Here is a 57,671-nt window from a genome sequence, read left to right on the forward strand (position 1 = left end):
CCCACGAAAATACCGGGCGCCGCCCTGGAATTTAATATCGGCGCGCTGGGGAAGGTAGTATCCAACCAGCTGGATATTCAGACCGGCATTAACACCATACGGTTCAGCAGCGGGGTGATCTTTACCACCTATGTTCATGCAACGGCCGAATACGGCGTGTTTACCTTCGAAAACATTACCACGCCGGTGCTGCCGGAAATGGTAGTGCCTGCATATGCTTCAGGGGAGAACGATGGCGGCGCCAGTTCTGTAGACGGGCAGAGCCTGCGGCGGCTTGGCTACCCGAGGGGTACAGTTACACCAGGGGCCAATACAATAACATATCACCAACCTGTTTATGACGGCAACTACTATGAGGTATTGGTACGCTGGAAGCAGTTGCCGGGAAACAAAATAACCGGCATGTGGACGATCAGCAATAATACCTCCGCCACCCTGTCTGCTCCAGGCAAGGCCACCCTGCGCAAAGCCCGGAAAAAACATGCGGCATGGTGGGGGAACTACTGGCAGCGCTCCTCTGTTAACCTCCCTGAACCGCTATTGGAGAGGCAGTACTATCTGGATATGTACAAGTTTGCCGCGGTGGCCAGGGGCAATACGCCGCCCATATCCCTGCAGGCGGTATGGACGGCAGACAACGGCAAGCTGCCGCCCTGGAAAGGTGATTTCCATCACGATCTGAATACGCAACTGAGCTACTGGCCAGGCTATACGGCCAACCATCTCGACCTCACGGAAGGGTTTACCAACTGGCTGTGGAAAACAAAAGAAGAGAACAAACGGTGGACAAAACAATATTTTGGCGTAGACGGCCTCAACGTACCCGGTGTAACCACCATTTCCGGCAAACCTATGGGCGGGTGGATACAATACTCGCTCAGTCCTACCACAGCGGCCTGGCTCTCCCAGCATTTCTACTGGCAATGGAAATACAGCGGCAGCCAACGGTTTCTCGAAGAGCAATGCAAGCCCTGGTTCAATGAGGTGTTCCGGTATTTCAACAACATCAGGGTAAAAGACAGCACAACGGGCAAGTACAAACTTCCGCTAAGCTCTTCGCCGGAATACAACAACAACAGCATCAATGCATGGTTTACCGGGTTTACCAACTATGACCTGGGGCTGGTGCGTTTCTTTTATGACAAGTATGCGGAAGTGACAGGTGCGGCCGCATCAGGCAGTAATGACTTTCCTTATTTTGATACAGACAGCGCGGGCCTTACTATTGCGCCCGGCCATCCGCTCACTTATTCCCACCGCCATCACAGCCAGCTCATTTCCATATACCCGCTGAAAGTGATCACCTACAACAATGCTGCCGGCAAAAGCATTATTGACCGCTCGCTGGCACAACTGGCCAGAAAAGGCACGCGCAACTGGGTTGGGTATTCCTTTCCCTGGACGGCCTGCCTGTACGCGCAAACCGGCAATGGAGACAGTGCAGTGAGCATGCTCCGGAAGTTTGCGTCCAACTTTGTGTCTGTTAACAGTTTTCATTTGAACGGAGACCAGAAGGGAGGCCAGTATGCAGATGCCACCTACAGGCCGTTTACGCTTGAAGGGAACTTTGCTTTTGCGCAGGCGGTGCATGAATTATTGATACAGACCCGGCAGGGAGTTATTACCCTATTCCCGGCTACGCCGGCAGAGTGGCGGCAGGCGGCATTTCAGCAGCTGCGTTGCGAAGGGGGCGTGCTGGTTTCCGCCACCATGCGGGAAGGGAAAGTAACGCAACTTGTTCTGAAGGCAGAGCAGGCGGGGCCTGTGAAGGTAAAACTGCCGTTTGCCAGCTTCCTCCTCGCCGGCCGGCAGCGGCCATATGAAGCGAAAGACGGCGTATTAACGGTCAGCATGAAGAAGAATGAAATTATAACAATAAAACAGATGGCACAGTATTAGATAACTTTGCTAGTACTTCAAGGTTAATAAACTGGGCAGCATGAAAACCATTAATATATCCGGAGCGCGTCAAAACAATCTGAAAAATATTTCGCTCAAAATCCCCAAAAACAAAATCACGGTTTTTACGGGCGTTTCAGGCTCGGGGAAGTCGTCACTTGTTTTTGAAACTATAGGAGCAGAAGCGCAGCGGCAGATCAATGAAACGCAACACAGTTTTATTCGCAACCGGCTGCAGCATTTTGGGGTTGCCGATGTGGAGAAGATAGAAAACCTTAACGTGCCCGTCATCATCAACCAGAAAAGGATAGGAGGGAACGCCCGTTCCACTGTAGGCACCATTACAGACATTTATTCGCACCTGCGCCTGTTGTATGCACGCATGGGAGAGCCGTTTATTGGTTATTCCAACGCCTTTTCATTCAACAATCCGCAGGGTATGTGCAAGCGTTGCGATGGCCTGGGAAAGGTGAACACCGTGAACGTAGACAAACTGATCAACAAGGAAAAGTCGCTGAACGAAGGCGCCGTGAACTTCCCTTCTTTTCAGCCAGGCGGCTGGCGCTGGACGCGGTACGTTTACTCCGGCTATTTTGATAATGATAAAAAGCTGAAGGATTATACACCTGAAGAATGGCAGCTGCTGTTATATGCAGAAGAACATAAGCCCCCGCGGCCCGGTAAAGAATGGGGCAAAACAGTAATGTACGAAGGTGTTATTGCCCGCATAGAGCGGAGTTTCCTGAACAAGGAATCGGCGGAGTTTGAAAGGGGAAAGGCCGCTATCCGCAAGGTGATCAGGGAAGAAACCTGCCCGCGCTGCCATGGGGCAAGGCTGAATGAAGCGGCGCTGTCCTGCAAGATAAATAACAGGAATATTGCAGACTGTACAAAAATGCAGATAGACGAACTGCTGGCATTCGTCAATACCCTGCACTCTGAAAAATATGAAACGGTTATTGGAGAGCTGCGCAGCAAATTGGCCCACCTGGTAGCCATTGGCCTTCCATACCTTAGCCTGGGCCGGGAAACGGCCACGCTTTCCGGCGGTGAATCCCAGCGTATCAAAATGGTGAAGCACCTTGGCAATAGCCTGGTAGATCTTTTATACATCTTTGACGAGCCCAGCATAGGCCTGCATCCGCAGGATGTAGACAACCTCACGCACATCCTGCAACGCCTGCGCGACAAGGGAAATACCATACTCGTGGTGGAGCATGACCCTGACGTGATCCGGATTGCAGACCACGTGGTAGACATGGGGCCACGCGCCGGCACTTCAGGCGGCAGGGTCATTTACGAAGGCAGCTATGCCGGGCTGGCGCAATCTCCGGGATTGACAGGCGCATATTTTTCAAAGCCAAAGCAGTGGAATATGCAGCCAAGATCCTGGCATACCAGCATTCCTATACGTCATGCCAATCTTTTCAACCTGCAAAATATCAGTGTAGACATCCCGGAGCAGATCATGACCGTGGTAACCGGTGTGGCCGGGTCCGGAAAAAGCACCTTGATCAACAAGGTATTGCCGGCCGCCCATCCGCATGCCAGCATCATTGACCAGTCAATGTTTACTGCCAGCGTCCGCTCCAACCTGCTCTCCTTCCTGGGTATTGCAGATGATGTGAGGCTGCTTTTCGGGAAAGAGAACCGTGTAAGGTCGGGGCTGTTCAGTAGTAACAGCGAAGGCGCCTGCCCGGAGTGTAAGGGCCTCGGCGTACTGAAAATTGACCTGGCGTTTATGGAAGATGTGGAAGAACCTTGCGATAGCTGCGGCGGCAGCGGTTTTTCGCGGGAAGCGCTACAGTATTTATACCATGGTAAAAATATTGCAGAAGTACTGGCACAGACGGTAGAAGAAGCGATCCTCTTTTTTGGCCATCTGCCTCTGGTAAAACCGATGCAGCAACTTTCCCGGCTGGGTCTTGACTACATCACGCTGGGGCAGCGCCTGAGCACTTTTTCGGGCGGAGAGCGCCAACGCCTCAAGTTATCTGGCGAGCTGGAAAGCAAACAGGGCCTCCTGGTGCTTGATGAGCCTACCACCGGTCTGCATCCTTCAGACATCGGGAAGTTGATGGAAGTGATCAATACACTGGTGGTCAACAAAAACACGGTAATTGTGATAGAACATAACCTGGACGTTATTGCGCAGGCAGACTGGATCATAGATCTGGGGCCCGGCGCAGGGGCTGAGGGCGGTCGGGTAATGTTTGAAGGCACGGTGGAGGGCATTCTGGAATGTGAGGCCTCTGTTACGGGGCGCTGCCTGCAACGTTACCTCTCTGCGTAATATTTCCTTACTTTGTAACTGATGCCCAACCGCCTGAAATTACCAACGCTGCTCCTGCTCTGCATACTGGCCGCATCCTGCGGTACGGCCTACCGTTTGCCGTTGCCGCCGCGCCCGCCCGGCGCTGCCAGCGGCAATGGTTTTTACAAGGTAATAGATTCCATGAAATGGCACACGCGGGAGCCGCTTGCCATGCGGGAAGTACTTTCCGGCAACGTGCCTGATTTTCTCCGGAAATTTGTACCCATCCACACTTCCATTACCGGCGCCAACGGGAAAAAAATTACGGCTACTTTTTGGGTAGCGCCTGATTACCTGTCTGTTGGCGGTAACAGTGACTTTGCCCGCATACCGTTTACGCCCGTCACCGCCCAGCGCATTGCAGACAGCCTGCAATGTTTTTTGCCCACCCGAAAAATGGTGAACGATATTTACAGCCAGGCCAGGGTAAAGCTGGAACCGGTACCCCTGTATGCTTTTCGTGACAGCGCCATTATTTTCTACCATCATCACCTGATCATTGAGGGCCAGCGTAAAGGAAGGAAAGGCCTGATTGCGGGCATCAAAAAAGATGTGGTGATCAGCGCAAAGGTGGCGCAAGACAAAAGGCCCAACAGGGTAGCTATTTACGGATGGCATAAGCTGGACGGGAAGCCCATTCAACCCTTATACACCGGGCATGTAGACTGGTATGTAGACTACAGCCATGGCATACGCCTGGTGTACCGGAAAATTAAAGTGGATAAACGGTGGATGGACTACACCGAAGTATTGCAGCACCCGGAGTACAGGGCGCTGCTCTGTGATGAAGATGCCTGTGACTTCTTCCGCTACCCGTACTAACGTTTCACCTGCTCAAAAAAGAACACGCCTTTTTTGTTAGATATCACAATGTCTTTCAACCCGTCTTTGTTCATGTCCTGCACTACAAAATTGTTCCCTACACCGGAGTTGTTGTCAATTTCATGCGCCGTCCACGTGGGTGTTTTGCCGGGTTTGAACGCAAACCAGTATAGCACCGCGAGCTCGTGCGCGCCGGGGTCTTTGCCGTTATGGGCATAATAACGTTTACCGGTGATGATGTCCCGGTGGCCGTCTCCGTCAAGGTCTTCCAGCGCCAGTGCATGGGTCTGGGAAAACTGTTTGCTGATCTCGTGCGTTGTCCACTGGCCGTTTCGTTGCTCATGCCACCAGATGCCGTATTTGTGGGCGGAGGAGCTGATGACGTCTGCTTCGCCGTCCCGGTTGGCATCCAGCACTACCATATTGGAGCAGTCTTCCCCAAGGTTGGCGGCGTGAAACGTCCAGTTGGAGCGGGTTACATCGGCAGGGCCTTCCCACCAGCCGCTTTTGATGATCACATCCTTCCTGCCGTCTTTGTTCAGGTCTCCCCAGCCCAGGCCGTGTGTATATTTGTGCGTGCCGCGGAGGCTGTCTGTGCTGATCACGTACCGTTGCCATTGCGTATTGCCTTTGCCGGAGGGGGCCTTCATCCACACCACTTCGCGGGCTTCCGTATCGTTACAAATGATATCGTTTCTGCCGTCTCCGTCTACGTCAACAAACAAGGGTGTTTCATTACCGGCGGTTTTCAGGATGGTGTGCCGTTGCCAGGGCTTACCTGTTGTTTTGGGGTTTTCATACCAGGTACAGGCTGCGCCGGGCTGGTCAAAGCGGATGAGGTCTTGCCAGCCGTCACTGTTTACGTCCATACGGTAATTCAGGAAGGTGGTGCTGTAACCGGCTATGGCATCAGTGGTATCTGCGTGCAGCAGGTGGCGTGTCCAGTTGGGGGCTTCATACCACCAGGGGCCGGCCAGTATGTCTGTCTTTCCATCGTTGTTCACATCTCCCACGGCTACGCCTTCAGATACAAATACGTTGCTTACAACATGTTTTTTAAAAGATATGGGCGCGCCGGCCGAAAAAATAGCTGCAAACAGGGTGGAGGCGGCGTAGTAAAAAATGTGCTTCATGTGTTTTCGTGGAATCTGGTGAAAAAAGAACAGGTCTTAAAATAGCAAAATAATCGGGTATCTCACAGCACAAAATAGCGGGGGCGGTGGTTGTCAGACAGCAAGGCTTCTGCATAATCCAGCACGCCATTGCGGGAGAGCTGTTCCAGCTTCAGTTTTACCGGTGCATAGTCAAGGTCTGCAGGAACATCCAGCACAAAGTAGCCGATGCCTGCGGATGCCATCCCGCAACCCATTTCCCGGAAAACTCCGCTTATGGTCTCTTCATTTTTTGTGGTATGCATCAACATCACCTGCACGGTAGAGTGACCAGACGGCTCAATAATTTCCCGGCAGTAGAAATTGTTTTCTTCCGCATCATGCTCCGCCCTTACAACATCCCCGCAGGCTACGCCGGGCATGTACAGCGGAATGCTGGTTATTTTATAACGCCCTTCCATTCCGCTTATGGCTTCAGCGGCAAGCGTTTCAATAGTTTCTTCTCCCAGCACGCTGCTCTGAAAGCGGAATACAATATTTACCGGCCTGTTTGTCATAACCGGCAAAATACAAAAACGCGTTTGAATGCCTCAGAAATTGACGGCCGCGCCCTGCCGGGAGGGCAGCGTGGCGGGAGACTGGCCCCAGCTTGCACGATAGTACTGCGTGCTGTCTACATCCACACCTGTAGCATTTTTTAGCCTGATGGCAATATTGTTTTCTGCAGCTTTGACCAGTTTTACACCGGAGATGCGGGCTCCCTGCACATCGTCCAGCATAATGGCATACCGGCCGTCTGGCTGCTCCACGTTGAAACTGCTGTTGGTAACGGTCAGGCCCTGCACATGCCGTGCCCATAAACCGTAAGAGGGCTGCACCTTGAGGTTGGAAGCATTGTACTGCCCCACGCCCAGCTCAGGTGGGGTGGCTGCAGTATCTGATAAAGGATTGCCGCCTTTTGCCAGTATATGCACATCGTTAAACACAATGTTCCGGATATAGCCGGTATGTTGGCCGTTGGGGAGCGTGAAATTGAGGCCGCCTTCTGTAACGCTGTTGTCTGGCAGGCTGTAACCGGCTACAATGGGGCTTGCACGCCGCTGGGAGCCGTTGTAGGGCTTCCAGCGCTGGCCGCTGAAGGAGCTGCCGGCATATACCTCATAAATGTCTATCCCGTTCAGGATGATGTTCTCCACACGGCCTATGTTCACGTTTTTGGCCAGCAGCTCGTGGTGCGGCACGCCGTTGTCCGTAAAGGCATATTTACCCACTTCTGCGCCCAGTATACGGGCCCTGTTGGAGATGGAAATAAAAAAAGGAGTGAAGGTGCGGTACATTTTGGAGCGGGCATGCAGGGGGCCGGTGTGCCCGCAGTTGAGGTGAATGTCTTTGATGTGCGCACCATCGTTGGTGGAAATGGAAAAGCCGGCTTTGTTGGCGCCCAGCACGTAGATGTTGTCCACACAAATATCCATAATGTCATCTGCCGTTTCAGAACCTATCTGGAAAAGGTTGCAGTTGGTATCGCCAATTATGTTGCGCACGCGGTGGCGGCTCGCGGGGCGGGTGAAGCCCAGTGAGCAATCTGACCCGGGTTTTACAATATCGTCAGAACTTACCTTCGAGTATATATTGGTAACGGTTACGTCATTACAGGCCATGAAATCATAGATATCACGGGCATTGGAAGTATGATGTTTGCCGAAATAAGTGTCATGTACGTTGATATGGTCACTGCCTGTGGCCAGCAGCACAAAATGCCCGGCGCGGTCTATCTGCAGCATGTTATCGGTGTCTGTCAGCTTTTCACCGTTTTTGCCGATGTAGCAGGGAGCATCTTTTGCTTCATCGTACCAGAGATCTTCCTTCCGGTAAATGCCGCCTATTTCAATATTGGTGCAGAGCTTCAGGGTAAACATCTTGTCTGCCCGGCTATCGGGCGCATTGTTCATCACTTTGTCACTCGTAGCCAGGTTGCCGTTGCCGGTAATGCGGCCGTTGCCCACGATCTTGATATTGTTGAGGCGCTCACCGAAGAACATGGTGTTGCGGAAGTAATGATGACCTACGTCCTGCTTGGTAAGATAGTTTTCCGGGTCTTGGTAGGGGCCGATGTCTGTTGGCGAAAGGCCGGAGCGGTACTTTTTGTCGCTGAACCAGGTGGTTTCCGGTGCGTCCGCGCCTTTGAGCGCCTTGATAGTGGCATCCTTATCTATATACAGGTAAACATTGCTTTGCAAATGCACCGTACGCACGCAATACGTGCCTGCGCTGAAAAGCAGCGTGCCGCCGCCGCTTTGGTGCAGGTAGGCAATGGCTTCATTTACCCGGGCCGTACAATCTTCTCCGTCCGTTCCTTTTACCCCGAATGTTTTGATGTCGATTTTACCGGAATAGAAGCGCGTAATATTGGAAAAGCCTTTGTGCGGCCCGCTTTTAACAGAGAGGCGGAACAGGTAGTGTTGGTCAGGTTGCAGGCCGTTAACGGTGGCAGCAGCGCGTTGCAGGTCTATGGCAGCATTGGCGCGGCTCCATGTTTTTCCGCCGTTGAGGGATTGCATCAGCTCCAGGCCCGCCGCATATTTCACCGGGCTCCAGGTGAAGCGGGCGGTGGTGTAGGTATCTGCCGTTTCGCCGTATTGCAGGCTTTGGTCTGCCACGCGCTCCAGGTCTGCAATCTGCCGCGTAACGGTCAGCATTGCTACTTCATTGCCGGTGCCGGCGCTGCTGAGTACCTCCGGCTGTGCTGTTGTATACGAGGCTTTGAAAGGATAGCGCCCTGCTTTGGAGAGTTGTACCCCGCTGATCACCAGCTTTACATCGGCGCCGTTGGCCGGGCGCAGGTCAAGCCCACGGAGGCTGAGCAGCGTGCCGGTGGCAGTGGGGGTAATGTTAAATGTGCCCACCTGTGAATAACTGTACCGGGAGCCTGCCCGGCCAATAGATTGTGTGGGCAGGTTTTTCAGTTTCACATCGCCGCGCCCTATGATGTTGACGGTAACGTTATCTGGCGTAATGGTGATGCCCGGCGGAACGTAGATATTGACGGTGGCGGAGGGGCTCCGCTGGCCGGCTGTGAAAAAGAGCGTAAGGTCTCTGTGAGTATTTTGTGCAATGGCTTCCTGCGCCAGCTGCAACCGGCCGCCGATGGCCATAGGGCTAAGGCAGATGTAATAGGTTTTGCCGGCTTTGCCTTTTGTTGTTACCACCAGCCGGTCTCCTGTTTCAAGGCTGCCCGCGGTTTTTTGGGCGCCGTTTTTACCGGTAATAGCATATTGCTGCGCCACGCCGTTTGGCGCCACCAGTTGAGAGAGCAGTTGCCGTACGCTGGTGGTGGTAGTGGTGAGGCCCTGGTCTTCAGGCGTGTCTACCGTAAATGCATAGGTGCTGCCGGTGGCTACCACAATAGTATCTCCGGTAATACGGGCAATATGGGTGGCATGGGAACTAATGCTTACACCCGGGCCGGCAGGAGTGTCTCCCGCGGTAACGGGCAGTGAAAAGCAGGCTAAGGCGCAGAGCGCCAAAGACAGTAGTTTCATAATCGTGGATTTAGCAGTATGTTATGTTCCGGCTTGCAGTAACCGGCAAATTGTTCTCCAAGATAATAAATCTGACATGCTTTTGCGCTAACTTTAATATATGTTCACCCGGAGAACCTTTCTTCAGCAAAGCGGCGCCCTGTTGGCTGGCGGCCTGCTGCTGCCCGGGGCCAGACCGGCCCCTGAGGCAACGGTAATGACGGTGAGCGGCCCTCTCGGCGCCGGCAAACTGGGGTTTACGCTTACACATGAACATGTGATGGTAGATTTTATTGGCGCGGACCAATCCAGCCCTGACCGCTACAAGGCTGACGAGGTATTCAATACGGCGTTGCCTTTCCTGCGCAGCGCCAGGGAGCGCGGCTGCACTGCGCTGGTAGATTGCACGCCCGCTTACCTGGGCCGCAATGTACAATTGCTGCAGCGGCTGGCCGCTGCTTCGGGCCTGCATATAGTCAGCAATACCGGTTACTACGGGGCTGCCAAAGAAAAATACCTCCCGGCGCATGTGCATACAGCAACAGCGGAACAATTGGCCGCCCGCTGGATAGCGGAGTGGAAACAGGGAATAGAAGGCACGGGCATCCGCCCGGGATTTATAAAAACGGGTACAGACAAAGCGCCGCTTACACCGGCCCAGCAAAAGATCATAGCGGCGGCAGCTATCACACACCTGGCTACGGGGTTGACCATTGGCGTGCATACCGGCAACGGCGAGGCGGCGGTGGAGCAACTGGCAATCTTGCAAAAGCATGGGGTACGGCCATCTGCAAAGATCTGGATACATGCGCAAAGCGAACCGGATGCTGCGTATCACATTACTGCGGCGCGGCAGGGAGGATGGGTATCTTTTGACGGTGTAAGCCCATCGTCTGTTGCCAGCCACATTACCTGCCTGCAGAACATGAAGCGGGAAGGTTTGCTGAAGCAGGTGCTCGTTTCTCACGATGCCGGCTGGTACCACGTAGGAGAGCCGCAAGGCGGAAATTTCAGGGACTACAACTGTATTTTTGATACGTTCATACCTGCCATGCGGCAGCATGGGTTCACGCAGCAGGAAATCAGTACCGTGTTCATAGAAAACCCGGCCCGGGCGTTTGCAACCGGGGTGAGGAAGCAGTAAGCCGGTTCTTTACACTTTTCCGAACACCACAATACCGTTATGGCCTCCAAAACCGAAAGTATTGCTCATGGCAATATTGATGGGATGCTCAATAGCCTGGCCGGTAACTATGTTAAGACTGGCCGGCACTGCAGGGTCCAGCACGGTGGTATTGATAGTAGGCGGTACAATATTATGCTGCATGGCGCAGAGGCAAATGATGGCCTCAATGGCGCCCGCCGCGCCCAGCAAATGCCCCGTCATGGATTTGGTGGCGCTGATCTGCATATTGTTGGGCTGGTCTTTGGTAAGCCGGAGCAATGCTTTCAGCTCGGAGAGGTCTCCTACCGGGGTGGAGGTAGCATGTACATTAAGATAGTCTACCGCTGTAATATCTATGCCTGCTTCTTCAAGCGCCAGTTCCATGGCTTTGGCCGCGCCAAGGCCTTCAGGGTGAGTGGCCGTCATGTGGTAGGCGTCTGCCGTCATGGCCGCGCCTTTCAGCTCCGCGTAAATATGCGCGCCTCTTTTAACCGCGTGCTCATATTCTTCCAGTACAAGCGCGCCGGCCCCTTCGCCCATCACAAAACCGTCCCGCTCCACATCAAAGGGCCGGGAGGCATGTTGCGGGTCATCGTTGCGGGCAGACATGGCTTTCATGGAACTGAAGCCGCCCAGGGAAGCAGGTGTAACCGGCGCTTCCGAACCGCCGGTAATGATGATTTTGGCCTTGCCCAGCCTGATATAGTTGAAGGCATCCATAATGGCCGTATTGGAAGTGGCGCAGGCAGATACGGTGGTGTAGTTGATGCCCATGTAACCGTTCCGCATGGAGATCATGCCGGAAGCCATGTTGGCTATCAGCTTGGGTACAAAGAAGGGGCTGAAACGGGGCGTACCGTCTCCCAGCACATATTCTTTCACCTGTTCCTCAAATGTTTCCATGCCGCCCTGGCCGCTGCCCCAGATCACACCTACGTCAAACGGGCTCATGCTGCTGATATTGATGCCGGCGTCTTTAATGGCCTCGTCTGTAGCTACCAGCGCATATTGCGTAAAGGCGTCCGTTCTTTTGATGTCAGCCTTGTCAAGGTAGTCAGCCGCGTTAAACCCTTTCAGCTCACAGGCAAACTGTGTGCGGAACAGCGAAGCGTCAAAGCGGGTGACCTTTGCGGCCCCGCTGGTGCCGGCGGCAATGTTGCGCCAGAACGTTTTTGTGTCATTCCCCAACGGGGTCAATGCGCCCAAACCTGTAACAACTACCCTCTTTAACATAGTGCTCTTTTTATGGCAAATATAAACATAAAGCAAAGTAACGTACTCGCCCCTTTATAACGTTTCCTGCTCCTTTCGCTGCCAGTCTCGCAGACCTTTAATGATACGCAATACTACCGGCACTGTTACACAAACAATAATGCCTGCCACTACGTAGTTCAGCACCGGCTGCAGCGCGGGCCAGCTGCCAATCAGGTATCCCGCCAGCACAATGCCGCTTACCCACAGCACGGAGCCCGCCAGCGCGGGTAATATGAACTTCCGTAAGGGCATGCTGATCATGCCGGCAATGATGGGGGCAAAAGTGCGGATGATAGGCAGAAAGGGAGCGGCAATGAGGGTGAGCTTGCCGCGTTTACCGTAAAACTCTTCTGCCGCTTTCAGGTATTGCACGCGAAAAAAACGGGAGTCTTTCCGCCGGTAAAGCGCGGGGCCTGTCTTTTTCCCGAACCAGTAACCGGAGAGGCTGCCTAGCATGGAAACCAGGCCCAACAACCCGCAAATGGCAAATACATTGTAAGGCAATACCCCGGTGGCCATAAACACCCCGCCGGTGAACAGGAAAGCGCCGGTGGGAATAAAAAACAGCAGGAACAGGGCGTTGCCTGCAAACAGGATGAGGCAGATAAGGGGCAGGCCGCCGTACCGGATGAGCGCTTCCGCATCAAAAACGGCCAGCAGGGAAAGCAGAAGGTGTATACTTTGGTGCGCTAACATCCGGTAAAGGTACTGTAAAGGGATTAATTGCGGGGCTACGCTGTCTCTTTGCCACCCTGAAGCCCTGGTTTTGCCATACATATCGTACACCCCCCAGGCATTAGGCTGGAAGCTGCCCGCCGGCGCGGTATGCATGTCTGTCTGCAGGTGGTTGCGGCCGTGCCAGATATTGGCATACCGGCCTGATATTTCATCAGGATTATTTGTTTCCCAAAACAGCGCAAATTGGTGAAGTTCACGATAATCGGTAAATTGGAATCAATACCCCTTCACTATTGTCCTGTTGCATATGATACGCATTAAACGAATATATGAAGCTTACGACGCTGCAGACGGCTACCGCATACTGGTAGACCGCCTCTGGCCGCGGGGCATCAAAAAAGAAAATGCCCATATAGACCTTTGGGCAAAAGAGGTGGCGCCTTCTGATGCGCTGCGCAAATGGTTCCACCATGAAGTGGCCAACTGGAAAGAATTTGAAAAACGTTACAAAGCTGAACTGAAGGAATCAGACGCACTGTCTGCCCTGTTGCCAGAAATTAAAAAACACAAGACTGTTACCTTGTTGTACGGTGCAAAAGATGAAGAGCACAACCAGGCGGCCGTGCTGAAAGAGCTGCTGGCCAAGCGTCTCTGAAGCGGCGTTTACTCTTTGTCCATATCCCCGTCTGCCTTGCCCGTTCCCGTTTTGATAGCTTCCCGTTCAGCGCGGGAGGCTTCATGTACAATTCCCTTTCCCGCTTTTTCACTGGGCTCGTTCAGCTTGCGGCTTTTGGCTGCGCTGGCGGTGGTGCCCATCAGATCAGACATCCACACATGCATTTTGGTTTTGGCGCCGGAAATGATCTTGCTTTCGCCCTTCATCAACGCCTCATACCCGTCTTTGGCCACATCTTCAGGGTTTGCCAGCTCCTGCTCCTGGTACCCGACAGTGCCTTCCTGCTGCGCTTTGTGGAAAAAGTCGGTGTCCGTAGCGCCTGGCAGCAGCACGGTAATGGTGACGCCGGTATCTTTTACTTCGTTGGCGAGCGCGGCGCTGAAAGACAGTACGAACGCTTTGGTGGCTGCGTATACAGAAAGGAGCGGCATTGGCGTAGTGCTGGCTTCAGACCCCAGCTGCAGTATTTTACCTTCATTGCGCTGCACCATGTCTTTGAGGAAGAGTTTGGTAAGGGTGAGAAGGGAAATGATGTTCAGCTGGATGATGTCTACATCCCGCTGAAGGTCTGTTTCAAGGAAAGGGCCCCATTGCCCCTGGCCGGCGTCGTTAACGAGTATGTTGACGGTAATGCCCATGTCTTTGGTATGCTGGTAAACGTCTACTGCCGCATCCTGCTCAAAGAGGTCTTTGGCCAATGGCGTTACCTCCACGGCATACAAGGTTTTCAGTTCATCGGTCACTGCCTGCAGCCGCTGCTGGTGGCGGGCTACCAGTATCAGGTTGTAGCCGTCCCGTGCAAACAGTTTTGCCACCTCATAGCCAATACCGCTGGTGGCGCCCGTAATAAGAGCGTACTGGTTCCGGTTGTCTGTGTGTGATGTTTCCATACCCTTGGGTGGCGCAAAAAGGGAGCCATGCCGCCCGGGCCAACTCCGGGAAAACAACTGCGCAATTGCATGCACAGCGGTGTAGCACGTTTGCCCCAAAATGCACGGCTGTTGACCATATAAGGCTGTGGCATGGTTTTATTGCTGCAACCCTTAAAAATTGTTTATGTACACGCTTGGGATCAATGCTGCATTTCATGACTCCGCCGCCTGCCTCATGGAAGACGGGCGCCTGGTGGCAGCCGTGGAAGATGAAAGGTTTACGCACGTTAAGCACGGGAAACGGCCTATTCCTTTTTCCGCCTATGAACTACCTTTTCACGCCATTGATTATTGCCTTAAAACCGCCGGTATCCATTTGAAGGACGTAGACCATGTGGCTTACTCCTTTGACCCATATATTTTGATGGACAACCCCGCTCATGAGAAAGAGATCAGCCTGCCGCTGAAACCATCTGAGCAGGTGCTGCATGAAAAATGGAAATCTCCCTGGGACCCGCTCTTTCTTTCCGCTATCATCAATGCTCCGGGACAGCTGGTAGACGGGTACCCCCACCACCTGCAGCAACGGTTCAAGGGGGCCACCCTGGCGCCTGAGCAATGGCATTTTGTAGAGCATCACCTCAGCCACGCGGCCAGCGCCTTTCTGCCATCTCCGTATGAAGAAGCTGCGGTAATGACCATAGACGGGCGGGGAGAAACGGCCACCACCACCTTCAATATGGGCAGCGGCAACCAGATGGAGCGGCTGGCGCAGGTGGATATGCCGCATTCCCTGGGGCTGCTGTATGAGCAGGTTACGAGCTACCTGGGCTTTCAGCACTCTTCAGACGAGTACCGGGTAATGGCTCTGGCATCTTATGGAAAACCGGTGTATGTACAGGTGTTCCGGGATATGGTGCACCTGATGGACAATGGCATGTATACGGTGGATGACGAACATTTCACGGAGGCTTTTGGCCCCGCCCGGAAAAAAGGTGAGCCTTTTACCATGATACATTTCAACATAGCGCATTCCCTGCAGGTAGTGCTGGAAGAATCCGTACTGCAGTTAACGCGCTGGCTGAAAGACAAAACAGGCGCCGCCAACCTTTGTTTTGCAGGGGGCGTGGCGCTCAATTGCGTGCTGAACGCCACCCTGCGGGATGCAGGGATATTTGACGGCATCTGGGTGCAACCCGCCGCGGGAGATGCGGGCACGGCGCTTGGCGCGGCCATGTGGACGGATGCGCAGCTGCGCCATACCGATGCGCGCGGCTTCTGTATGGAACATGCCTACTGGGGGCCGGAATATGAGGATGAAGAGATCCGCCGCTTTCTCCGTTGGGCCAAAGTACCGTTCCGCGAAATGAAAGACGTGGCGGCAGAAACGGCGGAGCTGCTGGCGCAAGACAAGATCATTGGCTGGTTCCAGGGCCGCATGGAGTTCGGGCCCCGTGCGCTTGGCAGCCGGTCTATACTGGCGTCTCCGCTGAAAGCGGAAATGCAGGCAAAGCTGAATGAAGTGAAAGACCGCGAAGATTTCCGCCCGGTAGCGCCGGCAGTGATGGAAGAAGAGGCGGCGAAGTGGTTTGAGCAGGCGGATTATTCCCCCTTCATGCTGTTTGTGTACAAGGTGAAACCGGAAATGGCCGGCAAGATACCGGCCGTTTGCCATGTAGACGGTACGGCACGCATCCAGACGGTGAACCGGCAGCAGCACTCGCGGTACTATGACCTGCTGAAGGCGTTCAGAGATCGAACGGGCGTACCGGTACTCATCAACACGTCATTCAACACCCTGGGCAAACCGATTGTATGCTCCCCGCGGGATGCGCTGGAATGCTTCTGGTCATCTCCCTTTGATGCCCTTGTTATTGGCAGTTACTTAATCGAGAAATAATATGAAAATCTCTGTTGTCATTCCTACTTACAAACGGCCGCTGCTGCTGATGGAGTGCATTAAGGCGCTGGCCCGGCAGCGTTTTCCGAAAGACGAGTTTGAGGTGCTGGTGGTTAGCGACGGCCCTGATCTGCTCACCAAAAAGCTGGTAGTGTCATGGAAGCACACCGGCCTGCTGGACATTGAGTACATAGCCCTGCCCGGCAAAAAGGGCCCTGCCGCCGCCCGCAACGCCGGCTGGAAAATTGCCAGCGGGCAACTGATTGCCTTCACGGATGATGATTGCCTGCCGGACGAGCACTGGCTGGAAACCATCTGGGAATCTGCCCGGCATCAGGCACCCTGCGCATTTGCGGGTAAAGTGATAGTGCCGGTACCGCCCACGCCTACAGACTATGAGTGGAACACGGCAAGGCTTGAAACGGCTGAATTTGTGACGGCCAATTGTGCCTGCACCCGCAGTGTGCTGGAAAAAACGGGCGGCTTTGATGAACGGTTCGAGATGGCCTGGCGGGAAGACAGTGACCTGGAATTTTCCATCCTGGAAAACCAGATACCGCTGGAGCCCTTGCCGGAAGCTATTGTTGTGCACCCGGTGAGGCCGGCGCGGTGGGGTGTGAGCCTGTTTGAACAGAAAAAAACAATGTTCAATGCCTTGCTGCATAAAAAGTTTCCCGCTTATTACCGGGAACGTATCAATGAAGGCCCGCCCGTATATTACTATGTGATGGCAGCAGGCCTTGCAGGAGGGCTGGTCGCCTTGCTGGTACGCAATTATACGCTGGCATGGATATGCCTGGGCATATGGGCCTGCACCTTGCTGGTCTTTATTGCAAAACGGCTGTGGGATACTTCGCACGCCCCCTCACACGTACTGGAAATGACCGTTACATCTGTTTTCATCCCGTTCCTGTCCCTTTACTGGTACTGGTATGGCGCCTGGAAATTCAGGAGAAGCCATGTATAATACCATTGCCATTTTCAGGGCCTTGCAACTTGGAGACATGCTGTGTGCCGTACCGGCGTTGCGCGCACTGCGGCATGCGTACCCCCATGCTCATATAGCGCTCATCGGCCTCCCCTGGGCCGCCGATTTTTCCGAAAGGTTTTCCGCCTATGTTGACGAGTTCATTTTATTTCCCGGTTACCCGGGCCTGCCTGAACAGCCTGTAAACGCAAAAATCACAGATGCTTTTTGCGATGATATCCGCGCCCGCAAATTTGACCTGCTGCTGCAGATGCAGGGAAACGGCTTTATTGTCAATCCCTTGATAGAATCACTGGGAGCAAAGGTTACGGCCGGTTTCTGGAGAAGGCGGGACTATTGCCCTGATGCGTCCAGATACATGGAGTACCCGGAAGACGAGCATGAAATTAACCGCCACCTGCTGCTGATGGAATATTTAGGTATTCCTTCGCAAGGCACGCATCTGGAGTTCCCTTATTCGGCAGGAATGAACCTGCCGGATACCTTCATTTGCGTTCACCCCGGCTCACGCAGCGGCGCCCGGCAGTGGCCTGCACGGCATTTTGCGGCGCTGGCGGATTTTTTTGCGGGAGAGGGCTACACCATTGTATTGACCGGTACAAGCGGTGAAAAGCCGCTGACGCGGGAAGTGGCAGCCCGGATGGATTATCCCGCACTGAACCTTGCGGGCCAAACGTCGCTGGATGAAATAGCCTGCCTTATACACCACGCCGCGGCCCTGTTTGCCAATTGTACCGGTGTATCTCACATAGCGGCCGCCCTGAAAACGCCCAGTGTAATTGTCAGCATGGACGGAGAGCCTCACCGCTGGGCGCCGCTCAACCACGCGTTGCACCGCACCATTGACTGGACGGTGAAACCGGATTACAATATTGTACTGGAAGAAGCCAGGGCATTGTTGGCTGCAAAAGGCCTGCGGGTTTGATACAGCGCCTGCACGGCCGCCAGTACGTTACCAGGTGTGGCGTCCGGGCCGGGTTGCGCAGGATAGTACTCATGCACAAAACGGATCACTTCATTTCTGCTGCGCAGCGTTTCCGGCACGTCGAAATAGAGTACGGCTGAAGTTGCTTTCCACGGCGTATGTTGAGGATTGGTTTGCGCATACAGCACCACTACAGGCGTGCCGGTAGCTGCGGCTATGTGTGCCGTAACAGTGTTGACGGATAGTACCAGCGGGCACTGCGCTATCAATGCAATAAATGCGGCATGAGAGAATTGTCCTGCCAGGTTAAAGCATCCCTCCCCGCATTGCTGTTGCAACGCCGCTGCCAGCGCTGTATCCTGCTCATTGCCCGTGAGCACCAGCTGCATGTTCATTTCCCGCGTCAGCAATTGCGTGGCAGCGGCCCATTGCTGTAAAGGGAACTGGCGTTTTACTTCGCTTACACCTGGGTGCAGCACCAGCCACGGTTGCTGCAGGTCTACACCGGCGGCCTGCAGTTTCCGTTTCACGCGGGGCCACTGCTGAGGATCGCTTTTCAGTGATAACGTTTGCCGGCTTGTATAGGCGCCCAGCTCTGCTACCAGGTCAAGGTCACGCTGTACCTGGTGGCGGATAAGCGTGTAGGGCTCCTTGTCCGGCAGCCAGTGGGTCAGCAACTGGTAGGGATTTTCCCGGCAGTAGGCCAGCCGTACCGGAATACCGGCCAGGTAGGCCAGCATAACGGAAGGCAGCGGATTTTGGCTGTATACGGTAAATATAACGGCCGCATCGTACCGGTTGAGTTTCAGCAGCTGCACCACGTCATGCAGGGGATGTACCTCGGTAGAAGGCTGCTGCACCCAGGGTGCGTCAAATACAATGGTGGCGTCAATTTCCGGAATGAAGGGCGTAATGGCCGCCCCCGCGGAAGAGGTCAGTAATGTAATGTGTGCGCGGAAAGTTTCTTTTAGTGCCCTGATAGCGGGGGTGCTCATCAGTATGTCTCCCATATTGTCCGGTCTGATACACAGAATCCTTTTCATTATACGGTTTTAAGCATTTTGTGTGTAGATATTTTCCTGATCACCAGTGAAGTAGAACGCCCCGGTACCAACGGGAGTATTTCCACGCTGCCTCCCATGGCCTCCACCAGTGCGGCTTCCGGCAGTTCTTCGCGGGTGTAGTCTCCACCTTTTACGAACACTTGCGGACGGATGGCGGTTATCAGCTCAGCAGGCGTATCGTCTGTTTCCTTTCCAAAGGGCACCAGGTGTGTTACGGCTTCCAGTCCGGCCAGCACCTGCATTCTTTCCTGCAGGTTGTTGATGGGGCGGTGGCTGCCTTTCAGCCGGCGGATGCTTTCATCTGTATTGATGCCCACTATCAGCACGTGGCCCAATGCCCTGGCCCGTTCCAGGTAACTCACATGGCCGCTGTGGAGGATGTCAAAGCAGCCGTTGGTGAATACCACCTTTTTTCCCTGGGCGCGGTACATGTCAGTAAGCGCTTTTACCTGTTCAATGCCGGTATTGACTTTCTGCTGCAGGGAAAAATGCGCTTCCAGCTCAGACTGCCTGCAATGTGCGGTATCTGTTTTGGTAACGGCTACTGCGGCGGCCGCGCCCGCAATATTGGCGGCCTCCGGGATGGTGGCGCCCGCCGCACGGGCAAGCGTGAATGCGCCAATGTATACGTCGCCCGCTCCAACAACGTTGGGGTGGGGCACGTACGGCGCCTGTACTTCGGCCACCGCCTCATTGTTGTGGAAAACAACGGCGCCTTCCTCATCCAGCGTTACGGCTACAATGTCTGCACCGGTGGCTTCATGCAGCTGTGCTCCATGCGCCTTTACTTGCTGGCAGCGGCCTGCGGGTTGAGCAGCAAGGCCGGTGAGCTGCAAGGTTTCCGTGTAGTTCGGCTTTACGAGCGAAGGGCGCAGGCGGCGGTAGGTGCTGGTCTTTTTTGCATCTACAGCCAATAGCTTCGTATGTACCGCCTGCAGTTCCTCTATCTTTTGAATTATTGCGGGTGTGAGCAGGCCTTTGTTATAGTCGGCAATCACCACCGCATCATGCCGTGGATACTCTTGCTCCAGCATCTGGCATAGCATGGCTTCTGCTTCCGGCGTGAGGGGCGTTTCGGTACCGCAGTCATACCGCGTGAGCAATTGCCCGTCTGCCTGCACCCTTGTTTTTACAATGGTTTGGCGGAACGGGTGCTGGTATACCGCGGTTGTAATGCCGTGCTGTTCCAGCAATTGCAATGCGGCCATGCCTTCCTCATCTGCCCCGGTAACGCTGCAAAAGGTAACTGAAGCACCCAGCAGGCGGAGGTTGATGGCTGTATTAGCGGCGCCGCCGGGCACGTCTGTGCGGGTATGAATATCCACCACCGGCACCGGCGCTTCAGGTGAAAGGCGGGTGCTGCTGCCTTTCAGATAACGGTCTGTCATCATGTCTCCAATAACAAGGATAGACAACAGGTTAAATTGGGTAATCAGATGATTGTACATACGGTTTATGTTGATGTTCGTTAGCAATAATAAAAGCAGCTGCGTCCAGCAGATCTCCGGCTATATAATCCGGCTTGCGCAGTTCCGTTACTTCCCACTCCGTTTCGCCGCCGTTGTCTAGCAGCACTGTTCTGCAGCCTGCGCGGTTACCGGCTTCCACATCATGCAGAATGTCTCCTATCATCCAGCTGGCGTGCAGATCTATGTTGAGCAGGGCGGCAGCCTGCAGGAGCAGCCCTGGTCTGGGTTTACGGCAAACGCAGTGGTCTTCCGGCAGGTGAGGGCAGTAAAAAAAACCGTCTAGCTGCACGGGGAGCAGTTGCCTGATCTTGTTACTTACCTCCATCAGCGCAGCTTCGCTGAAGAGCCCGCGCCCCACGCCAGACTGGTTGGAGGCAACTACCAGCATGTAGCCGTTGGCCTGCAGCAGTTGCAGGCTGAGCGCTGCGCCTTCCTGCAGGCTCACCAGCGCGGGATCTGCATTGTACGGTACATTGTTGATGAGCGTACCGTCTTTATCAATGAACACTGCCTTTTTCATGAGCGGCCGCTAATTGTGTTTTTTGTAAAGTGCCATTGCCTTCTTGCAGGGCAAACAATCTTTTTTCCACCAGCAGGCAAATGGAATGCAGCAGGTGCAACTGTATTTCCTGCACGCGCAATGTGCTGGAAGAAGGTACTATGATGTTCAGGTCACCGTACGCCGCTGCTTCTCCGCCGCCCTTGCCCAGCAGGTTGATGCAGAGCATCTGTTGCCTGCGGGCCGCTTCCAGCGCCCGTGTGAGGTTGGGAGAGTTGCCGCTGCTGCTGATGCAGAAAAGAATGTCTCCCTTGCGGCCCAGCGCTTCTACCTGGCGGGCAAATACATCGTCAAAACCGGTATCGTTAGCCCATGCGGTGAGAAAGGCCGTGTCTGCCGTAAGACTGATGGCTGGCAGCGCGGGACGGTGGGGCATTTCAAAGCGCCCCGTCAGTTCTGCGGCAAAGTGCTGGCTTTCTGCCGCGCTGCCGCCGTTGCCGCATACCAGTATTTTTTTGCCGTGCAGCAGGCAGCGGCAAATATGGTGGGCCGCATCCCGCAGCGGCGCGCGCAGTTGACGGCGGCTGAGGGCCAGCGTGGTTTCCAGGCTGTCAAACGCCTTGTCTATCACTGAAAAGTCTTCCAGTACCGTACCTGCTACGGCCACGCTGTGGCGGGTAATGATCTGTTCGTACACCAGTACCATTTTATGCGCCACATGATGCCAGGTAAAGAGGTTATGCACCCGCCTGATGGCCTGCTGCCCCATGGTAGCCAGCAGCGCAGGGTCTGCCAGCAAGGTATTCAGTTTCTCCGCCAGTGCTTCCGGTTGCCGTGGCGGTACCAGGGCGCCGGTTTTCCCGTCTTGCACGCTGTAGCGGATGCCGCCTACGGCCGCCCCTACTACCGGCGTACCACAGGCCATGGCTTCCAGGGGGGTAATACCGAAGGGCTCGTACCATGGTGTAGTGATGAACAGGTCTGCTGCGGCGTAGTAATACTTCAGCTCGTCGCGGCTTTTGCGGCCGGCAAAGGTAACAGACTGTTGTACGCCCGCTTCCCTGGCTACTTTTTTGAGGCGGGCAATTTCCGGGTTGATGCCTTCGCCGCATACCTCCGCTTCGCCCCCTACAATGATCAGCCGCGTCTTTTTGCCCATGTATTTCATTTTGCCCAGCGCCTCAATAACATTGTCTACTCCCTTGCGGGGCACCATGCGGCCCAGCTGCAGCAGTATATGCTCATTAAGCGGCAGCTTCAGGTGCATGCGGGCCACCTGTTTGTTGACCGGGAACATTTCTTCCGGGTTTACACCGCAGGGAATGATGGTGATCTTCTCCGGCGGCGCATTATAGTGCCGTATCAGGTCTTCCTTGTCTTGCGGGCATTCGGCAATTACCATATCTGCCTGCCGGATGGCCTCTTCTTCAATATCCGTGCGTTCCGGCGGGAACCTGTCTTGCCCGCCCTGGTGCAGCTTGCGCACATGCCCCAGCGCGTGGAAGGTTACCACAAACGGAATGTGCAGCAGCGTTTTCAGCTCCATGGCCACCAGTGCGGACATAAAAAAGTTGGCATGCACCAGGTGGTAGTGAATACCTTCTTCCCTGATAAAGCTGATCATGTCATCACGGAAGGCGGCCATGTACGGCAGCAGCTTTTCTTTTTCCACGCACTCCGGCGGGCCTGCGTCTACATGAATAATGCGGATGTGCTGGCTCCACTGCAGGCAGCGGGGATAGGCAGGGCTTTCCCGCCGTGTGAAGATGTCTACCTCAAATCCTTTTTTGGCTACCTGGCGCGCCAGCTCGCCTACATACACGTTTTGTCCGCCCGCATCTACGCCGCCCAGTGCGGCGAGGGGAGAGGCATGCTCACTGATAAAAGCAATCCTGGTTCTCATACCTGTTCATGTTTAGTTTAGGTTTAAATGGAAATTGCAGTTGCCACCGGTTTTTGCTGTACCAGGCTGCTCAGCAGGTGCTCCCATTCGTTGGTAAATCTTTTAATGCAAAAGCGTTCCCTGGCGGTAGCACGTCCTGCCGCGCCCAGCTCTGCCGCATGATGCGGATCATTGAGCAGCCGCTGCATGCAGTCTGCCAGGTAACGGATGTTCGTATGTATGTAACCGTTATAGCCATTTTGGACCACTGTTACCAGTTCCGTAGTGGCCAGCCCCACCACCGGTATGCCCTGCATCATGGCCTCGCATACCGAGAGGGCCAGGCTGGTGTGGCGTACGGGGTGAAAAACAAAACGGTAGCGCCCCCTAAAGGCAGGCAGCTCGGGATGCAGCACTTCGCCTTTGCCGTCTTCCCCGTTGCCCATGCCAATCAGGTCGAGCGGCAGCTGCGTGCGTAACTGCCGGAAAATATCCCAGCCCAGTGTTCTGCCCCGCTGCGGCAGGTGGTTGATGATCACCAGGCCGCGGGCCAGCTCCCCGGTATACGGCTCTTCGGGCTGTGTTACGCCGTGCCCGATCACTACGGTAGGCGTACGGTTATTGTTCCACATCAGCTCGTTGTAATGCGTAACATGTACCAGCAACACCCCGGGGTCATCCACAATATGCCGTGTGTTCACTGCGCTGCCTGCAGGCGTATTGTGCTCCAGGTAAATGCGCGGCAGCAGCCGTTGGTCTGCTGACAGTACCTCATACTGGTCTGTTGTATAATTTTTCCCGGATTGGAAAATGATCACATCAAAATCCTGCTCCCTCACTTCTTCTGCCGGAATTTCAATCACGTTGGGGCCAAAGGGGAACGTATGGCCACGGCCATAATAGCCTTCATCCTTGTCTGTATTTACGGGAATGTAGATGTCGAAATTGCCTTGCGATAAGTAATACAGGTAACTGCCGTGTACATGCCATGTGAACACTTTTATTCTTTGCTGCCGCATGATTTCCATACATCACAATTGTTTATTGAAAGATGTGATTCAATTATGGAACCAAAGAAAGAAGGGCCAAAGTTGTTACTTCTGCCGCGGGTAGCCTGTAGAAGCACTTCAGACAAGCCATAGCCGTAGCTTTGTAGGTATATGTGTCAGATAATTCATGTTGTGCCGTATGCCGCTACAGTAGCCGGATCAGGCAGTCAGGTTGTTGACTTAATTACTCAACTGTAGCAAACGATGCACCGTTGTTATCCCTTGTCAGGCGCAGATTACCCGGCATGAATTGTGTCGCTGTTACTTCAAAAAAAACAGATATATGCCTGAGTTACCAGATCTGGAAGTTTTCAGCGCCAGCCTCACCAAACAACTGAAAGGCAAAAAGGTGAAAGCCGTGAAAGGCCGTGGTACAACCGTAAAGAAGGAGATCACCGGGCAGGTGCTGGAAAAGGTGGAGCGCGAAGGAAAGGAGCTGCGGTTCCGCTTCCGGAATGGCGCTGTGCTGGGCATGCACCTGATGCTGCACGGTGAGCTGCATGTGTTCCGGCAGAAAAATACGAACGCCCATACAATGCTGGAGATCAGCTTTGAAGACGGTACAGGCCTGGCGCTGACAGATTTCAGGAAGATGGCCAGCTATAGCATGAACCCCGGTACTCCCAATGTGCCGGACGCATTAACGCAATTGAAGCTGCCAGACCTGGAAAAGCTGTTGTCAGGAAGCAGGGCCACCGTTAAAAAACAGTTGACAGACCAGCACAAAGTGCGCGGCATCGGCAATGCCTATGCAGATGAAATACTGTGGGAAGCGCGCATTTCCCCGTTTTCCGTGAGCCGCAATATTCCTCCCCAAAAGGTTAAGACACTGCATAAAGCCATCCGGTCCGTGTTGAAAGACGCTGTAAAACAGATCCGGAAACACCACAAAGACGCCACTTTTGGCGAGTACCGGGAGTTTTTGAAGATACATCGTGCCGGGAAAGGGGAAAGCCCTGCCGGCGCTGCTATTAAACATGCTTCCACTGGTGGAAGGAAAACATATTATACAGATGAACAGGAAAAATATTAACGCCTGCCTGCTGTTATGCCTGCTGGCCATCATGTACGGCTGTTATGGCACGAGGGCTTCCAAAGGCGGCGGCCAGACCAGCGTACCGCATAACCGCACCACGCGGGCTGCAGACCTGTTGTTGCCCGAAGGCTACCGTGCGGAAGTAGTGGCCACCGGCCTCAACTTTCCCACCGCGGTGGCTTTTGATGACAACGGCGGGCTATACGCCATAGAGGCGGGCTATAGCTACGGGGAAGTGTTTACCCACCCACGCCTGCTGAAAATTACGGACGGCAAGGCGGAAACGATAGCGGAGGGAGAGAAAAATGGGCCGTGGACAGGCATTTGCTGGCACAAAGGGAATTTCTATATTGCTGAAGGCGGCCAAACGTCTGGCGGTAAAATACTGAGGGCCGGCATAGACGGGAAACTCACACCCCTGGTGGAAGGCTTGCCCGGCCAGGCAGACCATCATACTAACGGCCCAGTGGTGATGAACGGGTATGTCTATTTTGGCACTGGTTCCGCCACCAATTCCGGTGTGGTAGGGCCAGACAATGCGGCCTTCGGCTGGTTGAAACGCCACCCTTCCCTGCACGACATTCCCTGTGAAGACATCACACTCAACGGTGTAAATTTCGAAACAGACAACCCCTTGACTACAGACCCGGCAGATAAAGCCGTTACCGGCGCCTACCTGCCGTTCAATACGGCGGCTAAAGACGGCCAGGTAATAAAAGGCCGGCTGCCTTGCACGGGCGCTATACTACGTGTACCGGTTACCGGCGGCAAACCGGAGCTGGTAGCCTGGGGCTTGCGGAACCCTTACGCGCTGGCCATTTCGCCAGACAACAAGCTGTACGTAACGGAAAATGCGGCAGATGACCGCGGCAGCCGCCCGCTGTGGGGTGTTGGTGATGTGCTGTGGGAAGTAAAAGACGGTGGCTGGTATGGCTGGCCTGATTATTCGGAAGGCAAGCCCATCAAACTTTTTAAACCGCCCGGCAGCCCTACCCCGCAGCCGCTTCTGAAGGCCCCGAGAGCTACCGTGCCGAAACCCGTGGCCGTATTTGCGGTACACTCTTCGTCTAACGGCATTGATTTTTCCACAAGCGAACAATTTGGTTTTGCCGGTAAGGCATTTGTTGCCCAGTTTGGAGACATGGCGCCCAATGTGGGTAAAGTACTCTCACCCGTGGGCTTCAAGGTAGTGTGGGTAGATGTGGCCACCGGAGAGGTGAAAGATTTTGCGGTGAACAAAGGCAGAAAGAACGGCCCTGCCAGCAAGCTGGAAACCGGTGGTCTGGAAAGACCTGTATCCGTCAAATTTGACCCTTCGGGGAAAAGCCTTTACATCGTGGATTTCGGCATTCTTAAAACTACCCCGGACGGGCAGTCTGTGCCGGTACAAAACACCGGGGTTATCTGGAAGATCTCAAAACAGGAGGTATTATGAAACGGTACATGTTCACCATTTGCCTGGGCGCACTGCTGGCCTCCTGCTCTGCGAGGCGCATGCCAGCCACGGAAGTAAAGGAAGAAGTGAAACCGGAAGCGGTGATGGGGCGTGACAAGTACATGCAGTACTGCCAGAAATGCCACCCCATGGGAGAATCTGGCCTGGGGCCCGCATTGAACAATAACCCTGCGCCGGGCTTCATCAAACGTTTCCAGGTGAGGCACGGGCTTGGCGCCATGCCCGCTTTCAAGGCGGACGTGATCAGCCGCGCTGACCTGAACCACATCATGAAATACCTCAAAACGATGAAGCGCCGTACGCCTCAGCCTTCCTGATGCCGGGTTTATTCGGCATCAGCGGAGCCGGCCTTGGTAGTGTCTGTTTCGTAAGGCGGAACGCTGCGGTTGATCAGCTTTTCGTTGCCCTTGTCACGCGTTTTTTTGTTGGACTGGAACACCACATATACAATGATCAGCACTAACACGGCTACAAGGGCGAGCAATGGTACTAGCATAACGGTGAGTTTTAAGGAACCACCGCATATTGTGTGCCTGAATGGAACGGCTGTATTATTGCATGAGAGACCGTATCCTTTCCTGCCCCGTTACAATGTCTGCCTTCAGGTCACTCAGCATGGAGTACAGCCCGAAGTAGGTACGGTTGATGTACAGGGAGTGGCGGCTGCCGCGGGCTACCCTGGACTCGCGCACCTCCTTCAGGTTTGCCACGTAGTCCATGTACGCATAGATCTCGTTAAAATAATTTTCGTTGCCGAAGTCAAAACGCTCTACCGTAAAGGGATGGGTAAGCAGGCGGATCATTTCCTGGAACAGGCCGGAGAAGAAAACAATTTCTTTTTCCGTGTCTGAAGGGTGTATCATTTCCAGGTTGGTATAAATTTCCCGGCGCCGCGTTTCGTTTTTCAGCACTTCCTTGTCTGTCAGCAGAAAATAGTTCACATAAAAATCTTCCGGCACTTCTTTCACGCAGCCAAAGTCAAAAATGCCCACTGTACCGTCTGCCCGCAGCAAAAAGTTGCCGGGGTGCGGGTCTGCATGCACTTTTTTGAGCTTGTGTACCTGGAACTGGTAAAAGTCCCACAGCGCCTGCCCGATTTTATTGCGTACTTCCTGCGATGGGTTGGTGGCCAGGAACTCTTTCAGATGCAGGCCGTCCAGCCAGTCCATGGTGATGATGCGGTCTGAAGACAGCTCCGGGTAATACGTTGGGAACACCAGGTTGGGGATGTGGGCGCACTGGGCAGACAGTTCCCGGGAGCGGTGCAGCTCCAGCGCATAGTCTGTTTCTTCCAGCAGCTTGGACTCTATCTCGTCAAAGTATTTGTCCATATCCACTTCGTTCATGCCTACAATTCGGATGGCGAAGGGTTTTACAATGCGGAGGTCTGACTTCACGCTGTTGGCCACGCCGGGGTACTGTATTTTCACGGCCAGCTCTTTACCGTCTTTGGCCGCTTTGTGCACCTGGCCTATAGACGCGGCGTTGCTGGCCTTCATATCAAAACGGTCATACAGCTGCGCAGGTGTTTTACCCAGCGTTTTCACAAAAGTGTTCACCACCAGCGGCCCGGAAAGCGGAGGGGCGCTGTACTGGCTCATGGCAAAACGTTCGGAATAGGCCCTGGGCAGCATGCCCCTGTCCATACTCAGCATTTGCGCCACTTTCAGGGCGCTGCCTTTCAGGTTGCTGAGGGTGGCGTATATATCTTCCGCGTTCTCCTGGTGAAGCGCGTCTCGCGTAATGGTGGGGTCTATCAGCTTGCGGGTGTAGTGTTTGATATAATTGGTGCCTACTTTCAGTCCGGTGGTTACAAACCTGCCGGCCCTTTCCACTTTGCCGGTAGGGATGTTGGTCTGTTCTTTCATCCGTAAATGTTATTTCCTGGTCAGTATGAATTTTCCAAAATCCAGCAGGCTGTCCAGCGTATTGGACTGTATCAGCTGGAAGCTGAGATGTACGGCCTTTTCAATGGCGGCGTCTGTCATTTCAAAGTTCAGGCTGCTGTCTTCTATCCAGTATTTGAGCACAAACAGCGCCTGCATCCAGAAGCCGTGCACGTACTGGTCTGAAATATATTTCCGTTCTTTTATTTCCGTGGTGAGATAGCCTTCTTTGATGAGGCCGGCGGCATAGTCGTAAAACGCTTTTTTGAAATCGGACAGCTGGCGTAGCTGGCCACCCGGTAAATGGGAGCGCTGATGCTGCTGCAGCACGTAGCTGCGGTCTTCCTTCAGTTTCTGCACCCAGAGAAAATAGAACGCCAGCAGTTTCTCCTGCGCGGAGTATTGCTGATAGGTAGGGTCGTCTTTTAACTGGTCAATGGTACGCTGAAAAAAGTCCAGCCAGATGTCTCGTTCCACGCCTTCCATGGCGCTGTAATATTCATAGAATGTTGATTCAGGGATGTCCAGGACCTTGCAGAGGGCGAAAACAGACACGGGCCTTTTGCCGTTTTCGAGCCAGTAGCGTTTATATGCTTCGCGAATGGTGTGTTTTTCCATAATCGGTACCTTTTAAATGATAAGAACTTGTGGGGACATTACAAATTTACGGCGCGCTTGCTTACAACAATCGGGGGCGTGTGACGGTACCGGGGGAAAATGATGGGAATTAGCTACAGTGGCTTGTTTTCGGCAATTGTTAAATATTTGCCAATGGCCTGTTTTTAAATACAAAAACGAAGCGATCATGACAATAAGATCAAAAACGGCTGTTCCGCTTTGATGGAACAGCCGTTTTTACTCAGGAGGCAATGGCCACCTCATCCGGCGCAACTACCGGCGCCGTCTGCCGCTGCACCTGTTTATTGAGGTAGTGCATCATAACGGCTGTAAAGGCAAAAGCCCCTAAAATCACATATCCCAGTATTTCATAATGGAGCAACACCCCGCTGCTGGTCTGATACACGATGAGCCCTGCCACAATGGAGGCTATGCCGCCGGAGATCTGCTGTACGGAGGAGTTGACGCTCATGAACGCCCCCCTGTCCTGCACGCTGGGCAACGAGGTCATAATGGCCTGGGCGGGAATGATCCGGCCAAATACCCCTATCATCATCAGCGCATTAATGGCAATGGCCATATAGAGCGGGGTAATGCCCAGGTTGGTGAAAATTACCACCATGATGCTGGTGAGCAGGGTGGCGCCCAGGAACACTTTCATTTTTCCCAGCTTGTCACTCAACCGGCCCAGAATGGGCGCGCCTATGAAGGTGGCAACACCGGTGGCCATGTAGAGGATGGTGATGTCTGACTGTGCCAGCCCCATATTATGCCGGCTGAAGGTGCTGCCGAAGGGCATCAGCATGAAACCGCCGGTAGAAAGCAAAATGGTGGTGCAGAAAGCCAGGGAATAGTGTCTGTTCTGCAGCGTGTTCTTCAGGTGCACAAAGGCGTTCCTTTCCACTTTCTGCTGCAGGTGCGCTGTAACCGGCTTCATGTAAACGGCCATTATAATGCCCATGATGGTGCCGAAGGTCCCAATCATCCAGAAGGGAGCATGCCAGTTGATCCTGTTGGCCAGCTCCCAGCCCATGGGCACGCCAATGATCTGGCTGAGGGCAAAGGCCATTTGGACAAAACCCATCACGCGTCCGCGTACTTCCGGTTTAAAAAGATCTGCTATAATAGCCATGCCTATGGCGCTGATCACCCCGCCAAAGAGGCCGGTGATCACCCGGGCGGCCAGCAGAAAGCCATAGGTGGGGGCCAACGCGCAAAGAAAGGTGCCGATGATGAAGCCGGAGTAAAATACCAGCATCATTTTTTTACGGTCAAACTTATCTGCAAAGCCCGCCGCCAGTACCCCTGAAATGCCCGCGCTGAATGCATAGGCAGATACCACCAGCCCAAATTGCCGGGTGGTGATGTGCAGCTTGCCCAATAAAATTTCACCCAGGGGGCTCAGCACCATAAAATCCAGCACTACCGTGAATTGAAGCAGGGCAAGTATGGCTATGATGAATACCTGGTATCGTGAAAAAACCCGTTCCGTTGTTTTCATATAATTGTAGTGTGTATTGTTAGAAAAAAGACCGCAATAGCCGGGCCGTTTATTCTGGCAGTTCCTCACAGTCAAAGCCAGCGTGGGTTACAAGCTGGATGACGTCCCTGGCAAGCAGTGAGTTGGTTTCGATACGAAGCACTTTGTCGCTGTCTTCCCGGTCTACCGTCCACCGCTGTATGCCGGGCTGTTTGTCCAGCACGGGCCCTATCAGTTGCAGATCTTTCTTGAACCGGATATTGGTGCGGAATACCAGTACTTCCAGCCCCGTGTCCGTCATAAAACTTGTGTTCATAGTAAGCGCATTTAGTCAGGTGGTTAAATTTTTTACGCGTCAGGGTTTCAGGGCTTTCAATACCAGTTGCAGCGCCTGTTCCATGACGTCTTCCGTAAGGGTGAACTTTTTATGGCCAAAAGCCTTTTTCTGTGTATGGAACTTGATCAGCTGGTACAGTGGCGCATAGGCCACGGCCCAGTATACTTCAAAGGAAAGCGGTATCAGCTCCTTCCTGTTTACGGCGTTGTTGTAAAACCGCCCCATCACGTCTTTAAAAGAAGTATACAGGTGTACCGCCACTTTATCATACAAATGGGAGTACCGCATTTTTTCCATAAACTCCACGTCTAGCGGGTTCTTCAGGAAATACTGGGCCCGGTTGTGCCACTGTTTGCGCAGCCCTTCCTCAAAACCCATGGCCGGATCAAAGTCTTTCAGGCTCTCTTGCAGCATTACATCCGAAACGCGCAGGGTGGTCTGGATGATGAGGTCTTCCCGGTCTTTGTAATAAATGTAAATGGTGGCGGGAGATACGCCGGCCGCCCTGGCCAGCTTATTGATCCCGAACCCGTCCAGCCCTTCCTGTACGATCATTTCAACCGTTTTCTGGTGAAGCTGGCAAATTTTCTTTTCGTCCCTGATCCGCATAATGGCCACAAAGATAAGTGAGCGTTCGCTTACTTATAAAATTTATTTGGGGGCTAGATAAAAAAAAGATGCCCCCGGGATGGGAGCATCTTGCTGCTTTGCGGCCGCACTTCCTGTATAACTACTTGGGCTGCACTGTTTTGCCGGTGGCATGACAGCTCGGTACGGGTCATTAGCACTGCTGCAGTGCAGGGCTATGCCTGGCGGAGCGGTCAGGAGGCGTGCTGCCGGTATGCCTTTTTCCCGGCCAGCGGACAATACCGGTATTGCCATGTCTTCTCCCTTGCTGGCCAGGCAGGGGCGGAACACAGTGCAACAGCCGGCATCTCACCACGCGGCAAGAGCAGGGTAGCCAATACGGTATTCATCACATACGCGCTTGCATCACGGAAGCTGTGATGTCTTGGAAACTGGTGCAACTATACGTAATAACAAACCGAGGGTGAATAAATACTTTAGATCATGAGAGGGAAGCAGTTATGCAGGGAGGGCGGAAAACATCCGTCATAGTCCCTTTGCTGTAATGGCAGGGAGCCATCAGCGGCGGGGTGAAAGCGGGGGCAGGCACGGCTGCCAATGCCGGCCAGGAATGTGCCGGCACATAATCCTGCAGTTTCAGCACGTGGGCTGAAGGCTGCAGCTGGTTATTGTTCCCCTGACCGTCAAATGCCTGTGCAATGTAATGCGCACATCCGCAGTCCTCGGCAAAATCCTTATGGTCTGCGATATAGGCAGTTACCATACAATTCACATACCCGCTGAGGCGGGCGGTAAACTGCAGGCTTAACGCTGCAAACAGGCATATGGCGAGTAAAGGTCGCAAAGCATTATAAATATAAGGAAAAACTGTAAGTTTAGCCCATGAAAACAACAGCTGAACATTGGAAGAAAACGCTACAGCTCACGCAGCATGTTGAGGGAGGATCTTTCCGGGAAACGTATCGCGCACCGCTGGTGATTGACCGGGAGGCATTGCCGGAACGTTTTGCCGGTGCGCGCAATGCATCAACGGCTATTTATTTTTTGCTGGAAGACGGTGATTTTTCCGCGTTTCACCGCATTGCCGCAGACGAAATGTGGCATTTCTACGATGGCCAGCCCCTGCATATTTACGAGATAAAACCAGACGGTTCCCTGCATGTGCACCGCCTTGGCCGCGATGTTGGGCAGGGAGAGCAGCTGCAGCTGGTTATTCCCGCCGGAAGCTGGTTTGCGTCAAGCGTGGAAGAAACGGGCGGTTTTGCGCTGGTAGGCTGCACCGTAGCGCCGGGTTTTGATTTCGCTGATTTTGAGCTAGCGGAAAGGGAAACACTGTCCAAACAATTCCCGCAACACGCGGGCCTCATTGCATTGCTCACACGGGCATAAAAAAATGAGGATTGGTGAATTTGTTCTACATTTATACAAAATTGTCTTCTTCATATGTCAAAGAACGATCTGATAAAAGATCTGGGCCCCATTGCGCAGCGCACCATGGCAGACGTGGTGGAAAAAGAGCTGCGCGAGTATCTTAAGAAAAAGTCCTTCAAACCCGGGGACGCATTACCCTCTGAAAATGAACTGGCCGAAGCGCTGGGCGTTAGCCGTAATGTAGTAAGAGAAGCCTTGAGCCGCCTGCGCATGCTGGGCATGATAGAAACCAAAAAGCGCAGGGGCATGATATTGTCTACGCCAGACATATTGGGCTCTTTTGAACGCGTGCTGGACCCGCTGATCATTGACGACAGCACCCTGCAGGATATTTTCGAGCTGCGGCTCACCCTTGAAATGGGCCTGGCAGACATCCTCTATCTCCGCAAAACAAAAAAAGACATTGAAGAGCTGGAAGCCATTGCCAAAAGCCAGGACCCCCGGGGGAAAGGGCAGGCCTTCCGTATCAACAACGAAATTGCCTTCCACGGTAAAATATACCAGATGACGGGCAACGAGACGTTGTTGCGCTTCCAGAATATGCTGCTGCCCATTTTCGGCTATGTGATCAGCCTCGAGAAGGTGCCGCAAATAGGCAAAGTATCCCACATTGACCTGGTAAACATCCTGAAGAACGGCAGCAAGGAAGAATTCAGGCAGGGCATGCTGGAGCACCTGAAACCGCATTTTAACCGGCTGAAGAAGTAAGCCGCCGGCAGGGAGGAGGGGGATTTGATGCATGGAGTCAGATCCCCGTCTGTTCTCATTTGCCGGCCTTCATGCCGTCTTGTCAGCCGCCGGTTAAAATCCGCATTCATTTCCCCCATCAGGATTTTTCTCCTGCCAGCATGTTTCCACAATCCCCATCTACGTATTTGATCTTTCTTTTCCACCTGCTGTATCTTCTTTATCCACGCTGCATATTCAACCCTTCCGGCCCAACAGTTCCAGCTTCATTTACTGCCTCCTTTATTCCCATTCGTTCTACATATTCAATCTCACCAGCTCCGTTCATATCATTCCATTTCCCAATCAGCCGCCAGTCTTCTTCTACCTCCTCAAAAATTTAATTTGGAGATATTCCCATTTTTAATCTACATTTGATATGTACTACATAAATACAATAATAGCTAAATTCCATTTTTTCCGCTAACAGTGATCCGTTATGAATCTGAAACTTCTCATCTCCAAATGGAGAGTTCTCCTGGTAATTACTGTGCTTTCCATGCAGGGCGTTTACGCCCAGGCACAGCAGACCGTTACCGGTAAAGTCACAGACTCCACCGGCAGAGCGCTTGAATTTGCCAGCGTGCAGGTAAAAGGCACCACCAAAGGCGCCTTTACGGGCGCAGACGGCAGCTTTTCGCTCAGCGTGCCCGCCAACGCCACGCTTGTTTTTTCCAATATCGGCTATACCACCCGGGAGGTAACCGTAGCCGGGAAAACAACACTGAACGTTATCCTGGCCCTGTCTAACAGAACATTGGAAGATGTGGTAGTAGTGGGGTACGTACAACAATCACGCGCCAAAACCACCGCCGCCATTTCCAAACTCAACCCGGCGGAATTGAAGAACACGTCCAATCCCAACCCCATCCAGGCCATGCAGGGGAAAATTGCCGGCGTGTCTATCCCCATCCAGTCCGGCCAGCCGGGTGAAGGGGCCACCAACATCATTATCCGCGGCAGCACCAAGCTCAACGCGTACGGTACCGGCTCAGGCACCAGCGGCGGCAATGTGGCCAACACAGACGGCAACGTGAGCCCCCTGGTGATCATAGACGGGGTATTCCGCTCCATGAGTGATGTAAACCCTGATAACATCGAATCCATACAGGTGATGAAAGATGCGGCATCTACCGCCATCTACGGGGCCCGCGGCGCCAACGGCGTAATTGTGATCAAAACCAAGGGCGGTAAGGCCGGCAGCAAAATGAACCTGAACATCAACCACCGCACCACCTGGGAAACGCCCGCCAGGGATTATAAATACCTGTCCGCTACGGAGTACCTCAAGCTGGCCCGTACCACCGTGCAAAACACAGCAGACAAGCTGGACAAGAACAACCTGCTCAACAACGGCGGCTTTTCCGCCGGCACCCGCGTGTATACGGCCAAAGGCCAGTACGGCAACAACATCAACCTCACGGCTTTATATGATAATATTGTGGCCATAGAAGGGCAGGCCTACGTAGACAACCTGCTGGCAAATGGCTGGATGACGATGGATGATCCCATCAATCCCGGTACCAAACTGCTGTATGCAGATAATAACTACGAGAACCTGATCTGGAAAACAGGCCTCTCCAACAATACCAACGTGTCTGTAGACGGCGGCTCTGAAAAGGCCAACTACAACGTGGCGCTGGGTTATACAGATCAGCAGGGCGCCTTTGTGGGCACCAACTACAAGCGGTATGACGCGCTGGGCAACTTCGGTATCCAGGCGTCAGACAACTTCCGGCTGGATGCCATGCTCAACTATCAGCATGTTCTGCCTAACTACGTGGAAAACTTCCAGAACGAGCTCACACGCGGTACGCGCATCACCCCGCTGATACGCATTTTCAAGGATGACGGCAACCCCACGCCGGGGGAGCTGTACACTGTGCGCAACCGCCTGCACACGCTGAAGTATGATGACGTACGCGTGTCTACAGAACGCCTGGTGTCTCGCCTGGCGGGAGACTGGACCATTCTGAAGGGGCTGCATTACAGGCCCTCCATCTCCTACCTGCTGCAAGACTACCGCTATATGTTCATGCGCAAGGCCACCCCTCCCAATGAGGTACAGCCTTCTACGCAGCGGCAGAAGAACGAGAACACCAACAACTCCCGCCAGCTGATGATAGACCAGGTGCTGCAGTATGATTTCAGCTTCCTGAAAGATCATCATGTAACGGTGCTGGGTGGTTTTAACTTCACCCGCAACACCAACAGCAGGATAGACATCGGCTCGCAAAGGGCCAACAATGATTATATCTACACCATCAACGAGCCTTCTACCGCTATTGTAGACGGCAAGGTGGTAACCAACGTAACGGAATGGGGCACCAGCCTCGGAGAATCCCGCTCTGCCAGTTACTTTGGCCAGTTCAGCTATGACTATAACGGCAAGTACCTGGCCAGCGCCGCCCTGCGGTACGACGGGTTCTCCAACTTTGCGATACAGAACAAGTACGCGCTCTTCCCCTCCGCCTCCGTTGGCTGGAACATTCACCGGGAAGATTTCTGGCACCTGCAGCCTTCAGCCGTTAGCAGCCTGAAGCTGCGCGCCAGCTGGGGTGAGGCGGGCACCAGTGACCTGGCCATTACAGATACTTACGGCCGGTACAACGCCGTCTCTTACGCGCAGGGCTCCGGCATTTACCGCGCCAACCTGGCCAACCCCGGCCTGGTTTGGGAAACCACTACTTCCATGGATGTGGGCGTAGACGCTGCGTTCCTCAACAGCCGCCTGAACGTTACGGTAGACCTGTACCGCAAGCTGACCAAAGACCGTATTGATTCAAAGCCCCTGCCTTCTGAAGCGCCCTTTGGTTCCATTGTGTTCAACAACGGCGTGCTGCAGAACAGCGGGGTGGAAGTGGAAATTGGCGGCACGGTGCTGCAAACGCCTTCCTTCTCCTGGCAAACGAATTTTTCTTTTGCCTACAACAAACAGCTGGTCAAGGAACTGCCGGGTAACGGCCGCGCCAAAAACAGGCAAGGCGGAGACGTGATCTACGACCCGGTAAGCAAATCCAATATCGAAGTGGGCGGTTTGGCGGAAGGGGAGCGCCCCTTCGGGTTATGGGCCTACCAGGTGCTGGGCGTTTTTTCTACGGACGAAGAGGCCGCCGCCTGGAACCAGACGCATAAAGACAACCTGGCCTCCGCATCCGGCCAGCAGGTAGGTAAACGCGCGGGAGATTTCATATTTGCAGACGTTAACAACGACGGCATCATAGACACCAAAGACCAGGTATTCCAGGGTTACCGTACGCCCAATAAGATCGGCGGCTGGCAGAACAATTTCTCATACAAGGGCATCAACCTGAAAATTTCTTTGGACTATGCCATGGGCCACATGATCAGCAACGGCGCGCTGGCCCGCTCTCTTGGCCAGGGCAGGGCCTTTAACGAAGGTGCTCCCGAGCAGGCGCTGGGGCCTGACATCTGGCAGAAACCGGGAGACGCGGGTAAAAAATATGCGCGTTTCTCTTTTGCCGATTATGACTTCGGCCAGCGCAACTACCTGCGCGGCGCTACGCTGGGTGTAAACAACAGCTATTCTTCAGATGTGTCCGTAATGTATGAGAAGGGAGACTTCCTGGCCCTGCGCGAGATCACGCTCTCTTACGATATACCGCGTCATATCATGAAAAAGATACGCGCCACCGGCATGAATGTTTTTGCCAGCGTGTACAATGTGGGCTACCTCACCGCGTACAAAGGCATCAACCCGGAATCTTATACGGGTTTTGACGCCATTGGCTATCCGCGCCCACGGCAGTTCTCATTAGGTGCAACCCTTAAATTTTAAAATTCAGAAGGATGAAAAAGATATTCCTGTTCAGCCTGCTGCTGGCCTCACTGGCCGCCTGCAAGAGCATACTCGATATAAAGCCGCAGTCCAGCATCACGGACGAAAACTATTTCTCCAACGAAAGTGATTTTGAGCCGTATGTAACCGGCATCTACCCCTTCATGCGCTTTTTTGCCAATAACGTAACGTATGGTACAGAAAGGGGAGAGGAGCTGGTACCTGCGCTCAACTCCCGCTTCGGCACGGCCTGGAACCAGATTCTCAGTCCTACTACAGGAGCCATTAACTACAATGATTGGTACAAGGCCATCGGCAACTGCAACCTGCTGCTGGAAAAAATAGCGCCGTTCCCGTTCACCTCCAATCCCGATCTGCGGAAAAAGATACTGGCGGAAACCTACAGCCTGCGGGCGTATTTTTACTTCCACCTCTCCCGCGTAATTGGTGATGCGCCGCTTATGCTGCAGGCCGTGGTAGGAGACAACGTGCCGGTACTGCCCCGCAGCAGCGCCGCCGAAGTGTTCAAACAGATCAACGCAGACCTGGATACGGCCATCAGCCTTTTCAGATCTGTGGGCAGCTTCAACCCCGCCACGTACACGTCCAAATACCGTTTCACGTACGGCGCGGCGCAGGCCCTGAAGGCGGACGTAAAGCTGTGGAGCGCCAAAGTGCTGGGAGGCGGCGCGGCTGATTTCAACGCTGCTATTGCGGCCATTGACGAGGTGGAAAAAACTGGCGTAACGCTCAATGCAGATTTCAAAAATGTAACCACCGTGCGCGCGGCTACCAACCCGGAAGTGATACTGGCCGCGTTTTTCCTGAGGGATGAGCCTACCACCGGCATCAGCGGTATTCCCAACACCACGCCTTACGTGATGAATGCATTGCCTTATAAAACCGGCGTGCAGGGCGCGCTCAACCTGGATAGCCTGCCGTATTGCGAAACCACGGCCAACGGCCAGGGTGCTTACCAGATCAGCCCTGCTTCCCGCGCGCTGTTTGCCAAATATCCGAATGACAAGCGTGTTCCTTTCACCTGGGTAACAGAACGGCAAACCACCGGCCCCAAAATTTCCTGGATCACCAAGTACCCCGGCACCCGTTATGTAGATGACCGCGTGCCGGATAACGACATCATCATGTACCGCCTGGCAGACATCTTCCTGATGAAGGCAGAAGCCTACGCCGCGCTTGACCAGACGGGCCCCGCCATCCAGTACCTCGACAAGGTAAGGGTGCGCACCGGCAACGGCCCCTACACGGGCGCCACAGACAAACTCACCGTTGAAAAAGAATTGTTGGACGAACGCGGCCGGGAGTTGTATTTTGAGAATAAACGCTGGTACGACCTGGTGCGTTTCCACAAAGGCGGAACGCTGGACATTTACAAATACATTCCTAACCTGGTGGGCAAAACCACCCCCATTTACTGGCCGCTCAATATTACCGTGATGGCCAACAACGATCTGATCACTCAAACCGAAGGATACAATTAATAACACATTTGCGAAATATGGAAAAAGTACAAGGACTAATTGCTGCTGCATTCACACCTTTTCATGAAGACGGGTCTATCAACTACAGCCTGATACCCGCGCTGGTAGACAAACTGGTGGAAGACGGGCTGCGGGGTATTTTTGTTTGCGGCAGCAATGGTGAAGGCCCTAACATGACTACAACTGAAAGAATGGAAGTAGCGGCAGCATTCACAAAGGCTGCCAACAAACGCCTGCTTATTTTTGTGCACGTAGGCCACAGCAGCATTGCAGAGGCCAGGCAGCTGGCCGCGCACGCCCAGCAGATAGGGGCGGACGCCATTTCCGCCGTAGCCGCTTTTTATTTCAAACCCACTTCCGTGCAGAACCTGGCAGACAGCATGGCGCAGATTGCCGCCGCCGCGCCGGAGCTGCCGTTCTACTACTACCATATTCCGCACCTCACCGGCGTAGGCATGGACATGATCCAGTTCCTGGAAATTGCGGGTCCCGCCATTCCCAACCTGGCCGGCATCAAATACACTGCCACCACGCTGCAGGAATACCAGGCCTGCCTGCAGTACCAGGGCGGTAAATACGATATTCTTTACGGGCTTGATGAAATGCTGCTGCCAGCCATGGCCGTAGGCGCAAAAGGCGCTATCGGCAGCACTTACACCTTTGCCGCGCCGCTTTACCTGCAAACCATGGAAGCCTTCCGCAAGGGAGACATGGAGCGCGCCCGCGCCCTGCATGCCTACATGGTGGAAGTGATCCGCATACTGGTAAAATATCCGCCCATTCCGGGGCAGAAGGCCATTATGCAAATGCTGGGCTGGGACCTTGGCCCCTGCCGCCTGCCGCTCACCACTTTCCCCGAAGCGGCCTACCTGAAATTCAGGGACGAGCTGGCCGCACTGTCTTTCTTTGACAAAGCGCCTGCGCGCAACGTTGTTCATACTTAAAATGCACCGCATGCAAATAATGAGAAGAATGCTGGTGCTCCTGCTGTGTTTGCCGGCCATGAAGGCCGGCGCGCAACATGCCGCCGGTGAAGTTTTTTTTAACTGGAAAGAGATCACATCACTGCCGGGGGCAGACGGGCTGGCCGGCAGCTACGCCGGCGTAAGCAACGGCGCGCTCATAGTAGCCGGTGGCGCCAATTTCCCCAACAATACCAGGCCCTGGGCCGGTGGTGTCAAAACCTGGTATGACACCGTGTGGGTGCTGGAAAATGAAGGCGGCCAATGGAAAGCGGCCGGCAAGCTGCCGCGGCCCATGGGTTACGGCGTATCTCTCACCACGCCCAACGGCTTGCTGTGCGTAGGCGGCGGCAATGCGGATGGGAATTACACCGATGTTTTCCTGCTGAAATATGTGAACGGTAAAATTGAAACAGAAAATTATCCCGCGCTGCCGGAGCCGCTGGCCAATGCCTGCGGCGTATTGCTGAACGGCAGGGTATATATTGCCGGCGGGCAAACATCTCCCACAGGCGGCGCCACGCGCCACAGCCGGGTGCTTGACCCGGGTGGAAGCAGCTGGCAGGCCTTGCCTGACTTGCCCGGCCCGGGCAGAATGCTGGCCATGGCCGGCGTGATGGACGGGAAAGTGTACATCTTCGGCGGTGTAGACCTGCAACAGGGCCAGCGCAAATACCTGCAGGATGCCTGGGTTTACCAGCCCGGCGGGGCCTGGAAGCAGATAGCCAACCTGCCGTACGCATTAGCGGCCGCGCCCACACCGGCATACCCTGCCGGCCAATCACACCTGCTGCTTTTTGGCGGGGATGACGGGGTGAATGCAATAAAAACAGCGGAGCTGCAAGACGCGCACCCCGGTTTCAGCAACAAGGTGCTGGCTTACAACACGCTTACAGACGCCTGGTCCGTAACCGGCAACATGCCTTCCAATACATTGCCCGATGCCGCACTCAACCCGCATGCCAGCACGTACGCCCCCGTTACCACCCCGCTGGTGGTATGGAACAATAACGTGGTGCTGCCCGGCGGCGAAGCGCGCCCTGCCGTGAGAAGCAAAAAAGTGCTGGTGGCCGCTCCGCAGCAGCCCGGCGGCCGCTTCGGCGGACTTGACTGGGCGGTGATAGGCGCCTACTTCCTGCTGGTAATTGCCATCAGCGTAACCGTATCCAGGAAAATGGGCAACAGCACCAGCGACTTCTTCCTGGGCGGCCAGAAAATACCCTGGTGGGCCGCGGGCCTCAGCATATTCGGCTCCAAGCTCAGCGCCCTCACCTTCATTGCCATCCCGGCCAAAGCATATGCTACAGACTGGGTGTACATTCTCAACAATCTCATGATCATTGTGGTGGCGCCTATTGTCACCATGTTCTACCTGCCTTATTTCCGGAAGCTAAAGCTCACCAGCGTTTATGAATACCTGCAGATCAGGTTCAACACGCGGGTGAAATTGCTGGGCAGTCTTACGTTCGTGCTGTTCCAGCTCAGCCGCCTGGGCGTGGTGATTTACCTGCCCGCCCTGGTATTGAGCACGGTAACGGGTACCAATATCTTTGCCTGCATTTTGCTCACCACGGTGGTTACCACCGCGTACAGCGTGTTGGGCGGTATTGAGGCCGTGGTGTGGACAGAGGTGATGCAGGTATTTGTACTGCTGGGCGGCGCCCTGGTAAGTTTCTTTTTTATGGCGGCCAATACAGACGGCGGCCTGGGAGGTATGATGAGCGAAGCCTGGCAGCATGACAAGCTGCGGGTGGCCAACCTCGGCTGGAGCATCTCCGAGCCGGTGCTGTGGGTGGTTGTAGTGGGGGCTTTCCTCACCAACCTCGTTACCTACACCTCAGACCAGGTGGTGGTACAACGGTATCTTACCACACCTACGGAAAAAGAAGCCCGCCGCTCCATCTACACCAACGCCCTCATGGTAATACCCGCCACCTTCATATTTTTCGGCGTGGGTACGGCGCTGTGGTTCTTTTACCGCCATCACCCCGGTTCCCTGAACCCGCATGGCCGTACAGACGATGTGTTCCCCTGGTTCATTTCGCAGCAGTTGCCTGCCGGTTTAAGCGGGCTGGTAATTGCAGGGCTGTTTGCCGCTACCATGTCTACCATCAGCTCCAGCATGAACTCTATTGCTACGGTGCTGACCACAGACTTCTATAAAACCTTCCGCAAACAGGCAACAGACCAGCAAAGCCTGCGGTTTGCCAAAATAGTGACGGTGTTCCTCGGCATCATTGGCTGCGGCATTGCCATGTACCTGGTGTACCTGCAGAACGCTTCCATATGGGACCAGTACCTGAAAATCATCGGGCTGTTCGGCGGTTGCCTGGCCGGTATGTTTGCCGCCGGCATCTTCTTCCCGAAAATTAACAGTCGCGGTGTGTTTGCCGGTTTTGTACTGAGCAGCATTGGCCTCTATTTTATCCAGCAGTCTTCTGCCATCAGCTTTTTCCTGTACCCCTTGTTTGCGGTGGCGGGCTGTGTGCTGATGGGGTATATCTTCAGCCTGGTAATGCCGGAAAAGCCGGGAGCGCAGGCGGCTGAAGGGATGTAGCCGGATGAATGTTTATCAGAAAAAATTATGACGTAATGAAAAAATTGATCACCACAACGGCCTGTTTGCTGGCGGCGCTTTTTGCCGCGGCGCAGATAACGGTTTTTGAGTCAGGAACAGAAGGGTATAAATCTTTCCGCATTCCCACCATCATCAGTTTGCCCAATGGCGAGCTGCTGGCCTTTGTTGAAGGCAGGGTGAGCAACGCCAGTGATTTCGGGGATATTGATATTGTGATGAAACGCAGTACAGACAGGGGCAACACCTGGAGCCCGCTGCAGGTGGTGGCGCAAAATAAAGACCTGCAGGCCGGTAACCCCGCGCCTGTATTGGATATGTCAGACCCCGCCCATCCCGGTGGCCGCATTTTCCTTTTTTATTGCGCCGGCAATAACCATGAAAATGAAGTGCGGAAAGGGAACGGCCTCCGCGAAGCCATGTACGTCACTTCCATAGACGGCGGCAAAACCTGGTCAGAACCGGTGAACATCACCCGGCAGGTACACCGCCCCAAACAACTCGGTTTTGCGGAAGACTGGCGCTGCTTTTTCAACACACCCGGCCACGCCATGCAGTTCACAACCGGCGCGCATAAAGGCCGCATTTTTGTGGCCACCAACCACTCCGCCGGAGATCCGCAGCCCAAACACCGGGAGTACCGCGCCGGTGGTTATTATACGGATGACCACGGCAAAACCTTCCACATCAGCGAAGACGTGAACATCCCCGGCAGCAATGAGGCCATCGCTACAGAAATAAGCGGCGGCCGGCTGATGATGAACGTGCGCAACCAGCAGGGCAACATCAAGGCGCGCATTGTAGCCCTCAGCGGCAACGGCGGCGCCACGTGGGATACGGCCTATTTCGATATGGACCTGCCTGACCCCGTATGCCAGGGCAGCATGCTGACCGTTGGCAAACACAAGGGCAAAGCCATTGTGGCTTTCAGCAATCCGGCAGATACTTCCAAAAGGGATAACCTGACCCTGCGCATCAGCACCAACGATGGCCTCACCTGGAAAAGAAGCTACAAAATTGATCAGACGGGCCAGCCCGGTAACGCTGCTTATTCAGACCTGGTGGTAACCGGCAAGCGCGAAATAGGGGTGTTGTACGAGAAAGACAGGTATAAAAAGATACTCTTCACGAAAGTGAAGTGGAAGAAATGAATTGTTTAAGTTTCACTGTATACACGCCGGTCTATATCTATAGGCCGGTATTTTTCTTAATTAGCAAATTTTAGCAGGATAATTTGGCGGAGAAGTTCCTATTTTCCCTTTTTAATTGAAAGAAAATATGAGCCGTAGAAAATTCCTCCAGCAATCTGCTATCCTGTCTTCCGCATTTCTTTTCCGCCCCGCCCTTACCTGGGCTGCCGGGCAGGATTTTCCTGTAGTGCGTATCCCCGAAGCGCAGCGGAAGTTCCGCAGCGAAGCGGTAGAAAAGGCCATTGAGGCCGTGAAGGCAAAAAGCGGTAATGCAGAGCTGGCGTGGCTCTTCGGGAACTGCTTCCCCAATACGCTGGATACTACGGTGGAGTTTGAAATGAAGAACGGCCGCCCTGATACGTACGTGATCACGGGAGATATAGACGCCATGTGGCTGCGTGACAGCACCGCCCAGGTGTCTCCCTACCTGCAGCTGGTGCATGAAGACAAAGAGCTGCAGCACCTCATTGCCGGCGTCATCAACCACCAGGTGAAATGCATCCTGAAAGACCCGTACGCCAATGCATTTTATAAAGATGAAAATAAACAGGGCGAGTGGAAGTCTGACCTGACAGACATGAAGCCCGGCATCCATGAGCGCAAATGGGAAATAGATTCGCTCTGTTACCCCATCCGCCTGGCATACCTGTACTGGAAAAAAACAGGAGATACCGCGCCTTTTGACGATACCTGGAAGTCTGCTATTGCGCTCACGGTAAAAACCTTCAAAGAGCAGCAGCGGAAAAACGGCCCCGGCCCTTACCACTTCCAGCGCAAAACTTCCTGGGCTACAGACGGCGTGCCGCTCAGCGGCTATGGCTACCCGGTAAAACCGGTAGGCCTTATCTGCTCTACCTTCAGGCCCAGTGACGATGCTACCATTTTCAGCTTCCTGGTGCCCTCCAACTTCTTTGCTGTGGTGAGCCTGCGCCAGGCGGCTGAAATGCTGCAGGCCCTGCATAAAGATGCTGCCTTGGCGGCAGAATGCCGCGCGCTGGCCGCGGAAGTGGAGCAGGCGCTGCAAAAATATGCCGTGGTAAACCACCCGCAGTTTGGCAAGGTGTACGCCTTTGAAGTGAACGGCTTCGGCAGCTTCAACCTGATGGACGATGCCAATGTACCCAGCCTGCTGTCTCTCCCGTACCTGGGCGCCATCAAGCCATCAGACCCGGTGTATGCCAACACCCGCAAGCTTATTCTTTCTTCAGAAAATCCCTTCTTCTTCTCCGGCAAGGCCGGCAAAGGCATTGGCAGCCCGCATACCGGCCTGCACCGCATCTGGCCCATCAGCCTGGTCATGCAGGGCCTCACCAGCAACAACGATGCGGAAATACGCCAGTGCCTGCAAACCCTGCAGAAATGCCACGCCGGCAAAGGGTTCATGCATGAGTCTTTCCAGCAAGACGATCCCGCGCAGTTCACCCGCGCCTGGTTTGCCTGGGCCAATACCATCTTTGGGGAACTGGTCTGGAAAGTATACAAGGAAAGGCCGCACCTGCTGAAATAGTACCCAAAGAATAAGCAATTGCTTATTTTTAGCTCCTAATGCACTTAATTCCCTTATGGAAAATAAGCAAAACGCCTATTTCATTACACGCTGGCAATCCCAGATCAAAAAAGGACTGTTCGAATATATCATCATGCTCCTGCTGCAGAAGAAGGAGCGGTACGGATATGAGCTGATCAGCGAGATCAAGAAGCTGGCGGATATGGATATTGCGGAAGGCACCATTTACCCCCTGCTCAGCCGCCTCAAAAAAGAGAAGCTGGTAGATTCCCGCTGGGTGGAAATGGATGAGGGAGTGCCCAGGAAATATTACAAACTGACCGAACAGGGCAATGCTTACCTGGAAACCATGTACCAGTACCTGGGTGAGCTCATGCAGGCCATCACCGATCTGAAGAACGTTTAAACTTGTTGCGCTAATGAACGCCCAAAAGAAATACATCCTGTCTCTAGACCTTGGCTCCAGCGCCGCCGGCGCCGTGCTGTTCTCCCGCCAGGGGCAGGTGGTGAAACAGCTGCAGAAGGAATATGAAAAATATTACCCGCAACCCGGCTGGATAGAAGTAGACCCGAACGAGATATGGTTTACCATGCTGTCTGTAATGGAAGAGCTGGTGGCCAGCACAGGCATTGGCGCGCAGGAAATTGCCGGCATCGGCATTGCTACCCAGCGGGAAACCACCGTGATCTGGGACAGGCAGAAAGGCGAACCCGTGTACAACGCCATTGCCTGGCAAGACAGGCGTACGTCCAAACTCTGCGACGAGTTCCGCTACCAGGGTTTCTCGGAACTGATCCGCCAGAAAACAGGCCTCATCCTGGACGCGTATTTCTCCGCCAGCAAAATATCCTGGATACTGGACCACGTGCCGGACGGCCGCATCCGCGCGGAACAGGGCCAGCTGGCCTTCGGCACCATAGACGCCTGGCTGGTGTGGAAGCTCACCGGCGGCAAAAAACACGTTACCGATATTACCAACGCCTCCCGTACCATGCTGTTCAACATTCATGAACAGAACTGGGACGAGGAGCTGCTGCGGTTGTTCAATATTCCCCATAAATTATTACCGGAAGTATGCTCCAACAGCGAAGTGGTGGCCCATACCGCCCCCGGTATACTGGACGCTGAAATTCCCATTGCCGGCATGGCGGGAGACCAGCAGGCCGCCCTCTTCGGGCAGATGTGCCTGGAGCCCGGCATGGTAAAGAATACTTACGGCAGCGGCTGCTTTGCGTTGATGAACACCGGTTCCACGCCCATCGTGTCTGACCATCACCTGCTCACCACCATTGCCTGGCGCATCGGCAACCAGGTTACCTACGCCCTGGAAGGCAGCGTGTTTGGCGGCAGCTCCGTGTTCCGGTGGATCAGGGACGGGCTGGGGCTCATTGAGTCTACCGCCGAAATTGAGGCGCTGGCGCAAACGGAGCCTGATAACGGTGGCGTACTGTTTGTGCCCGCGCTCTCCGGCCTGGGAACACCCTACTGGGACCCGTATGCCCGCGGCATGATCATCGGCATTACCCGCGGCACTTCCTCCGGCCACATTGCCCGCGCCGCCCTGGAAGGGGTGGCCCTGGGTATTGCAGACGCGCTGGAAGCCATGGAAAAAGACAGCGGCCGCGCTATTACCGAACTGCGGGTAGACGGTACCTCCGCGCTGTACGACTTTTTCATGCAAATGCAGACCAATATTCTGCAGTACCCCGTAATGCGGCCGCAGGTAATGCCCGCCGGCGCTACCGGGGTAGCCTACCTGGCCGGCCTGGCCACCGGCTTCTGGACGCTTGATGAAGTCAAGGCCCAGTACACCATTGCCCGCGTTTTTTCTCCTGAAGCGCCCCCGCCGGGACAGGCCCGGCTGCGGGAAAAATGGCAGAAGGCCATTGCCAGGGTGAAGAACTGGGATTTCTGATCCGGCACCTTTTATGCAGCAAAACAAACGGGGTGGGTTAACCTGTTTTTATAAACACCTCAATATCAATTATATGGAAAGATCCTGGCGCATATGTTCAAAAAGTCTGGAAAGAGCCGTTTAAATCGTCTAATTTTGCCAGTATCGGATTACGATGTATATTGTATAATAATGCTTGAACAATCGATCAATGAACCGTTTAGAACAATTGAATGCCATCGGGAATGGTGAAGAGTGGGATGTGCTGGTGATAGGGGGCGGAGCTACGGGGCTGGGCGCAGCGCTCGAAGCAACCACCAGGGGGTACAAAACACTGCTGCTTGAACAGGCTGATTTTGCCAAATCCACATCCAGTAAAGCCACCAAGCTCCTCCACGGCGGCGTTCGTTACCTTGCCCAGGGAGACGTGGCGCTGGTGCGGGAGGCCAGCATAGAAAGAGGGCTGTTGCTGAAGAACGCGCAGCACCTCGCCAAAAATCTTTCTTTTATCATCCCCGCCTATAGCTGGTGGGAAGGCATTTATTATACTATTGGCCTGAAGCTGTATGACTGGATGGCCGGCCGTCTCAGCCTGGGCCGTTCCGTACACATTTCCCGGCGGGAAACGCTGGAAAGGCTGCCGGGCCTGAAGCCTGCTCATCTTTCCGCGGGTATTCTTTACCACGACGGGCAGTTTGACGATGCCCGCCTGGCCATTAACCTGGTACAGACCATTTATGAGCAGGGCGGGGTAGCCCTCAACTATATGCGGGTAAAGGGGCTGGAGAAAAACGGCCATGGAGAATTGTCTTACGTAACGGTAGAAGACACTGAAACAGGCCAGCCTTACCGCATCAAAACCAAAGGCATCATTAACGCCACCGGCGTTTTTGTAGACGATATCCTCGAAATGGACGACCCTGGCATCAAACGCAAGATAGTGGCCAGCCAGGGCGTTCACCTCGTGCTTGACCCGGAATTCCTTCCCGGCAGCAACGCGCTGATGATCCCCAAAACCAGCGACGGCCGCGTGCTCTTTGCCGTACCCTGGCACAACAAAGTAGTGGTGGGCACTACGGACAACCCGGTGAACGAGATCAGCCTTGACCCCGTGGCCATGGAAAAAGAGATCAACTTCATTCTTCAGACGGCCGGCCAGTACCTGGCCAAAGTGCCCACCCGTGCAGATGTAAGAAGCGTATGGGCGGGTCTCCGCCCGCTGGCCAAACCGGAAAAGAGTGAAAAGACCAAGGAAATTTCCCGCAACCACAAGATCATGGTGTCTGCCTCCGGCCTGGTAACCATACTGGGCGGAAAATGGACTACCTACCGTAAAATGGGGGAAGACGTGGTAGACCGGCTGGAAAAAGTGAAGCAATGGCCGCATGTGGCCTCCGCTACCCGCCAGCTGCCCATTCACGGCTCCGCGCAGAAGCTGGGAGAGGAAGATCCTTTATATTATTACGGGGCTGATGCCGCGGCGGTGAAAAGCGTACCCGGCGGCGAAGCCGTGCTCAGCGCCGGCCTGGGCATCATCAAGGCGCAGGTAACCTGGGCGGTGCAGAAAGAAATGGCGCATACCGTAGAAGATGTGCTGGCCCGCCGTACCAGGGCCCTTTTCCTGGATGCGGAAGAAGCGGTGCGCATAGCCCCGCAGGTAGCGGAGATCATGGCTGCCGAACTCGGGAAGAACGGGACATGGAAAGAGCAACAGGTACGCTCTTTTGAGGCGCTGGCCAGAACGTACCAGTTGCAGTAAGTAATCTACATCCACTTCACTTTTTCTTCAAGAGGCTTCACGCGCCGTCCCGGCCGTGGAGCCTCTTCTGTATACCCCAGGTAGAGGAAGCCCATCACCTTGTCATCGTCTCCCAGGCCCAGGTAGTCTTGCATGGCGGGGTGGTACGTCATACCGCCGGAGCCCCAGTACATGGCAATGTTCTGCGCGGTGGCCGCCAGCCAGATGTTCTCCACGGCGCAGGCCGTGGCGGCAATTTCTTCTATTTCAGGGATCTTGGGGTTGCTGCCTCTTTTCATGCATACGGCAACCACGTGGGAGGCCAGGTTGCCCTGGGTGCCCAGCTTGTCGTAATTGCCCGGTATATAAGCGGCGGCGGGAGTATAGGTTTTGTACATCTCCGCATGCTCCCGGCAAAACTCCTGCACCTTGTCCCCGCTGTACACCACAAAATACCAGGGCTCCGTCAACCCGTGGGTCGGCGCCCAGTCCGCCAGTTCCAGCAGTTCCCGCACCGTTTCGTCTGCTATCTTTTTCCCGTTCATGCTGGTGGGTTTCACCGTCCGGCGCTGCCGGATCACTGCTGCTATTTGCTCCATGCTATTCATTGTTTTTTTCCTTAAAGGCCTCCGGCAGCCTGGCTACCTTGCGGCTGTTATAATCAAAGCACACCATGCCCGTTTTGGCTTCGGTGATCAATATGGTTTTTTCATTGCGTACCGTGCTGATGCGGTAAAAAAGGTCAAAGCCCACGCTGCCGAGCTCGGCGGCGCCAACTTCTACGGTCAGCACATCCCCGTAAAAGGCTTCTCCCTTGTAGGCAACCGCCAGGTCTGCCATAATGAGGCCGGTGCCGAAGAAGTCAAGCTCCGTGCAGCCCAGGGAGGCCAGGTATTGCAGGCGGCACTCGTGCAAGATGGATACGATGGCGTCATTCCCCACGTGGCCGCCGTAATTCACGTCACCGATGCGCACCGGTAATTGGGTGGAAAAGGGCAGGCGGGCGGGCATTTCTATTTTAACTTTTGCCATCAGGGGAAGTTTGCTGAAGGAAGGCGATCAGTTTTTTGAAGGCCTTGCCGCGGTGACTGAACTGGTTTTTCTCCGCAAGGTCCATTTCCGCAAAAGACTTGCTGCTGCCTGCGGGCTGGAAAATAGGGTCATAGCCGAACCCCTTGCCCCCTTGCCGCGCTGGCAGAATAGTACCTTCCGCCACGCCTTCAAACTGGTGCTCCACCCCGTTCAGGATGAGGGAGATGACGGTACGGAAGCGGGCGCTGCGGGCGGTTTGGCCGGCCAGCTCCTGCAATACCTTGTCCATATTGTCTTCTGCGTTCTTCTGCTCTCCGGCATACCGGGCGGAGAGTACGCCGGGCGCTCCGTTGAGGGCGTCAATTTCCAGGCCGGTATCTTCCGAAAAGGAGTTCTGGCCGGTGAGCCTGTAAATGGTTTCCGACTTTTCCCTGGCGTTGGCCTCCAGGGTGTCATGCGGTTCGGGGATGTCCATGTCTATACCCGCTTCCTTCATCGTAATAATGGAAAAGCTGTTGTTCAGCATGGAGCGGATCTCCTTTACTTTGTTCTCGTTGTTGGTAGCAAACACTAAGGTCATTGAATATAAAGGTGTTATCAGATTCCGAAAAGTTGTTTGAGCCCCTGCCACAGCCGCCCCTTCAGGGCCTTGTCTGTTGCAATCTGTTGCAGGCTGCCGGAATAGAGCGCCATGGCGCCGAAGTGGCTCTCCGGCAGGTAGGGGGCCATCTCCGGGAGGCCCAGTCCCGCGGGCGGTATGTCAAAAATGATGCATTGACGGAAGCCCAGCGCCGTATGATAGTCCTGCAGCGTTAAACCGGGAGTGGCTGCAACATTGAGCAATGCAACATCCTGCATGCCGAGTTTGCATGCATTCAATATATTGGTGAGGAGATTGAATAATTCCTCGTTCAAATAGGCTTCGCTTTCATTTTGTATGAGCAGCAGGATGTTTTTTTGATTTTCGCCTAAATATTTGAGTTTGGGCAATACTTTGGGGGCAACGGGAGCGGCCGTTCCCGCCTCCGGGATGATAGGCTGGTGGTACATTTGCGCCAGCAGGTAGGGGTCCAGTTGTAATTGCTCAAGGCTCATAAATATATTGTTAAGGTTTAATGTGATTGCCCCATGTTGGGGAAATAACGTTTATTTGCGAATCGTTCGGGGAACGATGGCCTGCTTTAGAAAGTGTAAAAATATTGAGATAAAATTGATTAACCATGATGGCAGTTGAGTATACCGGCGCTACATCCCCCCTGATGGAAGAAGCAGCCCGGAAGATTAAGGTGACAAAAACAGCTAAGAGCCGCCTGGCCGAAGTGGATTTTAACAACCTGGTTTTCGGAAAAAAATATGCAGACCACATGCTGGTGGCTGATTTTGATGGCAAGGAATGGAAAAATGCCGAAATTCTCCCGTTCCAGCACCTGAGCGTGAGCCCTTCCAACGCCGCCTGGCATTATGGCCAGGCCATTTTTGAAGGCATCAAGGCGTATAACGACCAGGAAGGCAACCCCATGATCTTCCGCCCTTATGACAATTATGACCGTTTCAACAAAAGCGCGGAAAGAATGGGCATGCCCGAAGTGCCGGAATGGCTCTTCATTGGCGGCATGGCCATGCTGATAGACCTTGACAGGCAGTGGGTGCCCTCCAATGAGGGCTGCTCCCTCTACCTGCGGCCCTTCATGATCGCGGCAGACGAGTTCATTGGCGTTCGCCCCTCAGATACCTACAAGTTCGTGATCATCAATTCCCCCTCCGGGCCGTACTTCAATAAACCTATTCACCTGCTGGTGCAGGATAAATATATCAGGGCCTTCCCCGGCGGCGTAGGGTACGCCAAGGCAGCCGGCAACTACGGCGGGGCCATGTACCCCACCATGCAGGCGCGCAAGGAGGGGTACGACCAGATACTGTGGGTAGACGGCCAGGAGCACAAATGGCTGCAGGAATGCGGTACCATGAACGTTTTTGTGATCATCGGCAACCGTGCCCTCACGCCAGACCTCACCAACGGCACCATCCTGGCCGGGGTAACCCGCACCAGCGTAATGACGGTGCTGGAAGAAATGGGTTTTGAGGTGGAAGAGCGCCCCGTGTCTATAGACGAAGTGGTGGCGGCCCACCAGAACGGCACCCTGCGGGAAGTGTTCGGCACCGGCACCGCCGCCAGCGTGGCCTATGTGGAGCAGCTGGACTATAAAGACCACAAGATCTCCCTGGACACTACCAAATATGAGGTGGGCGCCGAAGTGATCAGCCGCCTGGATGCCATCCGCACCGGCAAGGTACCGGATGACAAGGGCTGGAATTACAGGATATAACCAGCAGTTATATATGGAAGCCTCCGGGAAACCGGGGGCTTTTTTTGTGTTCGTGGTACCCATGCGGTGCCTGAAAACAACCCGGCAATGCTTTCATGAAAAGGCAGGGTACAATTTTTTGTTGATTTACAGGTAGTTATAAGCCTTAGTGCGTGAAAATAAGGGTCATTTCGGCCAAAATAGCGTATAAGTAATTGAATATGTGTTGCTTGTAAAATCGCTAAAACGGCGTTTATGCCTAAAACATACACTCCCTATGCACTATCCTGGGAGTATCCTGGGAGTAAGGTGGGGGTTACTATGGAGTAACGTGGGAGTAACTACGGAGTAACGTAGCGGCAGCCCGTGAGGAATTGCCGTTTTACGCCCCCGGTGGTAGGAATTTGCCGCCTCAAACGGGTAAAAGACGAACCTACAACGAACCTACAACGAACCTACAACGAACCTACAGCTTTCGGCTGAAGGTCCGTTCATCACCGGGGGAAGCTTCGTTGTAGGTTCGTCTTTTACCCGATACTTTATCAATATTCACTATCTTTGCCGCCCATGACCTTCGATCAGTTTAAAAACAGCCTGCAGCAGCCGGCGCCTCCCCCCGGCCTGAGCCCGGTGCTGGAAGCCATGTGGTGGGACGGCAAGGGAGACTGGGAGCGCAGCCATGATATTGCACAGGAAGTGCATTCCGCTGCCGGCTCCTGGGTGCATGCCTACCTGCACCGCAAGGAGGGAGACCTGGGCAACGCCGGCTACTGGTACGCCAGGGCAGGGAAAAGGATGCCTTCAGTGGGCCTGGAGGCAGAGTGGGAGCAGATGGTGAAGGGGCTGTTAGAGGAAAATGCCCGTTAATGCGGCTTTTTGAAAAATTAATTCGATCACAATTTTGTATTCTAAATAGGAAGTGATACCTTTGCCCTCCCAAATTCTCATAATGGGCTATTTGGATGTCATTGTAAACTAGCAGAAAAATATAAAATAGGTAAGAATGCCTACAATACAACAATTAGTAAGAAAAGGAAGAGAAATTATCCGGGCCAAATCAAAGTCAAGAGCTTTGGATGCCTGCCCTCAGCGTCGTGGCGTATGTACCCGTGTGTACACTACCACCCCTAAAAAGCCGAACTCTGCATTGCGTAAGGTTGCTAAAGTGCGTCTGACCAATAAAGTAGAGGTGATTGCCTACATTCCGGGTGAAGGTCACAACCTGCAGGAGCACTCCATCGTTCTGATCCGCGGCGGCAGGGTAAAAGATCTGCCGGGTGTTCGTTACCACATTGTACGTGGTTCCCTGGATACTGCTGGTGTGAAGGACAGGAAGCAGAGCCGTTCCAAGTATGGTACCAAAAAGGAAAAGGCTAAAAAATAATCATTCAGTAAATAGTTGAAATTTTTCAAATAAATGAGAAAGCAAGCTGCAAAAAAATTACCCCTGGCGCCCGATCCCAGGTTCCAGGATAAACTGGTAACCCGTTTCGTGAATAACGTCATGGAACAAGGGAAAAAGAGCATTGCCTATAAAATTTTCTATGACGCTATTGACCGCGTTAGCCAGATGACCAACGAAAATGGTTACGAGATCTGGAAAAAAGCATTGTCTAACGTAACGCCTGCTGTAGAAGTACGCAGCCGCCGTATTGGTGGCGCTACCTTCCAGATCCCTTCCGAGGTGCGTGCAGACAGGAAAGTGTCCCTGAGCATCAAATGGCTGGTTCGTTACGCTGGTGAAAGGAACGGTAAGAGCATGGCAGAAAAGCTGGCTAACGAGATCGTTGCCGCCAGCAAAGGTGAAGGTGCCGCTTTCAAGAAAAAAGAAGATACCCACCGTATGGCTGAAGCCAACAAGGCTTTCTCTCACTTCAAAGTGTAAACATCCCCGCCTCCGGCGGAATGAATATAACGCAGGAACACCTCCCGGATTCGGGAGGTGTTCTTTTTTTGTATACCCCGGCCCGGTGTTCAGCTCACCCTGGCGGAAAAAGTTTTTCCCGCACCAACCCTTCGTTCTCCCTGGGATGAGCCTTTCCCGGCCATCAGCCGCCTCCGGCAGAAATGAAAAAAAAACCGGCCCCCGCGGGCCGGCCCTTCGCCACAAAAACCAGACATAAACCTCTAAAGCGTTTAAACCTGGCTTCCGGGCTGTTATTTTACGTTTACAAGTACCTTGATCTTCCCTTCTCCCGCCGCCAGCTCCTGCAGCGCCTTGCCGATCACCTGGCCCGGCTTCACCTTCTCAGGGTCTGCTTTCATGGCATAACCGGCCTTGCTGGAGGTTACCAGCAGGTCCCCGCGTTTGATGGCGCCGCCTTCGTCACATACCTTGGTCGGAATAACGCCTATCACCCCCATGGGTACCTGGTCTGTAATATCTTCCACGCCTTCCTGCTCCGTGAGCAATACGCCCGGTTTGGTGGCATATACGCCGGCTACCAGGCTGGAGTAGGGAGCAGATGATTTTTCCATGGTACGGTCCTGGCTGGTAGAGATCACCATCACATCTCCGGGCTCATAGGCGGAGAGCGCGCCGGTTACATCGAAAGCTTCCGCTACGTCTGCCCCGCTGTTCTGCGTGCCGCCGTTGAAGAAACCGCGGCCGGCGGAGTTGATCCTGGCCACATTCACGGTACCGGGGTTACCGCTTTTGAACAGGGCTATAGACCCGTTGCTGTGCTGTTCTACGGTGAGCACCGGGTTGGTATTGGAGGTGTTGAAGTTTGACATTCTGGCTGCGCGGCCCTGGCCGAAGTTGGGCACCCAGGCGTAAAGGGCGTTGCCGGTGCCGTCTGCCGTGGTTTCCACCCCGTCTCCCGCGTTAGATGCATTGGCGGTGATACCGTTGCCGTTGCCGTCCGCAATGGCAATCAGGGCCGGGCCGTTACCGGCCGGGTTAGATGCATGGAAGAGGCCGGCGTAGCCGCCGGTACCGGAAGATATGCCGTAAATACCCGCCGTACCGAAGTTGGCGAACTGAGAGTTCACCTCTCCGCGTACCGCCGGTTTGGTGCCGGTTATTTTGTCTACCTTGAAGTTGCCGGCTATGCCGTTCCCGATTGTGGTAACAGTGATCACATCACTGGCGTTGTTTTCATTGAAGATGTTGAAGCGCCCGGCGCGGCCGGTGGCAAAGGAGGGCACCCATGCATACAGGGCATTGCCGCCCCCGTCAATGTTAGCTTCTACGGCATTGCCGTCTTTTGAGGCATTGGCCGTAATGGCATTGCCGTTCCCGTCCTGGATGGCTACCAGCGTTGGGCCGTTGCCGCTAACGTTGGAGGAATGGAAGAGGCCCGCAAAGCCGCCCGTGCCGGAAGAGACACCGAATACGCCCGCCGCGCCGAAGTTGCCGAAAATGGTCTTTACTTCGGAACGCACACCTGCTGCCACGCTGTTGGTATTGTTCACCAGGAAGGAGGCGGCATTGCCCTGGGTATTATCCGGGATATTGCCATTGCTGTTGGTTTCCGCTTCCAGCGTATTACCGGTGGTATTGGTAGTGTTAAAGTTCTCAAAGCGCCCCGCTCTGCCGGTGCTGTTATTGAGGCCCACTTGTCCGAGCACGCCAATGGCTGTACCGGCGGTGCTGGTGGCTATAAACCCGCGCACGCCGTAGCCGCCGCCATCGTTGCGGCCTACCACGGCGCCGGCAATGTCGCTGGTGGTGCGGCCTACCACGGCTTCACCACCGCCGTTATTATCACCCACCACGCCGGCAGAAGTAAGTGCGGTGGTAATGCCATGTACGCCGAAGCCTGCAACAGCGGAGCTGCGCACACCGGCGCCGTTACCGGTGGTGGTAACATTTACCACCGTACCGTTGCCCACAGAGTTGGCAACCAATACGTTGTTGTTGTTGGCATTGTTATAAATGCTGAAGTTGGCGGGAATGCCGTTATTGCTGGTTGCATTAAGGCCTGTACCCGTATTGGCGTTGGCATAAACACCTATACCGTTGGCGCTGGCATTGCCGTAAACGCCTAGCCCGTTGGGGGTAACACCGTAAACGCCCCAGCCGCTGCCGTTCTGCGAGCCGTATACGCCAACACCAAGGCCGCCGGTGCCGTTGTTGATACCGCGCACGCCGGCGGAGAAACCGCCGGGAGAGGCGCTAGACACAATGCCGCGGATGGACGCAACGTTGCTGGAAGTAGTGTTGTTCACACCTTCCAGGGAAGTGCCGTCTCCGTTATTAGTGATGGAGAACAGCGTTGCCGCGTTGTTTTCAACGGCATTGTAAGGTAGCGTAAAGGCGCCCACTACAGAGCCTGGCGCCCATTCCACGCCGTTGAATTTCAATACGTCATTGGCCGCAGGCACTGCTGCGGCAACCGGCCGCGTCTGGATCTTTGCCACTACAGGGTCAGGGTAGCTGCCGGTCAGGTCTCCACCGGCCGGTGCGCTTTCAATAGAACCGGCGGGACCAGCGGGGCCAGCAGGGCCGGCAGGGCCCGCGGGACCAACGCCACCAACAGGACCGGCGGGACCAGCGGGACCAGCAGGACCGGCAGGGCCAGCAGGCCCCACGGGGCCCGGTACACCAGGTGCGCCCACAGGACCGGCGGGACCAGCGGGCCCCGCAGGGCCTTCAGCCCCCGGAGGGCCAGCAGGGCCAGGCGTACCGCCGTTAACGGCAAAGAGGGCGTAAGGCACGGCCATCAGCTGGCTGGTACCCAGTACATTGAACCCGCTGCCCGCGTCCACTTCCACACGTATGTACTGGTTGGCGTCTGCCCAGGGAACGGTGGAGAAAGTACCGGTAACCGGTGTGCCGCGCCCTATCTGCAAGCTGAAAAGCCCCAGTTGATTGGTATTGGTGGTATGTGTTTCCTGGTATTGCACCGGGCCGTCTGCCGCGCCACCCAGCACAGAGAACCGCACGGTAACGGATGCGTTAGATAAAATGGTGCCGTTGCTGTTACGCACCACGGCCTGGTAGTTGGTGCCGGTCAGGCCGCTCTGGGCCAGCGCTTGCGGCAAATATGCAAGCAGGAAGAAAATAATGAGGTTACATATCTTTTTCATAGCGGATGCTTTTATTGTTTAGGCGCCTGGCTTTCTTGTGAAGGGATCGGAGTGACTTTTACAGGTTGGGCGGCTGCTTCTTTCTCTTTGGCCAGCTCTGCCGCAGTGGCCTCAGACGGCAGCTTTGCGTTGGCCGCCTTGCGGGCGGTTTCCTGCAGTGCAGGCTTTACTGCGGCCTGTTGGGGCTTGTAGTTCGTAAAGATCAGCTCGCGTACATTGCGCGTGGTCTTGCGTTTGTCATCAACATTCAGCGCGGCGTCTGCTTTCAGCTTCGCTATGTCTGCATCATAATCCGGGAAGAGGCGGTATTTGGTAGACTGCGCTGCTTTCGGGGATTGGCTCTGGGCCATCAGGGCGCCTGCGGAAAACAACAGCAGGCAGGTGAAAAGAAATATAGCTTTCATGTTCAGGAGGTTTAAGGTGAGGATTTATTTCTGTGGTGAAATATTATACATCAGGGTGAACAACAGGCTTCTGCGTTGTA

General features: G+C 54.3%; 51 protein-coding genes (2 of these 51 cut by a window edge). 26 read left to right on the plus strand and 25 right to left on the minus strand.

Going from position 1 to position 57,671, the window contains the following annotated elements:
• The 3 genes in view from ABDW36_RS18825 to ABDW36_RS18835 are tightly spaced (at most 40 nt apart) and all read left to right on the plus strand, a layout consistent with a single transcriptional unit that may run on beyond the window.
• Window positions 1-1,899 carry the 3' portion of a glycoside hydrolase family 95-like protein gene (locus ABDW36_RS18825; protein ID WP_343703476.1) on the plus strand. Its footprint begins 324 nt before the window's first position, so only the last 1,899 of its 2,223 coding nucleotides appear in the window; its start codon lies beyond the left edge, outside the window; the stop codon is at window positions 1,897-1,899.
• A gap of 40 nt (window positions 1,900-1,939) precedes the next feature.
• Complete coding sequence (locus ABDW36_RS18830; protein ID WP_343703477.1) at window positions 1,940-4,192, plus strand: excinuclease ABC subunit UvrA; 2,253 nt, start codon at window positions 1,940-1,942, stop codon at window positions 4,190-4,192.
• 21 nt (window positions 4,193-4,213) lie between these two features.
• A complete protein-coding gene (locus ABDW36_RS18835) occupies window positions 4,214-5,035 on the plus strand; it encodes a hypothetical protein (RefSeq protein ID WP_343703478.1) in 822 nt (273 codons plus the stop codon).
• Here the strand turns inward: ABDW36_RS18835 and ABDW36_RS18840 are convergent.
• The 3 genes from ABDW36_RS18840 to ABDW36_RS18850 all read right to left on the minus strand — a co-directional run bounded on the left by ABDW36_RS18840 (window position 5,032) and on the right by ABDW36_RS18850 (window position 9,689).
• Window positions 5,032-6,168, minus strand: a complete 1,137-nt coding sequence (locus ABDW36_RS18840; protein WP_343703479.1) for a VCBS repeat-containing protein — start codon at window positions 6,166-6,168, stop codon at window positions 5,032-5,034. The two genes, ABDW36_RS18835 and ABDW36_RS18840, sit on opposite strands and share 4 nt — an antisense overlap.
• A 62-nt stretch (window positions 6,169-6,230) precedes the next feature.
• The gene (locus ABDW36_RS18845) at window positions 6,231-6,704 is read right to left on the minus strand and encodes a DUF4265 domain-containing protein (protein ID WP_343703480.1); all 474 of its coding nucleotides are present in this window, start codon (window positions 6,702-6,704) and stop codon (window positions 6,231-6,233) included.
• A gap of 33 nt (window positions 6,705-6,737) precedes the next feature.
• Window positions 6,738-9,689 carry an endopygalactorunase gene (locus ABDW36_RS18850; RefSeq protein WP_343703481.1) on the minus strand — a complete coding sequence of 984 codons (2,952 nt, stop codon included), beginning with the start codon at window positions 9,687-9,689 and terminating at the stop codon, window positions 6,738-6,740.
• A gap of 100 nt (window positions 9,690-9,789) precedes the next feature.
• On the opposite strand from ABDW36_RS18850, the gene ABDW36_RS18855 reads away from it, so the two are divergent.
• Window positions 9,790-10,812 (plus strand): hypothetical protein, encoded by a 1,023-nt coding sequence (locus ABDW36_RS18855; protein ID WP_343703482.1) that lies wholly within the window; start codon window positions 9,790-9,792, stop codon window positions 10,810-10,812.
• A 9-nt stretch (window positions 10,813-10,821) separates the two neighbouring features.
• Here ABDW36_RS18855 and fabF read toward each other — a convergent pair whose 3' ends face one another.
• Complete coding sequence (fabF, locus tag ABDW36_RS18860) at window positions 10,822-12,066, minus strand: beta-ketoacyl-ACP synthase II (RefSeq protein ID WP_343703483.1); 1,245 nt, start codon at window positions 12,064-12,066, stop codon at window positions 10,822-10,824.
• A 54-nt stretch (window positions 12,067-12,120) separates the two neighbouring features.
• The gene (locus ABDW36_RS18865) at window positions 12,121-12,783 is read right to left on the minus strand and encodes a VTT domain-containing protein (RefSeq protein ID WP_343703484.1); all 663 of its coding nucleotides are present in this window, start codon (window positions 12,781-12,783) and stop codon (window positions 12,121-12,123) included.
• Window positions 12,784-13,072: 289 nt separating this feature from the next.
• Here ABDW36_RS18865 and ABDW36_RS18870 point away from each other — a divergent pair, with 289 nt between their 5' ends.
• On the plus strand, window positions 13,073-13,420 hold the full coding sequence (locus tag ABDW36_RS18870) for a DUF488 domain-containing protein (protein ID WP_343703485.1): 348 nt from the start codon (window positions 13,073-13,075) through the stop codon (window positions 13,418-13,420).
• Window positions 13,421-13,428: 8 nt separating this feature from the next.
• On the opposite strand, the gene ABDW36_RS18875 is transcribed toward ABDW36_RS18870, so the two are convergent.
• The gene (locus tag ABDW36_RS18875; RefSeq protein ID WP_343703486.1) at window positions 13,429-14,331 is read right to left on the minus strand and encodes an SDR family oxidoreductase; all 903 of its coding nucleotides are present in this window, start codon (window positions 14,329-14,331) and stop codon (window positions 13,429-13,431) included.
• Window positions 14,332-14,497: 166 nt separating this feature from the next.
• Between ABDW36_RS18875 and ABDW36_RS18880 the strand changes: the two genes are divergently transcribed.
• The 3 genes from ABDW36_RS18880 to ABDW36_RS18890 are packed head-to-tail and all read left to right on the plus strand — an operon-like array spanning window position 14,498 to window position 18,126.
• Window positions 14,498-16,213, plus strand: coding sequence for a carbamoyltransferase C-terminal domain-containing protein (locus ABDW36_RS18880; protein WP_343703487.1), 1,716 nt, complete (start codon window positions 14,498-14,500; stop codon window positions 16,211-16,213).
• Window position 16,214: 1 nt separating this feature from the next.
• Entirely contained in the window at window positions 16,215-17,180 is a 966-nt protein-coding gene (locus ABDW36_RS18885) for a glycosyltransferase (RefSeq protein WP_343703488.1), read from the plus strand.
• Window positions 17,146-18,126, plus strand: a complete 981-nt coding sequence (locus ABDW36_RS18890) for a glycosyltransferase family 9 protein (protein ID WP_343703489.1) — start codon at window positions 17,146-17,148, stop codon at window positions 18,124-18,126. Before ABDW36_RS18885 ends, ABDW36_RS18890 begins: the two co-directional genes overlap by 35 nt.
• Here ABDW36_RS18890 and ABDW36_RS18895 read toward each other — a convergent pair.
• The 5 genes from ABDW36_RS18895 to ABDW36_RS18915 are packed head-to-tail and all read right to left on the minus strand — an operon-like array spanning window position 18,066 to window position 24,068.
• Window positions 18,066-19,169, minus strand: a complete 1,104-nt coding sequence (locus ABDW36_RS18895) for a glycosyltransferase family 9 protein (RefSeq protein ID WP_343703490.1) — start codon at window positions 19,167-19,169, stop codon at window positions 18,066-18,068. The two genes, ABDW36_RS18890 and ABDW36_RS18895, sit on opposite strands and share 61 nt — an antisense overlap.
• Window positions 19,169-20,638 (minus strand): D-glycero-beta-D-manno-heptose 1-phosphate adenylyltransferase, encoded by a 1,470-nt coding sequence (gene rfaE2 / locus ABDW36_RS18900; protein ID WP_343703491.1) that lies wholly within the window; start codon window positions 20,636-20,638, stop codon window positions 19,169-19,171. Before rfaE2 ends, ABDW36_RS18895 begins: the two co-directional genes overlap by 1 nt.
• Window positions 20,610-21,179, minus strand: a complete 570-nt coding sequence (locus ABDW36_RS18905) for an HAD family hydrolase (protein WP_343703492.1) — start codon at window positions 21,177-21,179, stop codon at window positions 20,610-20,612. Before ABDW36_RS18905 ends, rfaE2 begins: the two co-directional genes overlap by 29 nt.
• Window positions 21,157-23,061, minus strand: a complete 1,905-nt coding sequence (locus ABDW36_RS18910) for a glycosyltransferase (protein WP_343703493.1) — start codon at window positions 23,059-23,061, stop codon at window positions 21,157-21,159. Before ABDW36_RS18910 ends, ABDW36_RS18905 begins: the two co-directional genes overlap by 23 nt.
• Before the next feature lie 23 nt (window positions 23,062-23,084).
• The gene (locus ABDW36_RS18915; RefSeq protein ID WP_343703494.1) at window positions 23,085-24,068 is read right to left on the minus strand and encodes a glycosyltransferase family 4 protein; all 984 of its coding nucleotides are present in this window, start codon (window positions 24,066-24,068) and stop codon (window positions 23,085-23,087) included.
• Window positions 24,069-24,372: 304 nt separating this feature from the next.
• On the opposite strand from ABDW36_RS18915, the gene ABDW36_RS18920 reads away from it, so the two are divergent.
• The 3 genes from ABDW36_RS18920 to ABDW36_RS18930 are packed head-to-tail and all read left to right on the plus strand — an operon-like array spanning window position 24,373 to window position 26,898.
• Window positions 24,373-25,122, plus strand: coding sequence for a DNA-formamidopyrimidine glycosylase family protein (locus ABDW36_RS18920; RefSeq protein WP_343703495.1), 750 nt, complete (start codon window positions 24,373-24,375; stop codon window positions 25,120-25,122).
• Window positions 25,103-26,560 (plus strand): PQQ-dependent sugar dehydrogenase, encoded by a 1,458-nt coding sequence (locus ABDW36_RS18925; protein WP_343703496.1) that lies wholly within the window; start codon window positions 25,103-25,105, stop codon window positions 26,558-26,560. The genes ABDW36_RS18920 and ABDW36_RS18925 overlap by 20 nt, the downstream gene beginning before the upstream one ends.
• Window positions 26,557-26,898, plus strand: coding sequence for a cytochrome c (locus tag ABDW36_RS18930; RefSeq protein ID WP_343703497.1), 342 nt, complete (start codon window positions 26,557-26,559; stop codon window positions 26,896-26,898). The genes ABDW36_RS18925 and ABDW36_RS18930 overlap by 4 nt, the downstream gene beginning before the upstream one ends.
• 8 nt (window positions 26,899-26,906) lie before the next feature.
• Here ABDW36_RS18930 and ABDW36_RS18935 read toward each other — a convergent pair whose 3' ends face one another.
• The 7 genes from ABDW36_RS18935 to ABDW36_RS18965 form a co-directional block, all read right to left on the minus strand.
• The gene (locus tag ABDW36_RS18935; protein ID WP_343703498.1) at window positions 26,907-27,077 is read right to left on the minus strand and encodes a hypothetical protein; all 171 of its coding nucleotides are present in this window, start codon (window positions 27,075-27,077) and stop codon (window positions 26,907-26,909) included.
• A gap of 55 nt (window positions 27,078-27,132) precedes the next feature.
• A complete protein-coding gene (locus ABDW36_RS18940; RefSeq protein ID WP_343703499.1) occupies window positions 27,133-28,449 on the minus strand; it encodes an AarF/ABC1/UbiB kinase family protein in 1,317 nt (438 codons plus the stop codon).
• 9 nt (window positions 28,450-28,458) lie between these two features.
• Window positions 28,459-29,085 carry a TetR family transcriptional regulator C-terminal domain-containing protein gene (locus ABDW36_RS18945; RefSeq protein WP_343703500.1) on the minus strand — a complete coding sequence of 209 codons (627 nt, stop codon included), beginning with the start codon at window positions 29,083-29,085 and terminating at the stop codon, window positions 28,459-28,461.
• A 241-nt stretch (window positions 29,086-29,326) separates the two neighbouring features.
• Window positions 29,327-30,586, minus strand: a complete 1,260-nt coding sequence (locus ABDW36_RS18950; RefSeq protein ID WP_343703501.1) for an MFS transporter — start codon at window positions 30,584-30,586, stop codon at window positions 29,327-29,329.
• A gap of 49 nt (window positions 30,587-30,635) precedes the next feature.
• Window positions 30,636-30,881 carry a hypothetical protein gene (locus ABDW36_RS18955; RefSeq protein WP_343703502.1) on the minus strand — a complete coding sequence of 82 codons (246 nt, stop codon included), beginning with the start codon at window positions 30,879-30,881 and terminating at the stop codon, window positions 30,636-30,638.
• Between the two features lie 39 nt (window positions 30,882-30,920).
• Complete coding sequence (locus ABDW36_RS18960) at window positions 30,921-31,457, minus strand: TetR/AcrR family transcriptional regulator (protein ID WP_343703503.1); 537 nt, start codon at window positions 31,455-31,457, stop codon at window positions 30,921-30,923.
• 514 nt (window positions 31,458-31,971) lie between these two features.
• Window positions 31,972-32,334, minus strand: a complete 363-nt coding sequence (locus ABDW36_RS18965) for a hypothetical protein (RefSeq protein ID WP_343703504.1) — start codon at window positions 32,332-32,334, stop codon at window positions 31,972-31,974.
• 38 nt (window positions 32,335-32,372) lie between these two features.
• Between ABDW36_RS18965 and ABDW36_RS18970 the strand changes: the two genes are divergently transcribed.
• The 11 genes from ABDW36_RS18970 (at window position 32,373) to ABDW36_RS19020 (ending at window position 48,836) form a co-directional block, all read left to right on the plus strand.
• On the plus strand, window positions 32,373-32,879 hold the full coding sequence (locus tag ABDW36_RS18970) for a cupin domain-containing protein (RefSeq protein WP_343703505.1): 507 nt from the start codon (window positions 32,373-32,375) through the stop codon (window positions 32,877-32,879).
• Window positions 32,880-32,933: 54 nt separating this feature from the next.
• Window positions 32,934-33,629: a GntR family transcriptional regulator gene (locus ABDW36_RS18975; protein WP_343703506.1), complete on the plus strand. Its 696-nt coding sequence runs from the start codon at window positions 32,934-32,936 to the stop codon at window positions 33,627-33,629.
• A gap of 457 nt (window positions 33,630-34,086) precedes the next feature.
• Window positions 34,087-37,446: a SusC/RagA family TonB-linked outer membrane protein gene (locus ABDW36_RS18980; RefSeq protein WP_343703507.1), complete on the plus strand. Its 3,360-nt coding sequence runs from the start codon at window positions 34,087-34,089 to the stop codon at window positions 37,444-37,446.
• Between the two features lie 11 nt (window positions 37,447-37,457).
• Complete coding sequence (locus tag ABDW36_RS18985; protein ID WP_343703508.1) at window positions 37,458-38,948, plus strand: RagB/SusD family nutrient uptake outer membrane protein; 1,491 nt, start codon at window positions 37,458-37,460, stop codon at window positions 38,946-38,948.
• A 17-nt stretch (window positions 38,949-38,965) separates the two neighbouring features.
• Entirely contained in the window at window positions 38,966-39,892 is a 927-nt protein-coding gene (locus ABDW36_RS18990; RefSeq protein WP_343703509.1) for a dihydrodipicolinate synthase family protein, read from the plus strand.
• A 10-nt stretch (window positions 39,893-39,902) separates the two neighbouring features.
• A complete protein-coding gene (locus ABDW36_RS18995; RefSeq protein ID WP_343703510.1) occupies window positions 39,903-42,467 on the plus strand; it encodes a sodium/solute symporter in 2,565 nt (854 codons plus the stop codon).
• 35 nt (window positions 42,468-42,502) lie between these two features.
• Entirely contained in the window at window positions 42,503-43,636 is a 1,134-nt protein-coding gene (locus tag ABDW36_RS19000; RefSeq protein ID WP_343703511.1) for a sialidase family protein, read from the plus strand.
• Between the two features lie 127 nt (window positions 43,637-43,763).
• On the plus strand, window positions 43,764-45,182 hold the full coding sequence (locus ABDW36_RS19005) for a glycoside hydrolase family 125 protein (protein WP_343703512.1): 1,419 nt from the start codon (window positions 43,764-43,766) through the stop codon (window positions 45,180-45,182).
• A 55-nt stretch (window positions 45,183-45,237) separates the two neighbouring features.
• Window positions 45,238-45,588: a PadR family transcriptional regulator gene (locus tag ABDW36_RS19010; RefSeq protein WP_343703513.1), complete on the plus strand. Its 351-nt coding sequence runs from the start codon at window positions 45,238-45,240 to the stop codon at window positions 45,586-45,588.
• A gap of 13 nt (window positions 45,589-45,601) precedes the next feature.
• The gene (gene glpK, locus ABDW36_RS19015; RefSeq protein WP_343703514.1) at window positions 45,602-47,098 is read left to right on the plus strand and encodes a glycerol kinase GlpK; all 1,497 of its coding nucleotides are present in this window, start codon (window positions 45,602-45,604) and stop codon (window positions 47,096-47,098) included.
• 190 nt (window positions 47,099-47,288) lie between these two features.
• Entirely contained in the window at window positions 47,289-48,836 is a 1,548-nt protein-coding gene (locus tag ABDW36_RS19020; RefSeq protein WP_343703515.1) for a glycerol-3-phosphate dehydrogenase/oxidase, read from the plus strand.
• Window positions 48,837-48,841: 5 nt separating this feature from the next.
• Here ABDW36_RS19020 and ABDW36_RS19025 read toward each other — a convergent pair whose 3' ends face one another.
• The 4 genes from ABDW36_RS19025 to ABDW36_RS19040 are packed head-to-tail and all read right to left on the minus strand — an operon-like array spanning window position 48,842 to window position 50,942.
• Window positions 48,842-49,414, minus strand: a complete 573-nt coding sequence (locus tag ABDW36_RS19025) for a nitroreductase (protein ID WP_343703516.1) — start codon at window positions 49,412-49,414, stop codon at window positions 48,842-48,844.
• A gap of 1 nt (window position 49,415) precedes the next feature.
• The gene (locus ABDW36_RS19030; RefSeq protein WP_343703517.1) at window positions 49,416-49,847 is read right to left on the minus strand and encodes a thioesterase family protein; all 432 of its coding nucleotides are present in this window, start codon (window positions 49,845-49,847) and stop codon (window positions 49,416-49,418) included.
• Window positions 49,834-50,427: an RdgB/HAM1 family non-canonical purine NTP pyrophosphatase gene (gene rdgB, locus ABDW36_RS19035; RefSeq protein ID WP_343703518.1), complete on the minus strand. Its 594-nt coding sequence runs from the start codon at window positions 50,425-50,427 to the stop codon at window positions 49,834-49,836. The genes ABDW36_RS19030 and rdgB overlap by 14 nt, the downstream gene beginning before the upstream one ends.
• Before the next feature lie 17 nt (window positions 50,428-50,444).
• Window positions 50,445-50,942, minus strand: coding sequence for a hypothetical protein (locus ABDW36_RS19040; RefSeq protein ID WP_343703519.1), 498 nt, complete (start codon window positions 50,940-50,942; stop codon window positions 50,445-50,447).
• Window positions 50,943-51,067: 125 nt separating this feature from the next.
• Between ABDW36_RS19040 and ABDW36_RS19045 the strand changes: the two genes are divergently transcribed.
• From ABDW36_RS19045 to rpsG, 4 genes are all read left to right on the plus strand, one after another.
• Window positions 51,068-52,174: a branched-chain amino acid aminotransferase gene (locus tag ABDW36_RS19045; protein ID WP_343703520.1), complete on the plus strand. Its 1,107-nt coding sequence runs from the start codon at window positions 51,068-51,070 to the stop codon at window positions 52,172-52,174.
• A gap of 546 nt (window positions 52,175-52,720) precedes the next feature.
• Window positions 52,721-53,020: a hypothetical protein gene (locus tag ABDW36_RS19050; RefSeq protein ID WP_343703521.1), complete on the plus strand. Its 300-nt coding sequence runs from the start codon at window positions 52,721-52,723 to the stop codon at window positions 53,018-53,020.
• A gap of 136 nt (window positions 53,021-53,156) precedes the next feature.
• Window positions 53,157-53,537, plus strand: a complete 381-nt coding sequence (gene rpsL / locus ABDW36_RS19055) for a 30S ribosomal protein S12 (RefSeq protein WP_026751391.1) — start codon at window positions 53,157-53,159, stop codon at window positions 53,535-53,537.
• Between the two features lie 33 nt (window positions 53,538-53,570).
• Window positions 53,571-54,038: a 30S ribosomal protein S7 gene (gene rpsG / locus ABDW36_RS19060; protein ID WP_343703522.1), complete on the plus strand. Its 468-nt coding sequence runs from the start codon at window positions 53,571-53,573 to the stop codon at window positions 54,036-54,038.
• A gap of 272 nt (window positions 54,039-54,310) precedes the next feature.
• On the opposite strand, the gene ABDW36_RS19065 is transcribed toward rpsG, so the two are convergent.
• The 3 genes in view from ABDW36_RS19065 to porV are tightly spaced (at most 24 nt apart) and all read right to left on the minus strand, a layout consistent with a single transcriptional unit that may run on beyond the window.
• Window positions 54,311-57,187, minus strand: a complete 2,877-nt coding sequence (locus ABDW36_RS19065; protein ID WP_343703523.1) for a hypothetical protein — start codon at window positions 57,185-57,187, stop codon at window positions 54,311-54,313.
• A gap of 11 nt (window positions 57,188-57,198) precedes the next feature.
• Window positions 57,199-57,591, minus strand: a complete 393-nt coding sequence (locus ABDW36_RS19070; RefSeq protein WP_343703524.1) for a hypothetical protein — start codon at window positions 57,589-57,591, stop codon at window positions 57,199-57,201.
• A 24-nt stretch (window positions 57,592-57,615) separates the two neighbouring features.
• Window positions 57,616-57,671, minus strand: partial view of a type IX secretion system outer membrane channel protein PorV gene (gene porV, locus ABDW36_RS19075; RefSeq protein WP_343703525.1) — the 3' portion only. 1,102 nt of this gene lie beyond the right edge of the window; the window shows 56 of its 1,158 coding nt (coding positions 1,103-1,158); its start codon lies beyond the right edge, outside the window — the gene reads right to left on this strand; it ends in the stop codon at window positions 57,616-57,618.

This window comes from Chitinophaga sp. (genome assembly GCF_039596455.1).
GTDB lineage: Bacteria > Bacteroidota > Bacteroidia > Chitinophagales > Chitinophagaceae > Chitinophaga.

Bases quoted from the DNA above. Each gene is read 5' to 3' on its own strand.
- ABDW36_RS18910 (WP_343703493.1), bottom strand. From the start codon at position 23,061: ATGAGAACCAGGATTGCTTTTATCAGTGAGCATGCCTCTCCCCTCGCC.
- ABDW36_RS18950 (WP_343703501.1), bottom strand. From the start codon at position 30,586: ATGAAAACAACGGAACGGGTTTTTTCACGATACCAGGTATTCATCATA.
- ABDW36_RS18960 (WP_343703503.1), bottom strand. From the start codon at position 31,457: ATGATCGTACAGGAAGGGCTGGACGGGTTCGGGATCAATAAGCTGGCC.
- ABDW36_RS18895 (WP_343703490.1), bottom strand. From the start codon at position 19,169: ATGAAAAGGATTCTGTGTATCAGACCGGACAATATGGGAGACATACTG.
- ABDW36_RS19000 (WP_343703511.1), top strand. From the start codon at position 42,503: ATGAAAAAATTGATCACCACAACGGCCTGTTTGCTGGCGGCGCTTTTT.
- ABDW36_RS19005 (WP_343703512.1), top strand. From the start codon at position 43,764: ATGAGCCGTAGAAAATTCCTCCAGCAATCTGCTATCCTGTCTTCCGCA.
- rpsG (WP_343703522.1), top strand. From the start codon at position 53,571: ATGAGAAAGCAAGCTGCAAAAAAATTACCCCTGGCGCCCGATCCCAGG.
- ABDW36_RS18840 (WP_343703479.1), bottom strand. From the start codon at position 6,168: ATGAAGCACATTTTTTACTACGCCGCCTCCACCCTGTTTGCAGCTATT.
- ABDW36_RS18850 (WP_343703481.1), bottom strand. From the start codon at position 9,689: ATGAAACTACTGTCTTTGGCGCTCTGCGCCTTAGCCTGCTTTTCACTG.
- ABDW36_RS18905 (WP_343703492.1), bottom strand. From the start codon at position 21,179: ATGAAAAAGGCAGTGTTCATTGATAAAGACGGTACGCTCATCAACAAT.
- ABDW36_RS18915 (WP_343703494.1), bottom strand. From the start codon at position 24,068: ATGGAAATCATGCGGCAGCAAAGAATAAAAGTGTTCACATGGCATGTA.
- ABDW36_RS18975 (WP_343703506.1), top strand. From the start codon at position 32,934: ATGTCAAAGAACGATCTGATAAAAGATCTGGGCCCCATTGCGCAGCGC.
- ABDW36_RS18835 (WP_343703478.1), top strand. From the start codon at position 4,214: ATGCCCAACCGCCTGAAATTACCAACGCTGCTCCTGCTCTGCATACTG.
- ABDW36_RS18990 (WP_343703509.1), top strand. From the start codon at position 38,966: ATGGAAAAAGTACAAGGACTAATTGCTGCTGCATTCACACCTTTTCAT.
- ABDW36_RS18980 (WP_343703507.1), top strand. From the start codon at position 34,087: ATGAATCTGAAACTTCTCATCTCCAAATGGAGAGTTCTCCTGGTAATT.
- ABDW36_RS18890 (WP_343703489.1), top strand. From the start codon at position 17,146: ATGGCGCCTGGAAATTCAGGAGAAGCCATGTATAATACCATTGCCATT.
- ABDW36_RS19020 (WP_343703515.1), top strand. From the start codon at position 47,289: ATGAACCGTTTAGAACAATTGAATGCCATCGGGAATGGTGAAGAGTGG.
- ABDW36_RS18985 (WP_343703508.1), top strand. From the start codon at position 37,458: ATGAAAAAGATATTCCTGTTCAGCCTGCTGCTGGCCTCACTGGCCGCC.
- fabF (WP_343703483.1), bottom strand. From the start codon at position 12,066: ATGTTAAAGAGGGTAGTTGTTACAGGTTTGGGCGCATTGACCCCGTTG.
- ABDW36_RS18940 (WP_343703499.1), bottom strand. From the start codon at position 28,449: ATGAAAGAACAGACCAACATCCCTACCGGCAAAGTGGAAAGGGCCGGC.
- ABDW36_RS18865 (WP_343703484.1), bottom strand. From the start codon at position 12,783: ATGTTAGCGCACCAAAGTATACACCTTCTGCTTTCCCTGCTGGCCGTT.
- rdgB (WP_343703518.1), bottom strand. From the start codon at position 50,427: ATGACCTTAGTGTTTGCTACCAACAACGAGAACAAAGTAAAGGAGATC.
- rfaE2 (WP_343703491.1), bottom strand. From the start codon at position 20,638: ATGTACAATCATCTGATTACCCAATTTAACCTGTTGTCTATCCTTGTT.
- ABDW36_RS18945 (WP_343703500.1), bottom strand. From the start codon at position 29,085: ATGGAAAAACACACCATTCGCGAAGCATATAAACGCTACTGGCTCGAA.
- ABDW36_RS18830 (WP_343703477.1), top strand. From the start codon at position 1,940: ATGAAAACCATTAATATATCCGGAGCGCGTCAAAACAATCTGAAAAAT.
- ABDW36_RS18880 (WP_343703487.1), top strand. From the start codon at position 14,498: ATGTACACGCTTGGGATCAATGCTGCATTTCATGACTCCGCCGCCTGC.
- ABDW36_RS18930 (WP_343703497.1), top strand. From the start codon at position 26,557: ATGAAACGGTACATGTTCACCATTTGCCTGGGCGCACTGCTGGCCTCC.
- ABDW36_RS19045 (WP_343703520.1), top strand. From the start codon at position 51,068: ATGATGGCAGTTGAGTATACCGGCGCTACATCCCCCCTGATGGAAGAA.
- ABDW36_RS19040 (WP_343703519.1), bottom strand. From the start codon at position 50,942: ATGAGCCTTGAGCAATTACAACTGGACCCCTACCTGCTGGCGCAAATG.
- ABDW36_RS18885 (WP_343703488.1), top strand. From the start codon at position 16,215: ATGAAAATCTCTGTTGTCATTCCTACTTACAAACGGCCGCTGCTGCTG.
- glpK (WP_343703514.1), top strand. From the start codon at position 45,602: ATGAACGCCCAAAAGAAATACATCCTGTCTCTAGACCTTGGCTCCAGC.
- ABDW36_RS19070 (WP_343703524.1), bottom strand. From the start codon at position 57,591: ATGAAAGCTATATTTCTTTTCACCTGCCTGCTGTTGTTTTCCGCAGGC.
- ABDW36_RS18970 (WP_343703505.1), top strand. From the start codon at position 32,373: ATGAAAACAACAGCTGAACATTGGAAGAAAACGCTACAGCTCACGCAG.
- ABDW36_RS18925 (WP_343703496.1), top strand. From the start codon at position 25,103: ATGAACAGGAAAAATATTAACGCCTGCCTGCTGTTATGCCTGCTGGCC.
- ABDW36_RS18955 (WP_343703502.1), bottom strand. From the start codon at position 30,881: ATGAACACAAGTTTTATGACGGACACGGGGCTGGAAGTACTGGTATTC.
- ABDW36_RS19010 (WP_343703513.1), top strand. From the start codon at position 45,238: ATGGAAAATAAGCAAAACGCCTATTTCATTACACGCTGGCAATCCCAG.
- ABDW36_RS18920 (WP_343703495.1), top strand. From the start codon at position 24,373: ATGCCTGAGTTACCAGATCTGGAAGTTTTCAGCGCCAGCCTCACCAAA.
- rpsL (WP_026751391.1), top strand. From the start codon at position 53,157: ATGCCTACAATACAACAATTAGTAAGAAAAGGAAGAGAAATTATCCGG.
- ABDW36_RS18935 (WP_343703498.1), bottom strand. From the start codon at position 27,077: ATGCTAGTACCATTGCTCGCCCTTGTAGCCGTGTTAGTGCTGATCATT.
- ABDW36_RS18875 (WP_343703486.1), bottom strand. From the start codon at position 14,331: ATGGAAACATCACACACAGACAACCGGAACCAGTACGCTCTTATTACG.
- ABDW36_RS18845 (WP_343703480.1), bottom strand. From the start codon at position 6,704: ATGACAAACAGGCCGGTAAATATTGTATTCCGCTTTCAGAGCAGCGTG.
- ABDW36_RS19050 (WP_343703521.1), top strand. From the start codon at position 52,721: ATGACCTTCGATCAGTTTAAAAACAGCCTGCAGCAGCCGGCGCCTCCC.
- ABDW36_RS18995 (WP_343703510.1), top strand. From the start codon at position 39,903: ATGCAAATAATGAGAAGAATGCTGGTGCTCCTGCTGTGTTTGCCGGCC.
- ABDW36_RS19065 (WP_343703523.1), bottom strand. From the start codon at position 57,187: ATGAAAAAGATATGTAACCTCATTATTTTCTTCCTGCTTGCATATTTG.
- ABDW36_RS18870 (WP_343703485.1), top strand. From the start codon at position 13,073: ATGATACGCATTAAACGAATATATGAAGCTTACGACGCTGCAGACGGC.
- ABDW36_RS19030 (WP_343703517.1), bottom strand. From the start codon at position 49,847: ATGGCAAAAGTTAAAATAGAAATGCCCGCCCGCCTGCCCTTTTCCACC.
- ABDW36_RS19025 (WP_343703516.1), bottom strand. From the start codon at position 49,414: ATGGAGCAAATAGCAGCAGTGATCCGGCAGCGCCGGACGGTGAAACCC.
- ABDW36_RS18855 (WP_343703482.1), top strand. From the start codon at position 9,790: ATGTTCACCCGGAGAACCTTTCTTCAGCAAAGCGGCGCCCTGTTGGCT.